Source organism: Embleya scabrispora DSM 41855 (assembly GCF_000372745.1).
In the GTDB taxonomy this organism is placed as follows: domain Bacteria; phylum Actinomycetota; class Actinomycetes; order Streptomycetales; family Streptomycetaceae; genus Embleya; species Embleya scabrispora.
Genome location: NZ_KB889670.1, coordinates 1 through 56,800, shown reverse-complemented (window position 1 = coordinate 56,800; position 56,800 = coordinate 1). Strand labels below are relative to the sequence as shown.

General features: G+C 70.1%; 54 protein-coding genes and 1 pseudogene. 25 read left to right on the top strand and 30 right to left on the bottom strand.

Annotated elements, in window-relative coordinates; all coding sequences use genetic code 11:
- Positions 1–520: 520 nt before the first annotated feature.
- Entirely contained in the window at positions 521–1,366 is an 846-nt protein-coding gene (locus tag A3IC_RS0122950; protein ID WP_026218608.1) for a TIGR04222 domain-containing membrane protein, read from the bottom strand.
- 717 nt (positions 1,367–2,083) lie between these two features.
- Between A3IC_RS0122950 and A3IC_RS56015 the strand changes: the two genes are divergently transcribed.
- Both A3IC_RS56015 and A3IC_RS0122940 read left to right on the top strand, forming a co-directional pair.
- Positions 2,084–2,845, top strand: coding sequence for a hypothetical protein (locus tag A3IC_RS56015; RefSeq protein WP_052173726.1), 762 nt, complete (start codon positions 2,084–2,086; stop codon positions 2,843–2,845).
- Between the two features lie 156 nt (positions 2,846–3,001).
- Complete coding sequence (locus A3IC_RS0122940; protein ID WP_158696061.1) at positions 3,002–3,370, top strand: hypothetical protein; 369 nt, start codon at positions 3,002–3,004, stop codon at positions 3,368–3,370.
- A 119-nt stretch (positions 3,371–3,489) separates the two neighbouring features.
- Here A3IC_RS0122940 and A3IC_RS0122935 read toward each other — a convergent pair whose 3' ends face one another.
- Positions 3,490–3,999, bottom strand: coding sequence for an RICIN domain-containing protein (locus A3IC_RS0122935; RefSeq protein ID WP_020552399.1), 510 nt, complete (start codon positions 3,997–3,999; stop codon positions 3,490–3,492).
- Between the two features lie 167 nt (positions 4,000–4,166).
- Here A3IC_RS0122935 and A3IC_RS0122930 point away from each other — a divergent pair, with 167 nt between their 5' ends.
- A complete protein-coding gene (locus A3IC_RS0122930; RefSeq protein ID WP_040877046.1) occupies positions 4,167–4,841 on the top strand; it encodes a tetratricopeptide repeat protein in 675 nt (224 codons plus the stop codon).
- 231 nt (positions 4,842–5,072) lie between these two features.
- Here the strand turns inward: A3IC_RS0122930 and A3IC_RS0122925 are convergent, their stop codons facing one another.
- Entirely contained in the window at positions 5,073–5,723 is a 651-nt protein-coding gene (locus tag A3IC_RS0122925; protein ID WP_020552397.1) for a carbonic anhydrase, read from the bottom strand.
- Positions 5,724–6,310: 587 nt separating this feature from the next.
- On the opposite strand from A3IC_RS0122925, the gene A3IC_RS0122920 reads away from it, so the two are divergent.
- The 4 genes and pseudogenes from A3IC_RS0122920 to A3IC_RS0122900 all read left to right on the top strand — a co-directional run.
- The gene (locus A3IC_RS0122920; protein WP_026218606.1) at positions 6,311–7,312 is read left to right on the top strand and encodes an alpha/beta hydrolase; all 1,002 of its coding nucleotides are present in this window, start codon (positions 6,311–6,313) and stop codon (positions 7,310–7,312) included.
- Between the two features lie 633 nt (positions 7,313–7,945).
- Positions 7,946–8,887, top strand: a complete 942-nt coding sequence (gene htpX / locus A3IC_RS0122910) for a zinc metalloprotease HtpX (RefSeq protein WP_020552395.1) — start codon at positions 7,946–7,948, stop codon at positions 8,885–8,887.
- Positions 8,887–9,447 carry a PspA-associated protein PspAB gene (gene pspAB / locus A3IC_RS0122905; RefSeq protein ID WP_020552394.1) on the top strand — a complete coding sequence of 187 codons (561 nt, stop codon included), beginning with the start codon at positions 8,887–8,889 and terminating at the stop codon, positions 9,445–9,447. Before htpX ends, pspAB begins: the two co-directional genes overlap by 1 nt.
- Before the next feature lie 144 nt (positions 9,448–9,591).
- Positions 9,592–9,753: pseudogene (locus A3IC_RS0122900) on the top strand (oxidoreductase); the annotation flags it as partial.
- A gap of 398 nt (positions 9,754–10,151) precedes the next feature.
- Here the strand turns inward: A3IC_RS0122900 and A3IC_RS0122895 are convergent.
- The gene (locus tag A3IC_RS0122895) at positions 10,152–13,412 is read right to left on the bottom strand and encodes an ATP-binding protein (RefSeq protein ID WP_020552392.1); all 3,261 of its coding nucleotides are present in this window, start codon (positions 13,410–13,412) and stop codon (positions 10,152–10,154) included.
- A gap of 226 nt (positions 13,413–13,638) precedes the next feature.
- On the opposite strand from A3IC_RS0122895, the gene A3IC_RS0122890 reads away from it, so the two are divergent.
- Positions 13,639–14,775 (top strand): FAD-dependent oxidoreductase, encoded by a 1,137-nt coding sequence (locus A3IC_RS0122890; protein ID WP_020552391.1) that lies wholly within the window; start codon positions 13,639–13,641, stop codon positions 14,773–14,775.
- A 312-nt stretch (positions 14,776–15,087) separates the two neighbouring features.
- Here the strand turns inward: A3IC_RS0122890 and A3IC_RS0122885 are convergent, their stop codons facing one another.
- Together A3IC_RS0122885 and A3IC_RS0122870 are read right to left on the bottom strand one after the other, a co-directional pair.
- Positions 15,088–16,614 carry a M1 family metallopeptidase gene (locus A3IC_RS0122885; RefSeq protein ID WP_026218605.1) on the bottom strand — a complete coding sequence of 509 codons (1,527 nt, stop codon included), beginning with the start codon at positions 16,612–16,614 and terminating at the stop codon, positions 15,088–15,090.
- Positions 16,615–17,052: 438 nt separating this feature from the next.
- Entirely contained in the window at positions 17,053–18,123 is a 1,071-nt protein-coding gene (locus A3IC_RS0122870; protein WP_020552388.1) for a methyltransferase, read from the bottom strand.
- A gap of 255 nt (positions 18,124–18,378) precedes the next feature.
- Between A3IC_RS0122870 and A3IC_RS0122865 the strand changes: the two genes are divergently transcribed.
- The 3 genes from A3IC_RS0122865 to A3IC_RS56010 all read left to right on the top strand — a co-directional run bounded on the left by A3IC_RS0122865 (position 18,379) and on the right by A3IC_RS56010 (position 23,478).
- Complete coding sequence (locus A3IC_RS0122865; protein WP_026218604.1) at positions 18,379–19,587, top strand: PP2C family protein-serine/threonine phosphatase; 1,209 nt, start codon at positions 18,379–18,381, stop codon at positions 19,585–19,587.
- A 153-nt stretch (positions 19,588–19,740) separates the two neighbouring features.
- Positions 19,741–19,974: a hypothetical protein gene (locus A3IC_RS0122860; RefSeq protein ID WP_020552386.1), complete on the top strand. Its 234-nt coding sequence runs from the start codon at positions 19,741–19,743 to the stop codon at positions 19,972–19,974.
- A gap of 660 nt (positions 19,975–20,634) precedes the next feature.
- Positions 20,635–23,478 carry a SpoIIE family protein phosphatase gene (locus tag A3IC_RS56010; protein WP_020552384.1) on the top strand — a complete coding sequence of 948 codons (2,844 nt, stop codon included), beginning with the start codon at positions 20,635–20,637 and terminating at the stop codon, positions 23,476–23,478.
- Positions 23,479–23,552: 74 nt separating this feature from the next.
- Here A3IC_RS56010 and A3IC_RS56005 read toward each other — a convergent pair whose 3' ends face one another.
- Complete coding sequence (locus A3IC_RS56005) at positions 23,553–23,957, bottom strand: sigma-70 family RNA polymerase sigma factor (RefSeq protein WP_020552383.1); 405 nt, start codon at positions 23,955–23,957, stop codon at positions 23,553–23,555.
- Between the two features lie 34 nt (positions 23,958–23,991).
- Positions 23,992–25,305, bottom strand: a complete 1,314-nt coding sequence (locus A3IC_RS0122840) for an SgcJ/EcaC family oxidoreductase (protein ID WP_040877045.1) — start codon at positions 25,303–25,305, stop codon at positions 23,992–23,994.
- A gap of 182 nt (positions 25,306–25,487) precedes the next feature.
- Here A3IC_RS0122840 and A3IC_RS0122835 point away from each other — a divergent pair, with 182 nt between their 5' ends.
- The 5 genes from A3IC_RS0122835 to A3IC_RS0122815 all read left to right on the top strand — a co-directional run bounded on the left by A3IC_RS0122835 (position 25,488) and on the right by A3IC_RS0122815 (position 30,095).
- Positions 25,488–26,015: a MarR family winged helix-turn-helix transcriptional regulator gene (locus A3IC_RS0122835; protein ID WP_020552381.1), complete on the top strand. Its 528-nt coding sequence runs from the start codon at positions 25,488–25,490 to the stop codon at positions 26,013–26,015.
- A 379-nt stretch (positions 26,016–26,394) separates the two neighbouring features.
- Positions 26,395–27,243, top strand: a complete 849-nt coding sequence (locus A3IC_RS0122830; RefSeq protein WP_245599377.1) for an ABC transporter ATP-binding protein — start codon at positions 26,395–26,397, stop codon at positions 27,241–27,243.
- Complete coding sequence (locus A3IC_RS0122825; protein WP_020552379.1) at positions 27,240–28,112, top strand: ABC transporter permease; 873 nt, start codon at positions 27,240–27,242, stop codon at positions 28,110–28,112. The genes A3IC_RS0122830 and A3IC_RS0122825 overlap by 4 nt, the downstream gene beginning before the upstream one ends.
- A gap of 82 nt (positions 28,113–28,194) precedes the next feature.
- The gene (locus A3IC_RS0122820; protein WP_020552378.1) at positions 28,195–29,340 is read left to right on the top strand and encodes an ABC transporter substrate-binding protein; all 1,146 of its coding nucleotides are present in this window, start codon (positions 28,195–28,197) and stop codon (positions 29,338–29,340) included.
- 332 nt (positions 29,341–29,672) lie between these two features.
- Positions 29,673–30,095 (top strand): hypothetical protein, encoded by a 423-nt coding sequence (locus tag A3IC_RS0122815; RefSeq protein WP_158696060.1) that lies wholly within the window; start codon positions 29,673–29,675, stop codon positions 30,093–30,095.
- Between the two features lie 85 nt (positions 30,096–30,180).
- Here the strand turns inward: A3IC_RS0122815 and A3IC_RS56000 are convergent, their stop codons facing one another.
- The 11 genes from A3IC_RS56000 to A3IC_RS55995 all read right to left on the bottom strand — a co-directional run bounded on the left by A3IC_RS56000 (position 30,181) and on the right by A3IC_RS55995 (position 39,418).
- Positions 30,181–30,726: a S26 family signal peptidase gene (locus tag A3IC_RS56000; RefSeq protein WP_020552376.1), complete on the bottom strand. Its 546-nt coding sequence runs from the start codon at positions 30,724–30,726 to the stop codon at positions 30,181–30,183.
- A complete protein-coding gene (locus A3IC_RS0122805) occupies positions 30,723–32,570 on the bottom strand; it encodes an ABC transporter ATP-binding protein (RefSeq protein WP_020552375.1) in 1,848 nt (615 codons plus the stop codon). Before A3IC_RS0122805 ends, A3IC_RS56000 begins: the two co-directional genes overlap by 4 nt.
- Positions 32,567–33,133 carry a TlpA family protein disulfide reductase gene (locus A3IC_RS0122800; protein ID WP_020552374.1) on the bottom strand — a complete coding sequence of 189 codons (567 nt, stop codon included), beginning with the start codon at positions 33,131–33,133 and terminating at the stop codon, positions 32,567–32,569. Before A3IC_RS0122800 ends, A3IC_RS0122805 begins: the two co-directional genes overlap by 4 nt.
- A 14-nt stretch (positions 33,134–33,147) precedes the next feature.
- Complete coding sequence (locus A3IC_RS0122795; RefSeq protein WP_020552373.1) at positions 33,148–33,681, bottom strand: MauE/DoxX family redox-associated membrane protein; 534 nt, start codon at positions 33,679–33,681, stop codon at positions 33,148–33,150.
- Between the two features lie 77 nt (positions 33,682–33,758).
- Positions 33,759–33,938 carry a hypothetical protein gene (locus A3IC_RS68870; RefSeq protein WP_020552372.1) on the bottom strand — a complete coding sequence of 60 codons (180 nt, stop codon included), beginning with the start codon at positions 33,936–33,938 and terminating at the stop codon, positions 33,759–33,761.
- Positions 33,939–34,005: 67 nt separating this feature from the next.
- Positions 34,006–34,539: a peroxiredoxin family protein gene (locus A3IC_RS0122785; RefSeq protein WP_040877044.1), complete on the bottom strand. Its 534-nt coding sequence runs from the start codon at positions 34,537–34,539 to the stop codon at positions 34,006–34,008.
- 260 nt (positions 34,540–34,799) lie between these two features.
- Positions 34,800–35,684, bottom strand: coding sequence for a HEAT repeat domain-containing protein (locus tag A3IC_RS0122780; protein WP_020552370.1), 885 nt, complete (start codon positions 35,682–35,684; stop codon positions 34,800–34,802).
- A 241-nt stretch (positions 35,685–35,925) separates the two neighbouring features.
- Positions 35,926–36,288, bottom strand: coding sequence for a hypothetical protein (locus A3IC_RS0122770; RefSeq protein ID WP_020552368.1), 363 nt, complete (start codon positions 36,286–36,288; stop codon positions 35,926–35,928).
- Positions 36,289–36,509: 221 nt separating this feature from the next.
- On the bottom strand, positions 36,510–36,863 hold the full coding sequence (locus A3IC_RS0122765) for a beta/gamma crystallin domain-containing protein (protein ID WP_026218602.1): 354 nt from the start codon (positions 36,861–36,863) through the stop codon (positions 36,510–36,512).
- Between the two features lie 352 nt (positions 36,864–37,215).
- Positions 37,216–37,863 carry an NAD(P)-dependent oxidoreductase gene (locus A3IC_RS0122760; protein WP_020552365.1) on the bottom strand — a complete coding sequence of 216 codons (648 nt, stop codon included), beginning with the start codon at positions 37,861–37,863 and terminating at the stop codon, positions 37,216–37,218.
- 67 nt (positions 37,864–37,930) lie between these two features.
- Positions 37,931–39,418, bottom strand: coding sequence for an MFS transporter (locus A3IC_RS55995; RefSeq protein WP_020552364.1), 1,488 nt, complete (start codon positions 39,416–39,418; stop codon positions 37,931–37,933).
- 85 nt (positions 39,419–39,503) lie between these two features.
- Between A3IC_RS55995 and A3IC_RS55990 the strand changes: the two genes are divergently transcribed.
- Positions 39,504–40,277 carry a TetR/AcrR family transcriptional regulator gene (locus A3IC_RS55990; protein ID WP_106668981.1) on the top strand — a complete coding sequence of 258 codons (774 nt, stop codon included), beginning with the start codon at positions 39,504–39,506 and terminating at the stop codon, positions 40,275–40,277.
- Positions 40,278–40,402: 125 nt separating this feature from the next.
- Here A3IC_RS55990 and A3IC_RS0122740 read toward each other — a convergent pair whose 3' ends face one another.
- The 3 genes from A3IC_RS0122740 to A3IC_RS55980 form a co-directional block, all read right to left on the bottom strand.
- Positions 40,403–41,143 (bottom strand): FadR/GntR family transcriptional regulator, encoded by a 741-nt coding sequence (locus A3IC_RS0122740; RefSeq protein ID WP_020552362.1) that lies wholly within the window; start codon positions 41,141–41,143, stop codon positions 40,403–40,405.
- A 160-nt stretch (positions 41,144–41,303) separates the two neighbouring features.
- On the bottom strand, positions 41,304–41,615 hold the full coding sequence (locus A3IC_RS0122735; RefSeq protein ID WP_020552361.1) for an L-rhamnose mutarotase: 312 nt from the start codon (positions 41,613–41,615) through the stop codon (positions 41,304–41,306).
- Positions 41,616–41,637: 22 nt separating this feature from the next.
- The gene (locus tag A3IC_RS55980) at positions 41,638–42,360 is read right to left on the bottom strand and encodes a FadR/GntR family transcriptional regulator (RefSeq protein WP_040877042.1); all 723 of its coding nucleotides are present in this window, start codon (positions 42,358–42,360) and stop codon (positions 41,638–41,640) included.
- Positions 42,361–42,596: 236 nt separating this feature from the next.
- On the opposite strand from A3IC_RS55980, the gene A3IC_RS0122725 reads away from it, so the two are divergent.
- From A3IC_RS0122725 to A3IC_RS0122715, 3 genes are all read left to right on the top strand, one after another.
- Positions 42,597–43,457, top strand: coding sequence for a fumarylacetoacetate hydrolase family protein (locus A3IC_RS0122725; protein WP_026218600.1), 861 nt, complete (start codon positions 42,597–42,599; stop codon positions 43,455–43,457).
- A gap of 2 nt (positions 43,458–43,459) precedes the next feature.
- On the top strand, positions 43,460–44,788 hold the full coding sequence (locus tag A3IC_RS0122720; RefSeq protein WP_020552358.1) for an enolase C-terminal domain-like protein: 1,329 nt from the start codon (positions 43,460–43,462) through the stop codon (positions 44,786–44,788).
- A gap of 267 nt (positions 44,789–45,055) precedes the next feature.
- Positions 45,056–45,913 carry an amidohydrolase family protein gene (locus tag A3IC_RS0122715; protein ID WP_020552357.1) on the top strand — a complete coding sequence of 286 codons (858 nt, stop codon included), beginning with the start codon at positions 45,056–45,058 and terminating at the stop codon, positions 45,911–45,913.
- Between the two features lie 169 nt (positions 45,914–46,082).
- Here the strand turns inward: A3IC_RS0122715 and A3IC_RS72620 are convergent, their stop codons facing one another.
- Positions 46,083–46,211 carry a hypothetical protein gene (locus A3IC_RS72620; RefSeq protein ID WP_020552356.1) on the bottom strand — a complete coding sequence of 43 codons (129 nt, stop codon included), beginning with the start codon at positions 46,209–46,211 and terminating at the stop codon, positions 46,083–46,085.
- Between the two features lie 204 nt (positions 46,212–46,415).
- Between A3IC_RS72620 and A3IC_RS0122705 the strand changes: the two genes are divergently transcribed.
- Positions 46,416–46,694, top strand: coding sequence for a hypothetical protein (locus tag A3IC_RS0122705; RefSeq protein ID WP_158696059.1), 279 nt, complete (start codon positions 46,416–46,418; stop codon positions 46,692–46,694).
- Positions 46,695–47,161: 467 nt separating this feature from the next.
- The gene (locus A3IC_RS55975) at positions 47,162–48,925 is read left to right on the top strand and encodes a transthyretin-like family protein (RefSeq protein WP_158696058.1); all 1,764 of its coding nucleotides are present in this window, start codon (positions 47,162–47,164) and stop codon (positions 48,923–48,925) included.
- Positions 48,926–49,003: 78 nt separating this feature from the next.
- Here the strand turns inward: A3IC_RS55975 and A3IC_RS0122695 are convergent, their stop codons facing one another.
- Positions 49,004–50,563, bottom strand: coding sequence for an ABC transporter substrate-binding protein (locus A3IC_RS0122695; RefSeq protein WP_020552353.1), 1,560 nt, complete (start codon positions 50,561–50,563; stop codon positions 49,004–49,006).
- A 455-nt stretch (positions 50,564–51,018) separates the two neighbouring features.
- On the opposite strand from A3IC_RS0122695, the gene A3IC_RS68865 reads away from it, so the two are divergent.
- Complete coding sequence (locus A3IC_RS68865; protein ID WP_158696057.1) at positions 51,019–51,186, top strand: hypothetical protein; 168 nt, start codon at positions 51,019–51,021, stop codon at positions 51,184–51,186.
- A gap of 776 nt (positions 51,187–51,962) precedes the next feature.
- Here the strand turns inward: A3IC_RS68865 and A3IC_RS0122685 are convergent.
- The 5 genes from A3IC_RS0122685 to A3IC_RS62535 all read right to left on the bottom strand — a co-directional run bounded on the left by A3IC_RS0122685 (position 51,963) and on the right by A3IC_RS62535 (position 55,412).
- The gene (locus A3IC_RS0122685) at positions 51,963–52,643 is read right to left on the bottom strand and encodes a hypothetical protein (protein ID WP_020552351.1); all 681 of its coding nucleotides are present in this window, start codon (positions 52,641–52,643) and stop codon (positions 51,963–51,965) included.
- A gap of 64 nt (positions 52,644–52,707) precedes the next feature.
- Entirely contained in the window at positions 52,708–52,941 is a 234-nt protein-coding gene (locus A3IC_RS0122680) for a hypothetical protein (protein ID WP_020552350.1), read from the bottom strand.
- Positions 52,938–53,264 carry a DUF6247 family protein gene (locus tag A3IC_RS0122675; protein ID WP_020552349.1) on the bottom strand — a complete coding sequence of 109 codons (327 nt, stop codon included), beginning with the start codon at positions 53,262–53,264 and terminating at the stop codon, positions 52,938–52,940. Before A3IC_RS0122675 ends, A3IC_RS0122680 begins: the two co-directional genes overlap by 4 nt.
- 55 nt (positions 53,265–53,319) lie before the next feature.
- The gene (locus A3IC_RS0122670) at positions 53,320–53,868 is read right to left on the bottom strand and encodes a flavoprotein (RefSeq protein WP_020552348.1); all 549 of its coding nucleotides are present in this window, start codon (positions 53,866–53,868) and stop codon (positions 53,320–53,322) included.
- Positions 53,865–55,412: a hypothetical protein gene (locus A3IC_RS62535; RefSeq protein WP_158696056.1), complete on the bottom strand. Its 1,548-nt coding sequence runs from the start codon at positions 55,410–55,412 to the stop codon at positions 53,865–53,867. Before A3IC_RS62535 ends, A3IC_RS0122670 begins: the two co-directional genes overlap by 4 nt.
- Before the next feature lie 310 nt (positions 55,413–55,722).
- On the opposite strand from A3IC_RS62535, the gene A3IC_RS55965 reads away from it, so the two are divergent.
- On the top strand, positions 55,723–55,917 hold the full coding sequence (locus A3IC_RS55965; RefSeq protein WP_040877041.1) for a hypothetical protein: 195 nt from the start codon (positions 55,723–55,725) through the stop codon (positions 55,915–55,917).
- A 4-nt stretch (positions 55,918–55,921) separates the two neighbouring features.
- On the opposite strand, the gene A3IC_RS0122655 is transcribed toward A3IC_RS55965, so the two are convergent.
- Positions 55,922–56,317, bottom strand: coding sequence for a UTRA domain-containing protein (locus A3IC_RS0122655; protein ID WP_020552345.1), 396 nt, complete (start codon positions 56,315–56,317; stop codon positions 55,922–55,924).
- A gap of 269 nt (positions 56,318–56,586) precedes the next feature.
- Here A3IC_RS0122655 and A3IC_RS65145 point away from each other — a divergent pair.
- Positions 56,587–56,800 (top strand): transposase (locus A3IC_RS65145; protein WP_040877050.1); only part of this gene is annotated, 214 nt, incomplete at its 3' end.

The following is a 56,800-nucleotide window of genomic DNA, read 5'->3' as shown; positions in this document are numbered from 1 at the left end:
GAGAACCGCTCGCGCTTTCGAAGCGGATTCCGCCACGGACGCCGTTGAGTTCGTGAAGGCCGAGCCGGCACCGTGAAGTTCCTGAAGGCCGGCCGGCGCCGGGGCGGATCAACGGGGCTGTGATGTCGATGGGTTCGAGCTCCGGATCGGGCAATCCCGGTGCGGACGCCGGAGGTGGCGCGGGCGGGCGGGGCCGACGGATCCCGCTCGTGCCTCGTCCGCTCCAAGAAGTCCGGAACCGCGTCCGCCGCGTACGGGAGCCCGAAACCCGGAGGCGGCACACCGCGATAGGCGTCGGCTGCAGGGCCATCGTCTCCGAGACCGTGCGCGCCCACGGCCCGCGCCACTGCCACCAAGGCATCACCGGAAGACCATCCCAACTTTCCACACGGCTCTCGCCGACACGGCCGGGAAACGTTTGCTCCCGACCTGCGGCACCCCAGCCCACACCACCACCGACACACCGATCACCGCCCCTGGGATCACGACAATCGCGGGTCGGCGTTCTCCGTGTGGCGGGTCAAAGTCCCGCACCACCCAAGCCGGCGGGGTCGGTGTTGCCCAGAGGAGGGGTGGGTGGCCTGGCGTGGCGATACCGGACCAGGTCGTTTTCGGGAGGAAGGCCGGCGAGGCCGTCGAGTGCGACCCGGCCGACCGCGACCGCCCGCTCGTCCTCGAGTCCGTCGATCGCGGGCGGATGCCAGGGCTGCTCGCTTCGTATCCCGTGTATCAGCCGGGCACCGGCATCGGTGGGCACTTGCCCACCGACCCGACGAAGCATGCAGGCGACGCCGGTGATCGTGGACAGGGCCGTGTACGCCAGGACCGGCACGAGAACGGCACGGTGATGGGCGAGTTGCCATCCCACGGTCGCGCCGCCGGCCGCGAGGGTCGCCACCGACGCTCCAGCCCAGTACGTATGCGCGCGACGCGCCGTACGCAACAGGCGCGGGTGGTGGGCCAGTCCGTCGTAGGCCAGACCCACGCCCAACAGGTCGATCGACTCGGCGCGGTGCGCGTTGCCCAGGATCCGATGGACGGCTATCGGAGGGCCGCCGACGGAGGCCCCGAAAATCGCCGTCTCGACCCCGTCACCCCGGTGGAGGCGACGCCAGTCCGCATCCGGCGGATAAAGGAGCCCGTGAGGGGTGATCTCCAACCGCCCGCTCTCGTGCAGCAACGCGAGGACCGTCTCCACGACCCGGTGTGGCCCGCCCGCCAGATAGGCGACCTCGTACAACGTCACCGGTCCCGCGTCCGACGCCCGCGTCGGCTTGTGCGCCCGAAGGCGGCCGGCGGTGTGATGTGCCCACCAGACGAGACCACACAGCGACAGCCCGACCGCGACGAACCCGACGACCCACACGAACGCCCCCCTCGCACGACGATACTCCGCCGCCGGACGCCACGGATTTTGCGGCATCTGTGGCAGGCCACCGGCACAGTACGCTTCGCAGACCCGGCAGAGTGAGCGTCTTCGCCACCGTCATCCGCCGACAGGACCGGCCCACAGACCCGGGCGGCCACAGGAGCCATTCGGCAAGTCGGATACGAGGCTCGAGGCCACACCGTGGCGCTGTGCGGGCCACGGCGACCGGTGACAACGTCGCGGCCGCCCCGAGCCCGACCGCTTCATCGCCGACTGCGAACTCGTCGGGACCGTCTGGGTTGATCTCCGCGACCTGACACCGCAGTTGAGACTGGCCTCCAGTACGCGCTGAGGTGCTGGCGCGACGCCCGCACCGCCACACCGCCGCACCGCCGCGTGGTCGGCGGCGAGGACGTCGGCACCTGGGCACAGCGGCAGGCCGAGCCCGCCGTAGGGGCCAAACTCCGGACCGGGCACTCCGGCAACTCGACGAACTCGGCATCCGGCCCGAAGACGGCGCAGCGCAGGTCGTGACGGTCACAACCATGCGGGGAGGGCAATGCCGTTGGTGGTCGGGTGAGGGGACTCCCCATGACACAGGCCCTGGTGCTGCGGCAGCCTGACGGGCTGTCACGTCAGTTGGGAAGCCGGCCGACCGCAGGTGTTGCGGAAGTTCCGGTCCGATACGAATCTTCTTGGAAGGACCCATTCCTCATGCGTTTTCGCGCCCGCTTCGCTGCTGCCGTCATACCCCTCCTCGTGGTGACCGCCGCGTGCGGCGGATCGGAGGACGAGAAGGACGACGCGAAGGCCCCTGGTGTCGGCGGCGCCGCGGATGCGACCATCGGTGCCTCGGGCGGCGGTTCCGTGAGCAGTGGTGACATCTCCGCCGACACCAGGGGCCACACGCTCGTCGTCCCGGAGTCGGTCGACGCCTACACGAAGTCGGGACCGGGCACCACGCCCGGCGAGAAGGAGGGCGAGGGCCTCGGAGTGGCCAACGCCCGGGCGGTGTCCGGCGTTTACAACGCTCCCGGCACCGACCCCGGCAACCCGGCGAAAATCGGCGGCACGCGGCTGACCTTCAACGGCTTCTCCGGCGAGATCGCCGACCCCGCCGAGGCACTCGACAAATACCTGGCCGACGTCGGCAACAAGGGCCTGAAGGGCACCGGGAAGGCGCAGGGAATGGAGATACGGCCCGTCGCAAGCGCCAGGACCGTCAAGCCCGCCGGCTTCGAGGGCGCGCTGATGAAGTGCCAGGACATGAAGGTCACCCACAGCAGGGACGACGGAACTCCGAAGAACGGCGCGGACTTCCGATTCCCGGTCTGCGCCTGGGCCGACTACTCCACCCTCGGCGGCGCCAACGTCGTCGTCCTGGCGGAAATGACGATCGGCGGCAACGGCGTCCCGCAGGACGAGGTCGCCGCGTTGACCGCCAGGCTCTACACCACGGCCCGCCATAAAGCCTGACACGCAGCGGGGCATATCCGCATCCGGCGCAGGAGCCCTGTTCGAACTCCGAAGATCTCCACGAGCCTTCCGGTCGCGCCGACCCCGGTGAGCGTCGACAAAAGCCCCTCCCAACCGATGGGCTGCCGCTACCGTGATCGCCGGGGGGTGGCCGCGATGTCGCCGAGAAAGTGGTCTCTGGCCGTCTATCAACTTCTTGCCCTCGGCCTGCCCGCAGGGGCGATGATCGGCTACAGCGTACAGTTGCGCGCCTACCAGGACCGGTGCGATGCCTCGCAGCTCGAGCGTGGTCTGGTGGGCGGCGGCATGCTTGTCTTCCTCGTGTTCGAGCTGGGCATCCCGCTACTGCTGATCTGGGTCGTCGGAACCGTGCTGTCGCTCGCGACCACTGCGGTGCTGCGCGGCAGGCGGGCCGTGATCGCGGCGATCATGTGGGGGTGGCTGACCGGGAGTCTGGCCGTGGCCGTGATGACGCTGGTCGCGTGGATGGAGAACCTGTATCCGCTCGCGTCCATGAAGTGCTGAGTCCACCCGGGCCCGGGCCAGGCAATCACCGAGTCGGGTCGGGTGGCCTTGTTCACGCGGACCCGCCCCGACGCGGAGGCCGCGGGGCCGCGTGTGTGGCCGGCTCCGGACATGCGGCGTTACTGCTGGTGCCACCTGTCGTAGAGGTCGGAGGGGTCGCAGGGCGTCGTCTGCACGAGGGTGCCGTTGGCCACGCTGGGCGTCGACAGGCAAAGGCCGCTCGACACGTTCTGCCAGACGTCGTACCAGCCCGAGGGCGGCCCCGACGGATTGTCCGCGTAGTAGACGCGCCACTGCTGCGTCGTCGCGGCCGCGTTGCAGAAGGCCATCGTGACCGTGCCGGCTCCCGAGGCCGGCGCGGTGATGCACCGCCCCGTGCGTTGGTTGGTGAAGGTGAACAGGCCGGTCTGGGTGTTGAACCCTTCGAGCCACTTCTGTTCGGAACCACCGCTGCACGACCACATCTGTAGCTTCGCGGCGTTCTCGGTGGCGTTGTCGAGACAGTGGCTCGAGTTCCAGACATTGATCGGGCTGAAACCTGCTGCCTGCGCGGGGGAACCGACCACGGTGACGGCCGACATCGCCGACACCGCGGTGACGAGCGCGAACAGACGGCGCCGTAAGGACATACGTGTTCTCCGGGTTTCTCGCCGATGAACTGTTGGAGAGCCCGAACAACGCGCGGTTCATGCAGAGGTGATGGGCAGCGCTGGGTATGGTGGCGGTCGTAGGTCCGTTCGACGCAGAGCCCGGATGAGTTCGTCATCCGACAGGCGGAAGAAGCGGGGGGCAAGCCATGGTTGCGGATGCTCGAATCGAACGGGCCAAGGTTTTCTACCAGCGCAGTGTGATCGCCGGGGAGAACGACGGGCTCACCACGGCCGATCGCGAACTGGACGCGCTCGAAGCCGAGTTGGCCCTCGCACGGGGACGGATCCGACACGGCCGGTTCCTGGCTCGGCGGGCCGAGGACGAGACCGAGGAGCCCGGCGAACTGGCAGCATTCGAAAGAGCGTTGGAGTTGTTCCGAGCCTTGGGCGATATACGGGGCGAAGGCGAGTCGTTGTTCTGGATCGGTGCCGTCCATCAGGTCGTACGACGCGACCACGCCACGGCCGTACCCATCCTCGAACGCTCCCGCGACCTCGCGACGAAGGTCGGCGACAGGGAGATCGCGGCCGAGGCACTTCGCCATCTCGGCATCGCCGAACACGCCGCCGGTCGCCTGGGGGCGGCCCGGGAACACTTGACCCGGTCGTCCGAGATTCGCCGCGAGGCCGGACTGCCGGCCGGTGTCGCAGCGAACATGGTGGGCCTGGGCTACATCACCGCCGCCGAGGGTCGCCACGACGATGCGTTGTCGATCCTCGACGAGGCCCACGCGCTCGCGCTGGCTCATGGGGCGCACAACATCCTGCTTCAGATCGAGGAAGCCCAGGCGCACGTCCGTCAGATCCGCAATCGTGTTTGATCCGTGAGGCCACGGCCTACGGGCCTCGTCGTTTGCAGTGGCTGACGCGGGCTCGATGCCGGGCTCGGCGTCGCCGACGGGACCGGTTCGGGACATGCGCGATCGAAGCGGGTCACCGGTCGGCGAACAGGGCGATCATCGGCGCCGGCGGAATCCCCGGTGACCTCGAAGCGCACCAGGATCGTGGCGGCGAGCTTCTTGAGACGAGGTCGCCGGAGTGCGGTCCGCCGTTCAGGCCACCGGGCCTGGGGCCGCCGGTTCGGCGGCCGGGCCGCGGGAGGTGACGAGTCGGGCGCTGCCGTCGGCCAGTCGGTAGGACATGCCCACCACGGCCGTCCGTCCGGCTGCGACCTGGTCGGCGAGCACCCGGGAGCGGTCCATGAGGAGGTCGACGCTGTGCCGTATGTGCTCGGCGATGATGTCTTCGTCTCGGGTGAGGCCGGCTGCGCGGGCGGCCAGGACGCTGGGGGTGACGCGTTCGATGACGTCGCGCACGTACCCGGTGGCGGCGACGCCGTCGGCCACGGCGGCGCGGGTGGCGGCCACCGCGCCGCACGAGTCGTGGCCCAGCACCACGACCAGCGGGCAGTCCAGCACGCTCACGCCGTATTCGATACTGCCCAGCACCTCCGGACCCGCCACGTGGCCCGCGGTGCGGACGACGAACAGGTCACCCAGGCCCCGGTCGAAGATGATCTCGGCGGCCAGGCGTGAGTCGGAGCAGCCGAAGAGCACCGCGAACGGGCGCTGACCGGGTGCGGTCTCCGCGCGGCGCGCGGCGTCCTGGTTCGGGTGCTTCGGGGTGCCGGTGACGAAGCGCCGATTGCCGGCCAGCAGCAGCCCGACGGCTTCGGACGGGGTCAAGATCGAGGTGTCGGTCATGTGCGCAGGCTACGACGAACCGGCTCATCACCATGCCGGGGTCCGCGATGAGGACACGTCCGAGACGGCGTCGTATCGCCGGACGTTCCCGTAAGCCCGCGCGGTGACGTCTTCCGGCAGGATGCGCGAGCCTGGTCGGGCCGGCTCCACCGGTCGGCAGGACGTCGACCGATCCGACGACAGGGTGGCCGGATCAGCCGAGGGCGCCGTAGGCGGTCGGCGGACGGGCGGGTCTGCGCACCGCGGGACGCGGTCGTCAGCCGCGCCGAGCCGGTCGCCGCGTCGGGCGCGGTGTGGTTCCTGGGCGCCGACGCGAGCACCGCTCGCAGCGGGCGGTGACACGTGTAGCCCTGGTACGCAGGGGAGTTGCGGGCTTTAGCGGCGCGAAAACCAAACTCGGTTCGGCATTGACGATTGCAGGTGACTGGTGTGTGATCGACGCGCACCGGATGTAACCAACCGCCCTACAAGGGGGGTTGGTCGTCCTGCGCCGGCGGTTTCGCTTGTCACTGAGCACCGGTGCGGCTCGCTGACAGCCGGACATCCGCAGGCGGCAGGCACACCACAAACCGAACATGGGGGACGGCATGACCGAGTTCCAACCCACCCGCCGCGGCATTTTGAAGGCCGCCGGCGGTTTGTCCGCGGCGGCGGTGCTCGGCGGCGCGGGCGTCGTCGGGAGCGCCGCCGCGGCCCATGCGGTCGGCGACGGCTTCGGGCTGCGCGTCATCGACAGCAACGAGAGCGACCCGCGCCTGAAGTACTACCGCTTCAAGACGAGCCAGATCGGATGGACCACCGGCCCCGGTGTCAACGTCCTGCTGCCCGACGACTACGACAGCAGCGGCCGCAGGTACCCCGTCATGTACCTGTTTCACGGTGGCGGCACGGGCGCGGACTTCCGCAACTTCGACGTCCCGGGCGGAATTCGGGAACTCACCGCCGGCAAGCCGATCATCGTCGTGATGCCGGATGGCGGCGGCGCCGGCTGGTACTCCAACCCGGTCACCTCGTTCGTCGGTCCCCGCAACTGGGAGACCTTTCACATGTCCCAGCTCCTGCCGTGGGTCGAGGCGAACTTCCGGACCCATGCGGAGTACGACGGGCGGGCGGTCGCCGGCTACTCGATGGGCGGATTCGGCGCGCTGAAGTACGCCGCCAAGTACTACGGCCACTTCGCCTCGGTCAGCGCCCACTCCGGCCCGCCCAGCCTCCGCCTCAACGGCGGTGCCGTCGGCCACTGGGCCAACGCGTCCTCGGCCGCCATCGAACTGGGCGGCGGCACCGTCTACGGCGTCCCGTTGTGGAACGAAGCGCGGGTCAGCGCCGACAACGCGGTCGAGCGCATCCCGAGCTACCACAACAAGCGGATCTTCATGGTGGCCGGCACGGGAGCCGAGAACATCCCGTGGTTCAGCGCCTTCCAGGAGTCCCATGTCCTCGACGGCCAGCGCGAGTTCCGCGGCCTCCTCGACCAGGCGGGCATCCCCTACACGGCCCACGAGGTTACCGGAGGCCACACTCTCCGTTGGCACCTCCTCGCCGAGGACATCGACGGCATCGTCGCCCACCTTCGCCCGGCGGCCTAGGCCACCTACGCCGACCGGCTGTACTGCGTCATCCTGGGCGACGGCGCCCGCGCAGACCTGTACTGCCGCTCGTACGACGGGACGCCCCGGGCGCCGTTCCCGAGGATTCCCATGCCAAGCCCGGCCCGCGTCACCCCGGGCGCGACCGTCTTCCGGAGCAAGCCGCACCTGTTCCACCGCGCGTAGACCTGCCCAGGCCCGCGGGGACACCGCCAGAACGTGCCGGCGTCCCCGCCACGCCCGGATCAAGCGCCCCGCGCCCCGGGCCCGGCGTCGGGCGAACGGGCGCCCGAAGGCGTCACGGGTCATCGTCCAGGGCTCGCCCGCGTGCTCGCCGAGACCGCGTCCGGACCGCGCGGGCGGGACGGTGCCGTCCCACCCGGCCGCGGCGGGACCGACCCGACGCCGGCGGAGCGGCGCCGCGACGGGCAGGCCATTGGGGCTCCCTCCCACCAAGCGTGGCCACTGCATCGAGATGACGTCCACGCTTCGGATTCCGGATCGCACGCCGCTGCTCCCGTTGTTTTCGTGCGCCGCGAGGCAGAATCGAAGAAGAGCGCCCTTCACCCGCTTCGAGCCATATTCACGTCCGAGCGAGCGCCGAACACATAGGGCACTCGCGAGGAGGTTGCGATGCGCAGAGCAGGTGCCGTCACGGACGGCCGCAGCCGGTTCGTGGCCGATCGCGGCCTGGTCGCCCGCATGCTCGTGACGATGTTCGTGCTCGGCCTGTTGTACGTCGTGTTCGTCGGTGTGCTCGTGGTGGCCCTGGGCCGCATGTGGCCGCTCGCGGTGATCCTGGTCGGCAGCGTGTTCATCGCCCAGTTCTGGTTCAGCGACCGCATCGCCCTGTTCGCGATGGGCGCCCGTGAGGTCACCCCCGAACAGGCTCCCGAACTGCACGGCGCCATCGATCGCCTGTGCGCGCTGGCAGACATGCCCAAGCCCAAGGTGGCGATTGCGGACAGCGACGTACCCAACGCGTTCGCGGCCGGCCGCAACAGCAAGAACATCGTCGTGTGCGCAACCACCGGCCTGGTGCGGCGCCTGGAGCCCGCAGAGCTCGAAGGCGTCGTGGCCCACGAGTTGTCGCACGTCGCGCACAGGGACGTCGTGGTGATGACGATCGCGTCGTTCCTGGGCGTACTGGCCGGCCTGCTGACCCGGTTCGGCATCCAGTTCGGCCTGTTCGGCGGCTTCAACCGGCGCGGCAACGACCAGAACACGGCGGTGGTGATGCTCATCGTCACAGCGGCGAGCGTGGTCGTGTACACACTCAGCTTCGTGCTGATCCGCACCCTGTCCCGCTACCGCGAACTGTCGGCGGACCGCTCGGCGGCGTTCCTCACCGGCCGGCCCTCCGCCCTCGCCTCGGCGTTGACCAAGGTCAGCGGTCAGATGGCAAAGATCCCCACCCGCGATCTACGCAAGGCCGAACCGTTCAACGCGTTCTTCTTCGCGCCGGCGATCGCCGGCAAGGAGAGCCTGGCGAACATCCTCGCCACGCACCCCACCCTGGAACGGCGCTTGGAGCAGCTCGCCCGCATCTCCGCTGAACTGGGTCGGGCCGCCTGATGGGCTTCCTCGACATCCTCCTCGGCCGCGACAAGCCCGTCCGGCCCGACTTGGACCAACTCTTCGGGCTGCCGTCGGCGGCGATCACCCTCCAAGCCGCGGCCGGGTTCACCCCCACCGGCAGCGGCTCGGTGTGCTTCGCGTCGGTCGAGGGTGGCGCGTTCGACACGGTGCGCGACGACGTGAAGCAATTGTTGGGCGACCTTACCCAGACCCGCGACGCGTATGGGTACACGTGGCTGGTCGGGTGCGGTGCCCCCGACGACATCGGCTCGCTGGTCACCGACCTGCACGCGGTCAACTCTGCCTTGGAGGGTTCCGGCTTCGGTCCGCAACTGCTGTGCTCCCTGGTGGCGTTCCACCACGACGACGGCCGCAGCCTGGCGTTGGTCTACCTGTACAAGCGTGGCACTTTCTATCCCTTCGCACCGGTCCCCGGCGCGCACGACAAACGCGACAGCGCCCTGGAGCTCGAAGTGTCGGCGGCCCTACGAGACGACCTGCGCGTGGAGAAGGACCTGTCTCGGTGGTTCCCGGTATGGGGGGCACCCGGCCTCTAGCGCGCCGCGCCGCGCCGCGCCCCGCTGTCCGTGTTCCCACCACGCCCCGACGCACCATCGGACGTGATCCGAGCCACACCGTGTCACAGATTCCCTCCGCTCCGCGCCCTGTGTGCGAAACCCCGAGCAAATGAAGCAGAGACCATGACGAAGCACAGCGGCGGCCGGATCGAAGTCATCGTGATCGGCGGCGGATGCGCCGGAGTCCTCGCGGCCAATCGCCCGACCAGCCGCGACGACGTGGCCGTGACCCTCGTCAACCCGCGCCCGACCTTCGTCGAGCGCCTGCGCCTGCACCAGTTGGTGGCCGCCCGGGCGCGCGCCTGAAGGAGTTCGTCGTCTCCCACACCATCAAGCAGCTCGCCGACGAGGCGCACAAGCCCGGCGCACGCGTCCTGAAGGCCAAGGACGACGCCCGGCAGCAGCGCGTACAAGCTCACCCACATCGCCGCCGCCACACCACTCACCCCGAACTGACACCGGAACCGCCGCGCCCCCGCCCCGAAAACGAGAATGGGACGGGGCCGCGGCCGTCATCAATGCGGGCTGTGCCCCGCGACGGAGACCAGGGAACGACTCCGACCGCGGCAACGCGCGGCCGGAGCCGTTCCTGTGCGTCCGCCAGGCACCGCCGGCCTGTTGCTCCGACGGTTGACGCAACAACTCGCCGCAGAGCCACACCCCCGAGAATGAGTCTCCGAAGATCAACTTGTTGCCCCCGCGCAACGTGTCGTTGTGCGTTCCCGGCGCAGCCGGGCCGGGTCGACTTCGGTCACGGCCGTCTTCCCGTCCAGCTCGTAACCCTTCGCGTACGCCGCGGCGAAGGCTTCCTCGCCCAGCGCGGCCCACCCCCGGCGGGTGAGGTCGCGAACCTGCCGATCGGTGCGGTCGTGAGCGCCGCGCAGTCGGGCGGCGGCGCCGAGCAGAACGGCGGCCTCCCGATGCCGCCCGTGCGCCTCGGCGAGCGCGGCCACGTTCACCGCCACCAGTGACAGGATCGGCAGGTCCCGGGTCTCCAGCGCCGCCGTGTACGCCTTCGTCAGCGCCCCCTCCGCGCCGGCCGGATCGCCCGTCTCCAGGCAGAGCGAGGCTCGTGCGCTACCGACCAGCGTCCGCGCGTGGTCACCGGGGAACGGGGTGTCGCCGTGCAGACCGCGTTCGGCTTTGTCGAGCAGTTCCCGCGCCCGGTCCAGGTCGCCGAGTCGCAGCCGGAAGACGGCCTCCCACGCGTCGACCAGGAACTGCATCCCCGGCGAGTTCGCGCGCAGCGCCCGCTCCCGGGCCGAGTCGATCATCGCGACCACCAGGTCGGTCTCGCCGCGCCGCAGGTGCAGGTCGATCCAGCGCAGGTCACCGAACACCTCGTCGTCGAGGCCGAGCGAGCCGAACTCACCTGCCGGCGACCGGGCCTCGCGCAGGTCGGCCAGCGCGCCGTCGAGATCGTCGTCGTACTGCCGCAACCGGGCGCGCATCGGCAGCGCGTTGGCCAAGCCCCAACGGTCGCCGACCCGCCGGAAGCAGGTCAGGGCCGCCTCCGTGTCGGTGCGCATCCTGTCGAGCTCACCCGCGTTCTCGGCCGACTGGGCGCGGAACATGTGGGCCAGGCCGGACAGCCATACGTCGTCGCCGTCGGCCAGGCGCTCGATGATCGCGGGCACTGTCTTCTCCCCTCCCAGGAACGCGAGCGGTAGCGCGGTCAGTGCGCCGTACGGACCGGGCAACTCCGGGTACGCGAGCAGCCGGTCGGCCGACTCGCGGATCTCGGCCCGGTCGGCCGCCGCCTCCTCGGCGGTCGTCCCAGGCCGGGTGCCGACCCGGTTGAGCAGATGGATCGTGTGGGCGCAGTCGCGGTCCGGCGTCGGCTTGCCGCCGGGCACCGCCAATGCCTCGCCCAGCCAGTGGGCCGCGTCGAGGCGCCGGCCGAACATCTCCCAATACCAGGTCAGGTTCAGGGCGAGGGCAACCGCGCCGGGGGCGTCGCCGGTGTCGCACCGGCGGCGCAGGGCGGCCAGCGTGTTGTCGTACTCGGCACTGATGACTCGCACGGCCGCCGACTGGCCGGGCCCGCGCAACTGCGGGTCGTACCGGGCCATCAGCTCGGCGAAGTAGCCGGCGGCCAGGTCGCGAACGGTGCCGAGGTCGCCCGTCTCGGCCAGGCGCCCGGTGCCGTACTCGCGCAGCGACTCCAGCATGCGGTAGCGCCCCGGGGCGGACGTGAGCTGCAGCAGCGACCGGTCGACCAGGCCGGCGAGCAGTTCGGGAACCTCGGCGACCCGCACCGCGGTGCCGGCGCAGACCGCGATGGCCGAGGCCGGCGTGACTCCGCCGGCCAGGATCGAGACGCGTTCGGCGACCGTACGCTCGTGCTCGCTCAGCAGATCCCAGCTCCAGGCGATCACTGCGCGCAGCGTGCGGTGCCGGGGCGGCGCGGTGCGGCTGCCGGTGGTGAGCAGCCGGAACCGGTCGGAGAGACCGTCGGCGAGCTCGAGCAGCGACAGCGTCCGCAGCCGGGCCGCGGCCAGTTCGAGGGCCAGCGGCATCCCATCCAGGCTGCGGACCACTCGCCGGACCTCGGGCAGCGTCGTCTCGTCGACCTCGAAGCCGGGGCGCACGGCCGCGGCCCGCTCGGTGAACAGGCTTACCGACGCCGCCTGCCGGGCCTGTGCGACGGCGTCGTCCGGGCCGGGCAGTGCGAGTGGGCCGAGCGGTACGAGCGCCTCGCCGTCGGTCGCGAGGGGTTCGCGGCTGGTGGCGAGCACGCGCAGCCCCGAACATCGGGACAGCAGTGGCGCGACCAGGTGGGCCACCGCGTCGATCAGATGCTCGCAGTTGTCGACGAGCAACAGGATCTCTCGGCCGCCGAGTTGACCGACGAGTACGTCCACCTCGTCGCCCTCGGCCCGCGTCCGGGCCTCGAACATCGCGCCGCCGCGCATCCCGATCCCGGCGAGCAGGGCCGCGCCGAGCTTGGCCGGCTCGGTGACCGAGGCGAGGTCGATCAGCCGGGCGCCGTCGCGGTATTCGTGGCGGAGGCGGCGGGCGGCCTCGACGGCGAGCCGGGTCTTGCCGGCGCCGCCGGGACCGAGCACGGTGACCAAGCGCCCGGCGGCGAGCAGCGTGTCGATCCGGGCGAGGTCGTCATCGCGCCCGATGAAGCTGGTCAGCGGCGCGGGCAGATTGCCCGACCCGGTCCGCTCGGCGTCCGGGGCGGGCCGCTCGGCGCGCAGCAGGCGCAGGTGACGCTCGCGCAGGGCGGCGCCCGGATCGGCGCCGAGGACGTCGGCCAGGGTTTCCCGGACTCGCTCGTACAGCGCAAGGGCCTCGGCCTGGCGACCCTGGGCGGCGAGCGCGTCCATCAGCAGCGCGGCCGCCCGCTCGTGGACCGGGTACTCGGCGAGCAGGGCGGTCAGGCGGGCGGCGGCCACGTCGGCACGGCCCAGGGCCAGCTCGGCGTCGGCGAGGTCGGCGACGGCCTCGATCGAGGCGTGCGCCAGCCGGGCCGCGGCGGCGGGGGCCACCGCGGCGACGACCGTGGGTTCGGCACCGGGAGGGTCCCTCCACAGCGCCAGGGCTTCGCCGAGCACAGCCGCAGCGGCATTCGGGTCGCCGGCGCGCAGACGGTCACGGCCGGCGGCGGCGAGCTGCTCGAACCGCAGCGCGTCCACGTCGGCCGCGTCCACGTCCAGCCGGTAGCCGCCCGCGAGGTGCGCGACGTCGCCGGCCGAACCGAGGGCCCGGCGCAGCCGCGAGACGAGGGCCTGCAGGGCATGGGCGGCGCCGGCCGGCGGGTCCTCGGCCCAGATCCCGTCGACCAGGACGCCCTGCACGACCGGGCGACCCCCGACGAGCGCCAGCCGTACGACCAGACCCTGCAACCGCGCACCCGAAACGGGCAGCGCGACGTCACCGCGAGACACCCGAAAGGCGCCGAGCAGCCTGACGCGAAGCCGCGCACCCCGATCCATCCCCCGATCCTCGCGCGCGCACCCCGGAGTCCCCAAATCAGGGCAGCGCCCTGGCTTTTCCGGGAGTGTCGGCGCGCCATGCGTGCCGCCGTCAACGCCGTGTGCGCCGCTGTCGGCACCGCGTGTGCCCCGTGTGAGCGGCCCGGGTCAGCATTCGAGTGCCCGACATTCCAGAGGTGACCGCCGGAGCTCACCGGGCGGCCTCGATCCCGAAGGAGCCACCAGCATGAACAACCCTGTCACGATCATCGGCGCAGGACTCGGCGGCCTCGTCCTGGCCCGCGTCCTGCACGTGCACGGCATCCCGGCCACGGTCTACGAGGCCGAACCCTCCCCGACCGCGCGCACCCAGGGCGGAATGCTCGACATCCACGACTACAACGGGCAGCTCGCCCTCGAAGCGGCCGATCTGATGGACGAGTTCCACGCCATCGTTCTGGAGGGCCGCCAGTCGATGCGGGTCCTCGACAGGGACGGAACCGTCCTGCTCGACAAAACCGACGACGGCACGGGCGGACGCCCCGAGGTGCAGCGCGGCGAGCTGCGACGGATCCTGCTCGACTCACTCCCGGCCGGCACCGTCCGGTGGAAGCACAAGGTCGCCGGCACCCGTGCTCTCGGCGAGGGGCGTTACGAGGTGACATTCGCCGACGGCGGCAGCATCGCCACCGGCCTGCTGGTCGGCGCGGACGGCGCGTGGTCACGGGTCCGGCCGCTGCTCTGCACCGCCACACCCGAGTACGCCGGCACGTCGTTCGTCGAGACCTACCTGTTCGACGCCGACACCCGGCACCCAGCCGCCGCGAAAGCGGTCGGCGGCGGGTCGATGATCGCGCCCTCGCCGGGCAAGGAGATCTTCGCTCACCGGGAAACCGGCGACACCCTGCACACCTACGTGGCGCTTACCAAGCCGCAGGACTGGTTCGCCGCCATCGATTTCACCGATGCCGCCGCGGCCACCGCCCGGATCGCGCGGGAGTTCGACGGCTGGGCACCGGAGCTCACCGCGCTGATCACCGACGGCGACACCGCGCCGGTCCTGCGCCCCCACTACGCTCTGCCGACCGGTCACCGGTGGAACCGGGTGCCGGGGGTGACCCTGCTCGGCGACGCCGCCCACCTGACGGCCCCGAACGGCGAAGGCGCCAACCTGGCCATGCTCGACGGCGCCGAACTCGGCAAGGCCATCGCCGCGCACCCCGACGACATCGAGGCCGCGCTCACCGAGTACGAGCAGGCCATGTTCCTCCGCCCCACCGAGGACGCCACTTTCGAAGGTGTCGAGGTCGAGGCGGTCGACTCCGACGACAACACAGCCCACGGCCTGATCGGCCTGATCACCCGAGGCGAGCAGACCTCCTGAGGGAACCGCACAACACCGGCGAGCACGGGGCCGGTGTGCGCCGGTCGGGCGTCGGTGAGCAGTGCGCGGACCCGGGAGCCCGCGCCGTCGGCGCCGACCGGCAGGTCACACGTCGCGCTGTTGCCGTCGGTGAGACGAGGCAACCTCACCAAAGCGCACGGTGACGGTTCCCGAGCGCGGGTGACACCGCAGGCCGGGCACTGCGCCTGCCGCGTGCGAGAGGAGGCATCGCGAAGTGCTCGCTCGTACGGCCCGGCCGTCCGCTCACCTGCGGATGACCGGGCCGTACGGGAGTTGACATCGGACGAATCATCAACTCCTGTGCTCATGCACCGTGTTGGTCTCCTGGATCTTCTTCCAGGACCTCGGCTCCGGCGCCACGTCCGCCGTGGCACCACTCAGTGCCGGACCCGACTTCGCCAGGCTCGGCGCCGCCGCGCCGGCCGACCCCACCGCGGGCTTCGCCGCCGTGAACAGCCAGGTGTTCAACAGCTCGCCCAGCGGCTTGCCGGAGATCCGCTCCGCGTACGCCTGGAAGTCCTGGATGGTGGCGTTGCCGTACTTGCGCTCGGTCGGCCACCCCTGCAGAATCCGGAAGAACTTCTCGTCCCCGACGGCGTTGCGCAGCGCCTGCACCGCGACCGCGCCCCGGTCGTAGACCGCACCGGCGAATTGATGGTCCGCGCCCGGGTCGCCCGGCTTGATGGTCCAGAACTCGTGGTCGGCCGGGTAGAGGTTGTAGACGTAGTCGGCCAACTCCTGGGTCGTGCCCTCGTTCTCGTGCTCGGACCACAGCCACTGCGAGTACCGGGCGAAGCCCTCGTTGAGCCAGATGTCGCTCCAACGCTGCACGGACACGCTGTCCCCGTACCACTGATGGGCCAACTCGTGCACCACGACGGAGGTGTTGGAGCCCCGGGAGAACTGCGCGGGGCTGTAGAAGATCTGCCCCTGGGTCTCCAGCGCGTACCCGGTGGGCACGTTGGGCACATAGCCGCCGACCGTGCCGAACGGATACGCGCCGAAGTAGCCGCTCAGCCAATCGACCAGTTCGCCGGTCCGCTCGACACTGGCCTGCGCCGCACCGGCGTTGTCGCCGAGGTCCTTGCTGTACGCGGTGATGACGGGCAGCCCGCCCGGGGTGGTGTCCGCGCGGATGTCGAACCTGCCGATCGCCAGCGTGGCCAGATAGGTGGCCTGCGGCTTGGTCTGCCGGTAGTTGTAGCGGGTCCAGCCGGCCCGCGAGCTCTGGGTCGAGGTGCCGTTGCTGATCACCTGGGTACCGTCGGGCACCAACACGGAAACGTCGAAGGTGGCCTTGTCGGTCGGGTGGTCGTTGCTCGGGTACCACCAGGCCGCGCTCTCCGGCTCGTTGGCGGCGACCCCGCCGTCGGGGGTGCGCAGCCAGGCCGACTGGCCGCCGCGCTCGACCTCGCCGGGCCTGTCGGCGTAGCGGACGACGACGGTGATCGGGCTGCCCTTGGTGATCACCCGGGCGGGGGTGATCTCCAGCTCATGCTCACCGGTGCCGGCGAACTTGGCGGTGCGCCCGTTGACCAGCACCTCCTTCACCTCGAGCACGAAGTCGAGGTTGAAGCGGGTGAGGTCCTGGGCGGCGGTGGCCAGGATGGTGGTGGTGCCCGCTAACTCGTCGGTGGCGGGCTGATACTTGAGCCGGATGTCGTAGTGCGAGACGTCATAGCCGCCGTTGCCGGCGTTCGGGTAATAGGGGTCGCCGATGCCCGCCGCTCCTGGGCCGCCCTGAGCGGCGGAGGCGGGGACGGACAGGAGCAGGGCGAGCGCGCCGGCAGCGACAGAGACGATCGGCCTCTTGCGCACAGTGGTCCTCCACAGGGTCACCGGGACAACGGGTCGGATCGATCCTTGTCCCAATGGACCCTGTCCTACGCCCGAACACCCGGATGTTCACAAGAAGGCAAGCCGAAATGGCGGCACTGCCACCTCGTCACGCACCGCCGCCCCATGACCCCATGACCCCATGACCCCTTGACCCCTTGACCCCTTGGCCTCGGCCCCGTCGGCCTCGGTGCACTCCACACCGCGACGCAGGGCTGGAGCATCCCGCTCATGGCGCTCATCGGCTTGCTCGTCGTCCCGCAGATGTGGGCCGGCGCGCTCGCGAGCCGTGAACGCCACGTCCTTGCCGGCCACGGCTGAGAATGGAGCGGGTGACGGCGCCGGCCCGGGTCGGGGCCGTCGAGGAGCACCACCGCCCCGACCTGGCCGGAATCGTGGGAGACCGCCTGGTCGAGTCCCCTATGGGCTGAGGGTCACTGGTCGGTCGGCGGCGGCCACGGCCTCCACGACGGACAGCACCGTGGGGGTGTCGAGGATGCGGTTCAGCCGCAGGCCGGCTTCGGCGAAAAGGGCCGCGAACTCCGACGCGCTGCGCTCCCGGCCGGCCAGCGAGGCCATCATCATCAGGTCCAGCGCCTTGGCCTGGTGCCGGGCGTCGCCGGGCGCGATGACGGCGTCCATGACCAGGACCCGGCCGCCGGGGGCCATCGCGCGGCGGCAGTTGCGCAGCAGGGTGACGCAGTGCTCGTCGTCCCAGTCGTGGGTGATCCGCTTCATCATGTAGACATCGGCGCCGTCGGGGACGGAGGCGAAGAAGTCGCCCTCGGCCGGCCGCCAGCGCCCCGCGAGGTCCGGGGAGTCCAAGCGGTGGCCGGCCAGGACGTGTTCCCGGTCGTAGAGCACGCCGTGCAATCCGGGCCGGCCGCGCAGGACGGCCCGGAGCAGACCGCCGTGGCCGCCGCCGACGTCGACCACCACGCCGTGCTCGGGGAAGTCGTACGCGTCGGCGATGGGTTGGTCCTCCGGGTCGGACATGGCCGCCATGCCGTCGTGGAAGACGGCGGCCGTGGCGGCGTCCCGGGCGAAGTGGTCGAAGAACGGCATCCCGAAGATCGCGTCGAAGGCCGACCCGCCCTCGCGCAGGCAACGGTCCATCTCGCCGGCCGGCAGCCACATGGTGCGGTCGGTGAGCATCAGGACGGCGGACCGGACGGACAGCGGGGCGTCGGTGCGCAGCGCGCTGCCCGCGGCGGTGAGCCGGAAGGCCCCGGTACCGTCCTCGGCGAACAGGCCCCGGGTGGCCAGCAGTCGCAAAACCCGGTGAAGGTACGCCGGGTCCGTGCCGGTCGGGCCGGCCAGCTCGGCCGGAGTGCGCGGGCCGTCGGCCAGGTGGTCGGCCACCCCGACGACGGCGGCCGCCCGGAGCGCGGCCGGGTACAAGTAGGCGAGCGCCTCGTCGATCAGGTACGCCGCCGAGGCGCGGTCGTCCGCGTCGGCGGCGTCGGCCGGTTGGGGCTGGACATCACTCACCGGATGATCTCCTCGTCGTGGCAGTGGCAGTGCTGTCACCTCATCGTGGCAGTCGGTATACGGCGCGGATGCGGATTCCTCGCTTTCCGTCGAGCCGGTGACCGCGCGCGGCGGCCCGGCCGGCCACGCCGCGGTGGTCGCACGCACCCTGGAAGCCGGCCGTCGGCGTGGGTTCCGGTGCGCAATGGCCCGCCGCGGGCTGACGTGAGAGAGGACGGGATCGGTGTGAAACTGGGCACGGAAGAGGTGATCCCCCTGTCGGACACATCGCGCACGCCATCCGGTCCCGACACCGCCATCGACGAGAGTCGGCTGGAAGAGCTGATCATCGAGGCGCAGACCGCCCTGCCGGTCGAACTGCCCGCCTTGGCGAACCGCTGCGCCTGCGCCCTCGGCCTGGACACCGCGTTGGTCTACCTCGTCGACCTGCAACAACAGCTGCTCATCCCACTCGACGAGGCCTTGGAGACGCTGCCGGTGGACCGCTCGCCGGCCGGCTGGGCGTACCGCACGGTCTCCCCGCAGGTGGTCGAGGCCGACGACGGCTTGATCCTCTGGATGCCTCTGATCGATGGTGCGGAGCGGCTGGGCGTGCTGGCGGTGCGGACCGCCTCCCTCGACGGGGTGCGGATGCGCCGCAGTCGGATGCTGGCCCATCTGTTCGCCATGCTGATCACCTCCAAGCGCGCCTACAGCGACTGGCTCGCCGCCCGCACCCGCACTGCGACCATGCGGTTGCCCGCCGAGATGCTGCGAGCCTTCCTGCCACCCCGCACCATCGGCAGCAGCAGGTGCGTATCGACCGCGGTCCTGGAACCGGCGTACGAGGTCGCGGGCGACGCCTTCGACCACTCGGTGGTCAAGAACGTCCTGCACACCATGATCCTCGACGCCATGGGTCACGATCTGAACGCGGGCCTGACCACGTCGGTCGCCATGGCGGCGGCGCGCAACGCCCGCCGGCACGGCGCCGACCTGGCCGACATTGTCGGCTCGGTCGACCAGGCGCTCGCCCGGTGGCTGCCCGACTACTTCTGCACCGGTGTGCTGTGTCGGCTCGACGCCGAGACCGGGGTGTTGCGCTGGGTCAATTGCGGTCACCCTCCACCGCTGCTGATCCGTGCCGAGCGGGTGCTCGCCGGGGCGCTGGACAGCCCCCCACAGCCACCGATCGGCCTGGCCGGTCCACTCGCTCTGGTAGGCCGCCAAGTCCACGAGGTGGCCCTGGAGCTGGGCGATTGTGTCCTGCTCTACACCGACGGCGTCGTGGAGGCTCGCGACGCGGACGGTGCGGAGTTCGGCCTTGACCGGTTCACCGACTTCATCATCCGCTCCTCCTCCGCCGGACAGCGCCCGGCCGAGGTGCTGCGGCTGCTCATCCACGCCATCCTCGATTACCAGCGCAACCAATTGCGCGACGACGCGACCATCCTGCTCTTCGAATGGAACCCGCAGCACCGATGACGCGGTATCGCGCCGAGCCTCGCCCGCTGTTCCGGCGCTCCGTGTTCGGCCGGATCGAGTACTCGGTCGGCATCTCCCGCCCTGGGGCGTCCGCGGACGTGACCGCACCCGATCCGGCAGGCGGCGCCTCCGATACAGGCGCATCCTGGATCCATGGATCTCGACATGGCCATCGAGCGCTACGTAACCCTCGCGGAAGCGGAACGGCGCGCCGAAAACGACTTCCTCTCGGCCTATGAAGCGGTGCCCAAGCCTGTGCACAACCAAGGTGCCGCGTTGCACGACAGGCTCGACGCGATGCTCGACGCCCGCGCACGAACGACGGAAGCCTTGTCTCGGGCCGAGGAATTGTCACGGTCGACGCGCCGGGCGATCCACCGGCCGTGACCTGGCGCCGGGTTGACGTGGTTCGATTCGATCGACAACCTGCTCCCTTCCGGTGCCCCAGTGTTGCGAAACGGCCTGCTCACACGCTTCGGCGACCGGCGCTTCCCGGGCGGCATCGCCGGCTGCGAGGTCACCGGAACCGGCCACGGAAACCACCGCCGAGAACCCTGAGCGGGTCGCCTTGGGTCCGGCAGGTCACCGTCGCCCACCTGCGCCACGTCACCGGCGTCGACAGCAGCGACCGGGAAGCGGCCCAAACCACCCTCGCCGGCGGTTCCCACCCGCTGGGGCGACTGGAATCGAAGCGACCCACCCTCGTCGGAACCGTCCCGGAGAACAATGGGATTGCCGCCGCTTCCCCACCGCTCCCACCTGCGCCCGCTCGGTTGGCGAGGAGTTCGCACTCGACACCGCTCTGCTCCGGCCTTTTCCTTCAGAAGGTTTCGGCCAAGCAGCAGTACGAACAAATACCTCTAAATTAATATATAAACCTGAATGTGATATTTTTACATATAATGAAGAGGCGATATCGGCGCAGGGAACCGAGCCGTACACGGATCCGACGGGAAGGCGGGGCCGACGGTGGATCTTGCCAGTCGCACGAGCCGCGGAAGCAGTGCGGAGAAGGCGCGAACCGACAGGTTGTGCCTGCTTGCGGCGTTGGACGACCAAGCGACGGACACCGACGTACTGACTGCTGCGGTGCAGCACGCGACCGCAGCGCTCGGTGGGTTCGGCGCCATGGGACACCTGAGCGCGAGCGCCTCTCAGGGCTTGCACTTGGTCGCGAGCGGCGGACTGCCCCGAGCTGTCACCCGCAACTGGGAGGACATCCGCATCACCGATTCGGTGGCTCCGGCGCGAGCCTTCCGGACCGGCGAATTCGCCTACGAGTCCACCGCGAACCGCCCGGCACGCAACCCGACGGATCCACCTCACCCGTCGCCGGCCGCGGACGTCTCGGCGCGCTCCGCGATGGCGGCCGTACCGCTGTCCGGACCGGACGGACCACTCGGCGTCCTGTCGGTGCTGCTACCGGTGGCCGGCGCGCCCTCCGCCGAGCAACAAACGTTTCTCGAGGAGGTGGCCCGGTGGGCGGCGGAACGGCTGCGCCTGGCCCCTCCCACACCGGACGGCGTGTCCCGGGCTTTGCTGGGAACGCCACCGGACCGCGCCCCTGGACAGGGAGCCGGTGAGACCTCGACCGAATTCAAGTTCGAATTCGATGTGCAGGCGAACGAGGTTGTCCTCGACGAGCGGTTGCTCGACGCCATCGGCATCGAGCGAGGCACATTCGACGGGCGGCTCGCGACCTTTGACGACTACGTCCATCCCGACGACCTTCCCTGGGTGGTGGGAGAGGTCGAACAAGCACTCAGGACCCGTGGCCGAGCGGACAGCGAGTACCGGGTCCGCCGTTCGGACGGGACGTATGCGTGGGTGCGCTTCCGCGGCCGGGCGGTCTCGCGCCAAGGCAGCAAGCCGACCCGTCTGGTCGGCACCATGTCGTACACCACGGAGACCCATGCCGCGCTGGAGTCGGTGGGGCGTGCCCTGGCACACATGAGTGACGGCTTTCTGTCCGTGGACCGCGACGGGCGGATCGGATTCGTCAACGTGGCCGCCGAGCGTCTGTTCGGCCGACCGCGCGACCTGGTGGGACGGTCGCTGTGGGAGGTCTCCATCGTCCGGAAGGTGCCCTGGCTGGAGGAGCGCTCCCGCCGAGCCGTCACCGCGGGGGTGCCCGACGGGTTCGAGGTGCCGTGGCCGGGTACCGATCGCTGGTGCCACCTACGACTGGTCCCCGTCGCCGATGGACTCACCATCTACATCACGGATGTCACCGAAAGACGCCTGCGCGAGGCGGAAGGCGCCGCTGCCGAGCGCGCCGCCGCCGAGCGCGCCGCCTTCGTGGCCCGGCTGACCCGAGCGCTCGCCGAGGCGGCTACCACCCGGGACGTGACCGCCGCCGTAGTCGAGAGCGTCCTTCCTCCTCTGCACGCCACCGGACTGGTCATTCTCGCCCTGGAAAACGACCGACTGGACCTCGTCGGCTCCGTCGGCTACGCGCCGGCGCTCCTCGATCGCCTCCACGGCATGCCGGTCGTCGCCGCCACACCTGTGGAAGAGGTTCTGCGCACCCACGCACTGATGTTCATCGAATCACCCGACGACCTCACCGCTCGCTATCCCGGGCCGGCGGACTTCCCGATTGCCGAAGGGAAGAAGGCGTGGGCCTTCCTTCCGTTGATCGTCTCGGGCCGCGAGATCGGTGTCGTCGTCGTTTCCTTCGACCAGCCGCGGCACCTCACCGAGGACGAACGCACCCTGCTGACCGTGTTCAGCGGCCTGCTTGCCCACGCGCTGGAGCGGGCCCGCCAGTACGACGTGGCCACGACTCGTGCGCGTGACCTCCAGCGTGCCCTCCTGCCCCGTGTCCTGCCCGCGCTTCCCGCGGTCACCGCCGCCGCCCGCTACCTGCCTGCCGGACATGGTGCAGACGTCGGTGGCGACTGGTACGACATCATTCCGCTGTCCGGCGACCGTGTGGCCATGGTCATCGGCGACGTCATGGGCCACGGCATGCCCGAGGCCGCCACCATGGGCCGCCTGCGCACCGCCGTGCGCACCCTCTCCGACCTCGAACTGCCTCCGGACGACGTCCTCGCCCGGCTCAACGACATCGTCGGCGAACTCGGGGATGAATCCTTCGTCACCTGCCTGTACGGCGTCTACGACCCGACCACCCAGATCCTCACCTATGCCAACGCCGGCCATCTCCCGCCCGTGGTCGCCCGCCCCGACGGCGTCGTGTCCCTGCTGACATTCGATCCCGACCCGCCACTCGGGATCGCCGCCCCGCCCTTCGGCGTCCACGATGTCCCCCTGCCCGACGGCAGTTTCCTCGTTCTCTACACCGACGGTCTCGTGGAGACCCCGGGCCACAACATCGACGAGGGCCTGCGTCACCTCACCGAGACCATCAGCGCCGCTCTTGCCGACCGCGATGGGCCGGCCGGGGAACCCGACCCGCTGTGCGACGCCGTCACCACAGCCCTGCTGCCGGCACACCGCCGCACCACTGATGACACCGCCCTCCTCATCGCCCGCGCCCGCTCCCTCCCGTCGAATGACATCGCCGCCTGGGCTCTCCCCGAAGACCCCACGGCCGCGGGCCAGGCCCGGCGGCATGTCCACGAGCAGTTCCGGATCTGGTGTCTGGACGCGGAACTGGAAATGGCCACCGAACTCATCGTCAGCGAACTCGTCGGCAATGTCATCCGCCACGCGACGGGTCCGATCCAGCTGCGCCTGCTGCGCAGCCGCACCCTCATCTGCGAGGTCACCGACGGCAGTCTGACCACGCCTCATATCCGACATGCCCGCGTGACGGACGAAGGTGGTCGCGGCCTCCAACTCATCGCCGCCATGGCCCAGCGATGGGGCACTCGCTACACGCTCACCGGCAAATGCATCTGGACCGAACAAGCACTCGGCGGATGAGCGTCGATGCCCCCGGAAGCTGACGATCGACACCATCCCACCTGAGTGGCGGTGTCCGAGGCGGGACGAGTGGGTCAGGGGGCGACCAGCTCGGCGCGGAGTCTGCCGAGGATGCGGCTGATCAGCCGGGAGACGTGCATCTGGGACAGGCCCAGGCGTTCGCCGATCCGGGCCTGGGTCATCTCCTGGCCGAAGCGCATGGACACGATGTCGCGTTCGCGTTCGGGGAGAGCGGCGATGGCGGGTTTGAGGACGTGCAGGTTCTCGACCATGTCGAAGCCCGGGTCCACGAACGACGCCCGGGCGCTGTAGGAACGGCCGGGGCCGTCGTCGCCGCCGGCGGGGGTGTCCAACGATGCGGCGGTGTAGCCGGCGGACGCGGTCAGCCCTTCGACGACCTCTTCGACGCTGGTCCCGGTGAGGGTGGCGAGTTCGGCCGTGGTGGGTTCGGCGACCCGACTCCGATGGGGGGACGCCATCGGAGTCGGGCCACGACGGGCGGGCACCGGCGGGTCAGCCGGAGAAGACCTGGGTGTTCTGCGCGGCCGCGATCCGCCAGCGGCCGTTGTCCTTGGCGAGGACGTACATCGGGCGGCCTTCCGGCTGGTCCTCGAGGGGCTGCCCGTCGAGGGTGACCGGCCGCTGGCGGACGTTGACCGCAGCGATGTCCGGGCGGACGAACAGGATCCGCACGACCTCGTAGGTGGCCGTCGACTGCTTCGTCGCGCCGGGCAGCACCCGGCGCGTGAAGGCGTCGATCTCGTCCCAGCCGGACAGCCGCTTGCCGTGCCCGGTCGTCCACACCGGGTGCTGCGTGCGGAAGTTGCTCATGAACGCGTCGACGAGCTCGTTCTGCTGCGCGTGCTGGACGCCGGCCACGAAGCGGACGATGGCCTCGACGTCGGCCTGCTGCCCGTCCGCCGCACCGAACACCTCGATGCCGTCCGTGTCCACCTGCGGGTACGAGAGTTCGCGCACGTCGGCGACCGCTCCCGCGCGCCGCGGCAGCCAGCCGAGGCTTTCGCGCGCCGCGTCCCCGCTCACGGTCTGGTCGAGGGCGAGCGCGTCGGCGAACGGGGCACCGAGCTCGGCGCGGGCGTCCTCCAGGGGCCACGACCGCGGCTCGCCGTCGACCCCGGCCGCCGCTCCCGCCGCCGCCGCGAGGTCGCGTACCGGGACCGCGGATTCGGCGACACCGTGCCACAGGCTGCCGGCGGGCGCCTTCTCGACGGTGGCGACGAACAGGTCGGCCAGGTCGTCCACGTGCACCATCGGCCAGTGCACGGCCTCCTTGCCGATGTACGTCGGAGTCCCGTGCTTGCGAGCGAGGTCGACGAGCAGTGCGGGTATGCCGCCGCCGTTTCCGTGCACGATGCCCGGGCGGATCACCGTTGCCCGCACGCCGACCTCGGCGGTGTCGAGCACCTGGCGCTCGATTGCCGGGCGGTATCCGACGATCGGCACCGGGTTGACCGGGGCGTTCTCGTCGGCGGCGGCCGGGCCGGTGGCGCCGAGGACCCATACGCCGCTCGCGTACACGAACGCGCGCCCGGTGCCCCGCAGCGGATCGGTGAGCGCGGTGACCGCCGCGGCGTCCACCGTGGCGTCGCCGGTCGGGGGCGCGAGGTTGACGACGGCGTCGATGTCGGGGGTGACCGCGCGGGTGAGTGAGGCGGGGTCGGCCAGGTCTCCGACGCGCTGTTCGTGTCCGGCGTCCTGGCGGTCGGCGGCACGTACCAGCGCGACCACACGGTGACCGGCGTCGGCCAGGTGCGCGGAGACGGCGGAGCCGATGTAGCCGGAGGCGCCGATGAGAAGGACCTTCACGGGGATCACCCTTTCGCGGAAGCGCGAGCGCTGCGCTTGAGCGCTGGTCGAAAACTTCGATGTCGAAATATTAGACACTGAGCTGCCGTGATGTCAAAAACTTCGATGTCGAAGTGTTAATCTCGTGGCAATGTCGGTTCGACGGCCGGTCGAGCGAGGCAGGGCCCCACGAGGGAGGACACATGGCGGCAACCCCACCGGGCGACGGCGTGGACGCGATCATCCGGCAGTGGCGGCAGGTCCGGCCCGACCTCGACTGCTCGCCGATGGCCGTGATCGGCCGCGTGTCGCGTGCGTCCCGCCTGCTGGAGCGGGCCCTCAAAGAGCACTTCGCGCAGTACGGCGTCGAGCCGTGGGAGTTCGACGTCCTCGCGACGCTCTACCGCTCGGGCCCGCCGTACACCCTCAGCGCGGGAGAGCTCAGCGCGGCCGCGATGGTCAGCTCGGCGGCGCTCACCAACCGCATCGACCGGCTCGTCGACAAGGGCTTCGTCGACCGCGAAGTCGACCCCGCCCACCGGCGCCGCGTCCTCATCTCCCTCACCGACGCGGGCATCCGCGCCACCGACGACCTCGTGGGACACCACTTGGCGAACGAGGAACGCCTCCTCGCCGGCCTGGCCCCCGCCGAGCGCAAACAATTCGTGCGGCTCCTCCGCACCCTGCTGATCTCCCTCGGCGACCAACCGCAGACACCGACGACGGACTGAGGCGACCCGCGCGGCGGAAGCCGGGGGCGGTGCCGGGCGGGCCGCCGTCGGCGGGTTCCGGGGCAACCGACGCTCGGGGGCGCCACGTTCATGGCGGAGCACGGCCGTGCGCGCTCCGGCTTCACCGGAACGTGCGGCCGTACGTGGTGGGCGCGTTCATGATCTATGTCGTCTTGTCGATGCGATCGATTGTGAAATCTGACGCATCGTCATATCGTCACGCCGGTCGAACGGAATGATCGACTCCGGTGGGGACACCGGGTGTGCTCGAACACGCACGCATACGGGCACTGGACGCACGGATCGACGGATCGCACGGAGTTCAGGGGTGAGACACGTGGACCAGGAGCTGCCCGAACCGGCCGCGCAAGCCGGCGGGATCCGAGCCGTGGGAATCGAGCGCCGGTTCGGTCGCGGCGCGAGCCGGGTGCACGCGCTCGGCCCACTGGATCTGGACGTCGGCGCCGGAGAGTTCTGCTGCATCGTCGGCCCGTCCGGGTGTGGCAAGTCCACATTCCTGCGGATCGTGGCCGGCCTGGTCAAGCCGACCGCCGGCCGGGTCGAGGTGACGGCGGCGACCGCGCACCCCGCCGCGATGGTGTTCCAGAACTACGGCATCAGCCCGTGGAAGACGGTACTGGCCAACGTCCGGTTCGGCCTGGACCTGCGCCGGGTGCCACGCAAGGAGGCGGACGCGCGAGCGCGCGACTGGCTGGGTCGACTCGGCCTCGCCGACTTCGCCGACCGCTACCCCGCGACCCTGTCCGGCGGGATGCAGCAGCGCGTATCGATCGCCCGCGCGCTCGCGGTCGAGCCGGAAATCCTGCTCATGGACGAGCCGTTCGCGGCCCTGGACGCTCAGTTGCGGACGATCCTCCAGGACGAACTCCTGGAAATCTGCCAGGCGGACCGGCGCACCGTCCTGTTCGTGACGCACAGCCTGGAGGAAGCGTTGGTCCTGGGCGATCGCGTCCTGGTGATGTCCGCGCGCCCGGGTCGACTGATCGCCGAGCGGGTACCGCCGTTCGCCCGCCCGCGCACCGGGGAGGTGCGCAGGTCACCGGAGTTCGCCGCGATGCAGGCCGAACTGTGGGAACTGTTGCGCGGGGAGGTGGAGCAAGCGTCCACCCGAAAGCCGGACACGGACCGGGAGCGGGACCGGGAGCAACACCGGAACCCGAAGCAGGGCGGCAAGCAGGAGAAGGACAAGGAGGAGGTCGCGTCGTGACGGTCACCGTGAAGGACAACGCGCCGATCCGAGTGCTGGTCCGCGAGCCGGGCGCCGCCGAGCGCGACCCCGGCCGAGCGCGGACGCGACGGCGACTCCTGGAGATCGGCCTGGCCGTCGCCGTTCCCGTGGTGCTCCTGCTCTGGTGGCAACTCGCGGCGAACCAGGGATGGATCGACGACCGGCTCTACCCCGCGCCCTCGACCATCGTCGCGGACGGCTGGACAGATGCCGCCGACGGCAAGCTGTGGCCGGACGTGTGGGCCACACTGGCCCGGGTCCTGCCGGGCTATGCGATCGGTGCCCTGGGCGGATTCGCCGTCGGCCTCCTGATGGGTACCAACGCGCTGATCCGGGCCGCGCTCGAACCCACGCTGGATGCCCTGTACGTGGTTCCCAAGCTCGCGCTCCTGCCGATCTTCATGACCATGTTCGGCCTCGGCGAGGCGCCGCACATCGCGCTCGTCGCGGTGACGGTGTTCTTCTTCGTCTGGATCGCCACGATGGCCGCGGTCATCGCCGTGCCCGACGGCTACCGCGAGGCCGGGGCGGTCTTCGGCGCCGGTCCCTGGCAGATGTTCCGGCACGTGTTGCTGCCCGCGTCGTTGCCGCAGGTCATGGTGGGCCTGCGGATCTCGGCGGGCGTCGCGGTCCTGGTCATCATCGCCTCCGAGGGAATCGCCTCGCCCGACAACAAGGGCCTGGGCTACGTGATCTTCAACTCGCGCCAACTCTTCGACAACCGCGCGATGTTCGTCGGGATCATCGTGGTCGCGATCGTCGGTGTGCTCTTCTCCGAGCTGATCCGCCACGTGGGTCGACTGTGCACCCCGTGGGCACCGCGCGACCGCGGTCCCGGGCAGTCCTGACGCAACGTCACCCCCTTGGCCGGGCCGCTTCGTGCGCGGCCGGTCCGACGACACTTCGGCGCACCGACCCGAAAGGCACATCATGGCGAGACGCGGATTCCTGACGACCACCGCATTGTTGGCGTGTACCACGCTGCTCGCCGCGTGCGGCGGCTCCGCCGACTCCGGTTCGGACCGGGACAAGTCCCCGCAGCCCAAGCGTACGATCGAGGCGGTCGCGGGATGTGAGAACGCCTGGACCGATCCGGCCGACCTGGCCCCGACCCGCAAGCCCGCGCGCTGCGCGGCGGGTTCGCCCGCCGCCAAGCCGCTCGCGCAGCGGGTGAAGATCACCGTGACGGCGGGATCGTTGTCGGCCGAATATCTCGGACCGCTGCGCACCGCGATCGCCAAGGGCGAGTTCGCGAAGGAGGGCCTGGACGTCGAGCTGAAGCAGATGCCGGCCACCGATGCGATCACGCTGCTCGCCAAGGGCCAGGTGGACGTGCTGTATTCGGCACCCGAGGCCGGCATGGTCAACGCGGTCAAGCAGGGCTTCGACATCAAGTGGGTCGCGGGCAACTACTCGGTGGCTCCCGAGTCCAAGACCGGGGTCTGGGCCCGGGTCAAGAACGGCAGGACCGGGGACGCGGTGGACCTCAAGAACGCGCGCTTCGGCACGCTGGTGGGCAAGACGTCGGTGATCATGTACCCGATCGAGAGCGTGCTCGCCCAGCACAAGACCAAGCCCACCGAGGTCTCCTTCCAACAACTGGACGGCGCGGGCGTGCCCGAGGCGTTCAAGAACGGTGGCATCGACGCCGCCTGGCTGCTCGACCCGATCTGGAAGGACTTCGAGGGCAAGCCCGAGTACACCTTCCTGGGCGGTCAGCCGGTCGGCGAGCCGCTCGGCGGAATGCTCTACGGGCAAAACCTCCTGGCGAAGAACCGCGACGCCGGCGTCGCGTTCCTGCGCGCGCTGATCCGCACGGTGAACACGTACTTCGCGGGCGACTACAAGCAGAACCCGGCCTTCGTCCAGGAGTTGGCGACGACGCTGGGCAGCAAGCCCGAACTGCTGAGGTCGGTGCCCGCGCAGGTGGTCGACTGGGAGATCCGCGGCGGCACGACCGATCGGGTCCAGAAGATGTACATAGAAGGCAAAGTGGTCGAGGCGCCCGCGCTGCCGGAGGACAAGCTCGTCGATCGGTCCCTCTACGCGGAGGCCGTGGGCCACACCGGCCCCTGAGCGCGGCTGCCCCCCATTCGGGCGGCGCCGGACCGAACGCGGCCGCCCGCGGCCACCGCATGCGAACCTGCCCTCGCTCGACGTCGGGTCGGTGTCCGGTGGACCCTGCTCCGTGACGGAACGGAACGGAATCCGTCGCGGCCGGGGCTCCGACCGGATGGACGACCGTGGTCGGTGAGGACCTGCGACCGAGGGTTGATGAGAATCCCTGAATTCGCCTACAGCAAAGCGGGATCAGGCCATTCTCGGCGCGTTCTGCGGATATCCCGGAAACGAAAGGGTGTTCGATACTTCCGGAGCAGCGTTCGCTTCATCCAACGGGGAGTACATTCGTGCGTTCGACCACCCGCAGAATCGCCTTGGCCGTCGGCAGCACCGTCATGGCGCTCACGGCAGGGCTCACCTTCGCCGGCTCGGCGCAGGCCGGCGGGAACATGAACTACTACGCCCAGACCCTGGGCGACGACAACCGCGGACTGGACGGCTACGCCCGGTTCTTCAGCAACGGCGACCGCTTCGAGCTGACCGACGAGTGGGGCGGCTCGGGGTCCGCCATCGTTATCGAGGCCAACTACGGCAACGGCTATGTCGACTTCGCCGGCCGCTTCACCAGGGCGTCGGTCACCGGCAACACCCGGGTCCTCAACGACTGGGACTTCGCCGAGGGCCGCCAACTGCGGTTCAAGGTGTGCGTCGCCGAAGACCAGTGGACCGAGCCCCACGGCTGCGGCTCCTGGACGTACGCCACCGCCTGACGAACCGGCACGCCCGAAACCGTTCAGGGCCTACACCGGCCGTGCCGCCGCCCCGCCGGGGGCGGCGGCACGGCCGCGTTCCAGGTCAGACGCCATCGGAACGCCACGACGCTCGCACGTCCGGACCCGCGGTGTCGGAGAACGATCGGGTATCCGGGTTCGCGCTCGCCCCGCCGGCGGCGACCGCGGCCCGCAGGCGGAGCAGGATGGTTCCTACGAGCTTGTCCTCGGGGCAGTAGCCCCATTGTTTGGAGTCCATCGAGCCCGGCCTCTCGCCCAGGAGGACGAGCATGTCCGGCGGCACGTGTGTCCCGGGGCATCGGCCGGCCCAGTCCGGTACGGGCTCTCCGGCGACGGCGGCGATACGTTTGACGTACCACGAGTCGGGCGTGGCGCCCGCGGGCGGGTTCCAGCCGTACTCGGGGTGGGGTGCGACGACGACGGCCAGCCGACCGGTGGCGGCCCGGCGTCTGCCGCGAAGCATGAGAACCCGGTCCCCCGGCATCAGAGTCGGCGACATGCTGTATCCGCGGACGGTCACGGCCACCAACCGCTCGCGCGCCGACAACAGGGCCGTGCCGAGGACGAGGAGTCCGGTGAGGGCGAGGAGCCTCGGGGTTGCGGCCGTCACCGGACGATCTCCTCGTAGCCTTCGGCTTGCGTGGTGAAGAGTTCGGCATAGGCGCCGTCGGCGGCCATGAGCTGTTCGTGGGTGCCTGCCTCGTGCACGGTTCCGTCGGCGATGACGACGATGGCGTCCGCGGCGCGGACGGTGTTGAGACGGTGGGAGACCAGGATGCTGGTCGCGCCTTCGCGCAGTGCGGTGAGCCGGTCGTGGATGTGGCGTTCGGCGACCGCGTCGAGGCCGGTACCGGGTTCGTCGAGGATCATCAGATCGCGTTCGGAGCGCATCAGGGCCCGGGCGAGGGCCAGGCGCTGCCACTGGCCGCCGGACAGCTGGACGCCGGAGTCGGAGGCTTCGGTGTCGTCGGGGAAGAACACCCGGCTGAGCATGGTGTCGTAGCCCTGCGGGAGGCGGGTGAGGACGGTGTGGATGTCCGCGTCCTCGGCGGCGGCGTGGATGCGCTCGCGGTCGTCGAGGGAGCCGAGGTCGCCGAGGCCGATGTTCTCTTTGGCGGTGAGGTCGTACTCCATCGGGTCCTGGAAGACGACGCTGACGCGTCGGCGCAGCTGGTCCGCGGGGATGTCCTTGAGGTCGATGCCGTCCCAGTGGATGCTGCCTCGTTGCGGGTCGTAGAGCCGGCACAGCAGTTTGACCAGGGTGCTCTTGCCTGCCCCGTTGAGACCGACGACGGCCAGGCTGGTGCCGTGCGGGATGGTCAGGCTGACGCCGCGCAGGATCCACGGTCCGTCGTCGGTGTAGCGGAACCAGACGTCGCGCAGTTCGAGGCCGCGGCTCAGCGGCGGTGCGGCGATCGGGTTCGCCGGTGCGGGGAGGTCGTCGCGGACCCCGGTGACATGCAGATAGTGGCTGAACAGCAGGGCTGTCTGGTGGCTTTGGGCAATGCACCCCACCAGGCTGATCAGTGCCGTCTGCATACCGGCGAGGGCGGCGACGAGAAGGGACACGTCACCGGCGGTGAGGGCGTGGGCGGCGGCCTGGTGCACACCCCAGACGAGTGCGCCGGTGGAGATGCCGGCGCCGAGCACGGCCAGGGCCGTCTCGTATGTGGCGAGGCGGCGGTCGAGGTGTTCCTCCTGGCGGTTGATGCTGTCGAGATCGGTGCGCATGCGCCGCGCGAAGTAGTCGCCGAGCTCGTAGAGGCGGATCTCTTTCGCCGCTTGCGTGTCGGTGAGCAGTCCTCGGTAGAAGATCTGACGGCGGGCAAGGTTGCTGGTGCGCCAGAACATGTCCGCGCGGTGGCGGCTGTTGGCCAGGTGGGCGAACAGGGCCGGGATGGCTGCCGCGACGAGGATGGCGGCCAGCGCGGGGCTGATGAGCAGGAGACTCACCAGGAAGCCCGCCAGGGTGAGAACTCCCTGGGCGCCTTGGAGTACCGCACCGATGAGCCGGTCGGCTCCCTGCGCGCTTTGGATGGCGAGCTGCACGCGGTTGTGGAAGGCGGGCGTTTCGAGCTTGGACAGACCGCTGAGCCGGTTGACGGCCGTGAGCAGGTCGCTCTGGGCCTGGGTGGAGGTGGCCCGGCGGATGCGGCCGTCGGCGTAGGAGGAAATGGCCGAGCCGGCGGCCAGGAGGACGGTGAGCAGGCCGATGCCGGCCGCGGCCCGGTTGAGGTCCGAGGTGCGGAAGTCGTCCGCGGCGAGACTGTCGACCACGTACTTGAGCAGCCAGGAGGCGGCCACGGGGGCAGCGCCCGCGATGACGACGGTGGCGACGCGCACGGCGAGCGCCCCGGGGCAGGCCCGCATCGTCAGGGTGAGCACGGCGGTGAGGCCGCGCAGGAATTCGGCCGTGCGGGCGGCGAACGTGTGGGACCTGGACTCCCCGGTCATGCGGAGAGCAGGTCGAGGGCGGGCAGGGAGCCTTGGCCGATGCCTGTCTCGGTGACGGTCCCGTCGGCGTCGAGGAGGACGAAGCTCGGGTGGTGGCGTACCCCGAAGGCGCGGGCGACGGGACCGTTCGGGGGTTCGGTGGCGACGAATTTGGTGAGCGGGCCGACCGCTTCGATCAGCGGGTCGGCTTCGGGGGACTCGCCGCTGATGACGGCGACGAGGCACGCGCCTGACGGAGTGTTGGCCTCGACCCACCGCTCGATCACGGGGAGGCTGTTCCTGGTCGGCCCGCAGTTGGGGCGGAGGAAGCAGATGAGGGCGGGGTGCCCGGTCAGGGCGGATTCGGTGACGTCGCCTCGGGGGGTGTGCAAGGTGAACGCGGGGCTGTGCTCGCCCTCTTGCACGGCGAGGGCCGGGGGGCCCGGGGCCGGGGCCGGGGCGTGGGCGGCCGGGGTCGAGGCGGCCATCGTCGCGCGCCAGCCTCTGACGACCGCGAGGGAGAGGAGGGCGTTGACGAGGGTGGCCGCGGCGAGAAGGGCGAGGCCGGCAACGACGTAGCTCACTTGTGGTCGTCCTTTCAGCGTCGGCCGGTACGGGCGGAGAAGAAGAAGGCGATGTCGTCGGTGAAGACGGCGAGCGTGGTGAGATAGGCGGCGGTGCCGACGGCCGACACGAGCGCGGGCGCGTCGAGGGGCGTGGTGGTGCCGTGGGCGATTGCGACGGCGCCACCGAGGACGGCCAACACGGTGAGTGCGGCGTTGCGGGCGACATGCCAAGGGCCCATGGGCACGGTCGTCCTGCTGCCGAAGCACGGGCAGGCGGCGGGGCTGCCGCGGCGCATGGTGGTGACGGCCACCGCGCCGAACGCCGCGCACAGGACCGCGGCGAGGGCCAGGCCCGCCGTCAGCGTCGCGGGCAGTGCCAGGAGCACGGCGGCAACGAGCTCGGCCGCGGGCACCAGGACGGCGAGAGCGGGCCGGGCCGCGGCCGGCAGGAAGGTGAAGTCGCCCAGCGCCATGGCGAACCGGTCGCGGTCGCGCAGCTTGGCGAAGCCGGCTACGGCCAGCACGCAGATCAGGGTCAGGCGGCAGACGAGCAGCAGGTCTGACAAGTGTGACTCCGGGAGAGTGGGCGCGGCGCGGGGCCTGCGGGTACGGGGCGGGCCGCACGCGGCCCGCCCCGTAGCTGTCAGCAGTAGTCGAAGCTGCCGCAACTGACCCCGCATCGGGCCGTGTAACAGCAGCGGCGGCACCGCTGGCCGCTGGTGGTCCACTCGGTCCAGCAGTCCGGCGGGCAGCCGGCCTCGGCGTCGGCCTTGGGCAGGATCCGCTCGATCAGGCGGCCGGCACCGGCCTTGAGTGTGCGCATGGTTCTCCTCTTGTGTGTGGACGAACTGTGCGTAATCCACGGTGTGACCTCGCGGTCGCACCGGGGTTCAGGACGCCGCGGGCACCGGTTGACGGCCGTCGGCGGAGGGGGCGGTGAGTACGCCCCCTTGGTAGCTGAGGATCGTGGGGAAGGCAGGAACGCGCAGGGCCCGGAACAGCGGTGATGCCTCGGGCTCCGGCACGACCTCGTCCGCCGGCCCGACGAGCTCGGCGGTCAGGCCGCTCTCGCCGGCCTCGGCGCCCATCACCAGCGCCACGACCCGGCCGCCCGCTTCCCGTACCCGGTCGGCCTGTTCGGCGAAGTCGGGTACCTTGTCGACGCAGGACGGGCAGTCGTGGGAGAAGACGCCCAGCAGCAACTCCCCGGAGCGGAAGTCCTCCCGGGTCAGCGTCCGGCCGCTGATCCCGGTGGCGGTGAAGTCCGGTAGTACGTCTCCGGGTTGCGGCCCCTGGGTGGCGAAGTCGTCGCGCCGGCGCACGACTTCGAGCTCCTGCCAGCGGCGCAGGATGACGACGAGCAGGGCGAGGTTGAGCAGGACGACGGTGCCGACGAGCACCAAACCGGCAATGACGTAAGGCAAGTTCGACCCCCCTGGCGCAGTTGCACAGGGGCCCAGTGTGCAGGCGGGGACTGTCGGTGACTATCCAAAATGCGAGACGCTTTTGACATTCCCGGGGTCGGCACCATAGTCGACCGAGACCCACAGTGGGCCCGGGCGGAACAGCCCGACAGAGGTCCCGACGACCCCCGTCCCCGCCGACAGGCGTAGCCGAACTCCGTTCGATGCTCAGGGCGCAGGGGCTTTCGGACGCGCAGTTCGGTCAGGGGCGCCGGCGGTCGCTACCCGATGCGGCGCCGGGCCTGGAGAACGACGGCCACGATGTCGTCGGACACCTCGTTGCCCACCGAGATCCGCACGTCCGTGACCGTGCCGGGCCAGGGCGCCGTCAGCTCGGTCGAGACGTAGTCGTTCTCCAGGAACACCAACAGTTCACCGTCCCGAACCGTCTGCCCACACTCCACCAGACCCTCCATCACGCGCCACGGCCCGCCGAATATTGCCGCACTCCCTGTGGTCAGTTCCTGTGGCCCCAGTTCGAGCCAGACCGGCGGTGTCAGTGGTCCGCCGATGCGTCGCTCGATCCGATCCAGAGCCTGCGAGGCGCGTCTTGCGGTGTGACCATCGTCGGCGCTCAACCTGCGCAGCAAGGGTCCGATTGCGCGGACGTCCCCCACCCGCCCGAGTACCTCGAACGCCTCGGAGCGCGTCGATTCGCTCGCGTCGTCCAGGCAGTCGACAACGGCCGGTGTGTGATCGGCGGTGCCGTGCACGGCCAGGCCGCACAGGGCCGACCAGCGGACTCCGCTACCGGGGTGCAGCCCGCGTTCGAGAATCGGCACCGCGCGGGGATCCGCGACGCTCTCCAGCATCCGCATGACCACCGGTTCGAGAGTGGGATCGTACGCCACCGCGTCGAACAGGGCCTCGGGAAACGTACGGGCCAGGAGTCCCGCCAACTGGTCGAGGCGCTCGAACTCCTCCCGACCACAGCGTTCCCCTCGCGCGCCCGAGGCGGCCCGGCCCATATCGATCCGGCCCGCCAGTGCGCCGATCAGGCGGCGCAGACTCACCGGTCCCGCTGCCACCAGGCCGCTGCCGGCCCGGTCGTCGCCACTCAGGAAGGACAGGATGAGGTCGTCGATCCCCTCGGGTACGACGTCCATCGGAAATCAACCGCTCTAGAAGACCCGGTCGGAGCCGGCGATGTCGAAGTCGTACAGGCGGGTGTACATGTCGCCGTAGCGGTTGATGACGAACGAGGTGAAGGCGGCGGTGGACATTCCGCGTGGGGCAGTACGGCTGCCGGCCCTGCGGCCGGCGCAGGGCCGGCGCCGCGATGCGCCACGACGCCGATGCGGCGTCCGCGCCGATCAACCTACCGCAGCTCGTGCCACGCGGCGTCCCTCACTGGTCGAGGTTGACGCAGTGGTATTCGACGCGCTTGCCGCCGCGCAGCATCTCACCGCACACCAACTTGGCGTTGGAGCCGGTCTGCTCCCGGTTCGGCTCCCAGTAACCCCTGACCTTGGTCTGGTGTGCGGGGTCGTAGTTGCCCCACCAGGTGTGCATCTCCCCCTTGAGCCCGTCCCTGCTCTCGACGGTGATGTCCCGGACGAACCTGCCGATGTGGGCGGTGTGGACGCACACGTAGGTGCCGCACTTGCTGTGCACTTCCGTCTTGGCTTCCGTCGGTGCCGCGTTCGCCGTCGGCGCCGCAACCACCCCGGCCAGCGCCAGGGCACACAACACGGTCGCGATCCTGCTCATCGAATGACCCCCATCGTCTGGATGCCGGCACGCACCCCGTGTACCGCCGGTCACCGCACCAGGGAACCGTGAACGGAACCAGCACGCCCAACCGCCCGGTCGAAGCTCACTCGTTGGAGGACCTCTCCCACCCGTTCGGCCGAACACACCCCGCGCGGGCGGATGCCGGCGCAGGCGAGGGAGTCGGGGCGCCCGGGTGTGCTTGCCGAAGTTCCCGCTCGTCACAGGATCTGAATGGCGGCAACCCTCGGCGGATGGTTCGGGAAGGTGATGTCGTGCCAGCGCTCGATCTTCACCGAGTCACCGTTGACGTCGTAGTAGATGAGGTCGTTGTTGCCGGTGGAGATCCGGTCGACCCACCAGCCGCCGAAGTCGGTCTTCCCGCCGTTCGCATAGCAGTCGACGCTCTCGCGGCCGTCGAGGTGCGACCAGATCTTCAGGAAATTCTCGCCGCCGACACACTGGACGTGGTCGATGGCATAGGCGTTGCCGCCCGGCACGCCGAGGCTGAGCGTGGCCGCCGCGGCGACCGCCACGGCGATGGAACGCGCGACCCTCTTGCTCTTCGAGATCACGAAGGACTCCCCTTTTCACCCGAGGGCCGGCGCAAGGCCCGACCCTGTCGGCGGCGTTGCGCCATGACGCAACGGTGTTCCGTTGAACCGGCAAACGACCGGCTTCCCACCGGACCGACCCCTCACGGCGCTCCCACCAGGGGTACACCCGGAGGAGCCGGAAAAACCAACGTAATGGTTTTGCCCGGCGTCGGAGCCGTTCGGCCGCAACTTCACCCGATCGTGGGCGCCCACGGGCGGCGGGCCACACCTGCGGCCCGGCAGCCGCACCGCCCCGTACAACCGGCTGCGGCTGCTGTGCGCCCGGTCTCGGCTTGCTCGTTCGAAAACGCCGAGCCGAGAACCTCGCGGGTCATTCGGCGAGGGTCGGGGCCGCGTGCGACCAGCGGTGTTCGTCGAGTTCGCGGGCGATGAAGCGAGCGAGGTCGGTGCGGGTGACCTGACGGCCGCCCCTGGGGTTGCTCGCGTCGACGACGCGGTAGCTGCCGGTCGGGGGTTCGTCCCGCAACCGGGCGGGACGGACGAAGGTCCAGTCGACGCCGCTTCGGCGGACGATCGTTTCCATCAACCGCATGTCGTCGTACAACTCCCGCACCAGCGGAGAGACAAGATTGCGGTACCACCAGGGGAAGCCGGGGTCGCGGTGGTGGACTCCGCCCGAGGTGACCGCGATCAGCCGGGGTACGCCGGCGTCTTCCATCGCGGACACCAGGGTCCGCGCCGCGTCGGAGTAGAGCCGGTGTGCGTGCCGCCCCGGGGGACCGATCGCGGAGACCACGATGTCGTGGCCTGCGACGGCGGAGCGCACGCTGTCGGCGTCGCGCACGTCTGCCCGCACGACGTTCGACTCCCCCGTGCCGGGCGAGTCCTCCGGGGTCGGGGGCCGCCACCGGGCGGGCTCGCGCACCGCGGCGGTGACGTCGTGTCCCCGGCGCAGGGCTTCCCGGACGACGAGGTGTCCGGTGCGGCCGTTGGCTCCGAAGACGATCACGTTGCTCATGACGCGGGTCCTCACGTGTTCGATGGGCTGATGGGCTGATGGGTTGACGCGGGTCACTCGTCGGGTGTCACGGGTGTGACCGAGATACCGGCTCGTCCGGAACGGGCCGCGGCGCGACCCGGTCGGTGTTTCGCCGACGAGGCGCGGGTCGAGGCAGCAGCAGCACGAGGGCCGCGCCGACCAGGCAGGTCGCGGTGACCACGAGTGCGCCGATGACCAGGCCGTCCGCTCCCGGGTCGGGGGTGCCGGGATCGTGGACGGCGAAGTACACGGTGCCGAGCACAGCGACGCCCAGGGCCGTGGAGAGTTGCTGGAGGGCGTTGAGAGTGCCCGACGCGCTGCCCGTCTCGGCGGGTTCGGCCGCTGCCAGGATCGACTGGACCAGCGTGCCGGACACCAGTCCCACGCCCAGGCCCACGACCAGGGTGGGTATCGACAACGCCCAGGCCCAGGATCCCGACGCGGCCACGGCGGCGAGGCCGAGTGTGCCGAGCGCCTCCACCCCCAGCCCCAGGTGCAGAAGCGAACGGCCGAGCCGGCCGGCCGCCGACGGGGCGACCAGTGAGGCGAGCCCGATGCCCACGGCGAGCGGCGACAGGGAGAGCGCGGTCCCCCATGCGGACCGGCCGAGATCGAGTCGGAGGTGGAGGGAGAGCACGAGGAGCAGTCCGCCCAGGCCGGTGAAGAACGCGGCCGTGACCGCGAGACCGCCGACGAACGCGGGTTTGCGCAGCAGGCTCGGCACCAGGACCGGTGAGCGGCTCGTGCGTTGACGTCGGCCGAAGGCGGCGAACGCCGCGATCCCGGCGGCGATCTCCGCGAACGTCCACCACGGCCAACCCGCCTCCCGGCCCTGGATCAGCGGATGGACGACGAGCGCGGACCCCATCGCGACCAACGCGGCACCCGGCGCGTCGATCCGCACGAGCGGGTCGCCCGGGTCGGCCGGCATCCACCGCAGCGCCCCGACCACGGTCAGTGCGCCGAGCGGAAGGTTGATCAGGAAGATCAGCCGCCAGTCGAGTCCGGCCGGGTCGAGGGCGATGAGGCCGCCCGCGAGGACGGGGCCGCCGACCCCGGCGAGCGCCATCACCGGTCCGAACGTCGCGAAGGCGCGGCCGCGTTCGCGTTCGTCGAACACCGCGCTCAGGACGCCGAACCCCTGCGGGATCATCAACGCGCCGAACGCACCCTGCGCCACCCGGGCCGCGACCAGCACCGCCGGCGAAGGCGCCATCGCGCACACCGCGGAGGCCGCCGTGAATCCGGCGGCGCCCAGAACGAACAGCCGCCGCCGACCCCAACGATCGCCCAGCCGGCCGCCGACGATCAGCAGGACCCCGAAGGCGAGCGTGTACCCGGCGGTGAGCCACTGCATGATCGTCACCCCGCCGCCGAGCCCGGCACTCACCGACGGAGCGGCCACGTTCATCACGGTCGCGTCCAGCAGGTCCAGGGCCTGGGCGAGCAGCACCACCGCCAGGATCCGCCACCGACGCGGATGGGCCGCCGGCGGTGCCGCACGGGCGGCCGAAGTCGAAGTGGAAATGGTCATGGAGGCTCCCGACCCTGCTTGACAAACACTGTTCGTCAAGCAGGGTGCACTTAACGAACATCATTCGTCAAGGTAGGGTTGTGCCATGCCGCAGGCCCGCTCGCGTTCACGCCCCTCGAAATCCATGCTCGGCCTGGACGCCGTCCTGGCCGCGACCTTGGCGCTGGTCGACGAACTGGGCTGCGAAGCGGTGAGCCTGCGGCGCGTCGCCCAAGCGCTCGAAACCGGTCCAGCCTCGCTCTACGTCTACGTCCGCGATCGGCACGAGTTGATGGCGCTCGTCCTCGACCACGCGGTGGCCGACGTGGTCGTGCCCGACGAGGGCGCCGGCGACTGGCGTACCCGCCTCGAACTGCTCGTCGGGCGCATCGTGGCCGCCCTGGCCGGCCACAACGACATCGCCTCCGTCGGCCTGCGGAACGCCCTCCCCGGCCCGCACGGCCTACGCCTGACCGAGGAGGCGGCGCACCTGCTCCGGACGGGCGGGCTCGACGACGACGCCTGCTCCTGGGCCATCGACCTGCTCGGCCAGTACATCTACTCGACCGCCCTGGAGAACGCCGACGACCCGCGCCCCCGGCGGGCCCCCGCAGACCCCTCCGGCGCCGACCCGATCGGGTCCGAGACGTTCACCGCCCGACTCGACGCCACCTTCCGGGCGTTGCCCGCCGAGCACTACCCCACCCTGCGAGCCCTGGCACCGAGGCTCACCGGCGGCGACCAGGACGCCAGAGCCGCGTGGAAACTCCGCGTGATCATCGACGGCCTCCTCGCCCAACTCCCCCGCCACACCGACGCCGAGACCCACGACCGACGCTCGGCGAAAACAACGGAGCCGTGGCGTCCGTCCCGGTCTTGACGACCGGGACGGACACCCTCGCGATGTGGTCCGTGTACGACGGACGGTGTCAGCCGGAAGGCCGGCAGCGCGCCCGTAGGGATCCGGTGTCCGCAATCGTTCACCGGCATCCGACATGGCAGTTGCTAGGGCGATCCGCGAAAGTCCGGTGTCCGGATCCGCAGGAACGCCTCCACGGCCGCGACATGGGCCGCGGCGCACGCGGCGGCGCGGGTGGGATCGCGGTCGGTCAGCGCCGCGAGGATCGCCTCGTGCTCCGCGAGCACACGCGCGAATACGCCCTGCTCCTTGTGGCCGCGCCAGACCCGGGCCCGTATGGTCCGGCTGCTCAGCGACTCGATCAACGCGCCGAGCACGGGATTGCCCGCGGCCTGGCACATGATCCGGTGGAATCGGACATCGGCGGCGACGACCTCGTCCACCTCGGCCTCACCGCGTTGGGGGTCGAGCCGCATCTCGACCAAACAGGCTTCGAGCGCCTCGAGTTGCTCGGCGGTGATCCGGACCGCGGCCCGCGCGGCGGCCTCCGACTCCAGGACTCGACGCACCGCGAGCACATCCACGACGGTGGCGTCCGCGGACAGTTCGACGAACATCGAGAAGGCATCGAGCAGCAGCCCCGGCGCGAGCGAGGTCACGTAGGTGCCGTCGCCCTGCCGGGACTCCAGCACCCCGACGAGGGTCAGTGCCCGGATCGCCTCACGCAGCGAGTTGCGGGAAACGCCCAACTCGCCGGCGAGAAGCCGTTCGGTGGGCAGCCGCCCTCCGGGCGGGAAGTCACCGGAGGTGATCATGGCCTTGATCTGTACGATCGTCTCGTCCGTGACGGACGCACGAGCGGTTTTGGGTTCGGTGCCGGGATCCACACCGGAAGCGTAGAGCCTGCTCGACCGGGATGGGCCGCCGGCATCGTGGAAGCCGACTTCGTCGCCGTCGGCCCCGGCGGGCGCGAAACACGGCGCAGGGCGTCCTTCCCGATCAGGGTGGCAGCGTCACGTTCGGTGGCGGCGGCGAACGCACGCGCGGTCACAGCCTCCAGATCAGCGGCAGGCCCGCCTGCGCGCCCTCGGCCGAGTAATCGTGTGCCACCTCGGTCAACTCGCCCATGCGAGCCTGCCATTCGACATTGACCGGCAGATCGGCCAGTGCCGCGAGCAGAGCGGCGTAGTCGTCACATTCGATCAGGTGGAACAGGTCCCGGCCACTGCGCCAGATGCTCCACTCGTGTGCGCCGGCCGCCTTGATCGCGGCGGTCAACTCGTCCGGCACCTCGCGGTGGGCCTGTTCGTACTCGCTCTCGCGGCCCGCTGCGAGTCGGGTGTGCAGGGTTACGCGCATGACTGGAACTCCCTTGTGGTACCTAGGATTTGCCGGATCGCCAGTCGGCTTCGCCGGCATGGGCGACCAGCCACTGTTCGACCTCGTCGACGTGCACGGCTGCTGCCGCCGCAGCCGCCTGCGGGTCGCGCCCGGCGACCGCGCGATGAATGCGCTCGTGTTCCTGCCGGACGTCGGCCAGGACACCGGCGTCCTTGTGGCCGCGCCAGATCCGGGCTCGGAAGGTGCGTGTGGACAGGCCGTCGATGATCGCGGCCAGCATCGCGTTGCCGGCCGCCTCCGCGATGATTCGGTGAAAGGCCAGGTCGGCGGCGACGATCTCCTCGACGGTCGAACCGGCCGACATGATCTCCAACTGTTCGGCCATTCGCTTCAGGTGCTTCTCCGTCGCGCGCGCCGCCGCCAGCGCGGTCGCGGCCGGCTCCAGGATTCGGCGGACCTGGAGGAGTTCGGCGAGCCCGTCACCGCGACTGATCTCGGCGACGATGCCGAAAGTTTCGAGGAGATCACTCGGCTGCAGGCTCGTCACGTATATGCCCGCGCCGTGTCGGGCCTCCAGGACGCCCATCGCGGTCAGTGCCCGGATCGCCTCGCGCATCGAACTGCGGGACAGGCCGAACTGCACGGCCAGCTCGCGTTCGGTGGGCAGACGCTCGCCCGGTTGTAGAGCGCCGTCGGCGATCAGCGCGCGGACCTGATCCACAGCCCGTTGGGTGACCGTCGTTTTCGGAGCTTCAGCGGCCACCGATCTCCCCCTTCCCGGGTACCACGCCGGAGCGTCCGAAGCGGCTGCACCTAGGTATCCCGTGGATCGGAGTTGACGTCAAGTCTTGACAGTGGACCTACCATCACGTTTCAGTGGCCAAACCAATTCAGCAAATTGACCGCAACTTGAGCCGCAAACTCAGACAATCTGCGGCGATTGGTCCGAGGATTGGTTCTCATACGCAGGACCATTGCGTAGATCTGGAGTGACCTTCCGTGAAATTCCTGCGCGTTGGAGCACCCGGCTCCGAACGGCCGGCCGTGCTCGGCGAGGACGGCCGTGTACACGACCTGTCCGCGATCACACCCGACCTCGACGGGACGTTTCTCGCCGGTGGCGGCATCGCTCGGGCCCGGGCCGCTCTCGCGGCCGGTGACCTCCCGCAGCTCACCCGGCCCGGTCGGATCGGTGCCGCGGTGGCACGGCCGGGCAAGGTCGTCTGCGTCGGTCTCAACTATCGCGATCATGCCGAGGAGACCGGCGCGGAACTGCCCGCCGAGCCGATCCTGTTCATGAAGGATCCCGGCACGGTGATCGGACCGGACGACGAGGTGCTCATCCCGCGCGAGAGCGTCAAGACCGACTGGGAGGTCGAGCTCGCGGTCGTGATCGGCTCCCGGGCCCGCTACCTGGAGACCGACGAGGAAGCCGCCGCGTGCGTCGCGGGCTACGCGATCAGCAACGACGTGTCCGAGCGCGAGTTCCAGCTGGAGCGCGGCGGCCAGTGGGACAAGGGCAAATCCTGCGAAACGTTCAACCCGCTCGGCCCGTGGTTCGTCAGCTCGGACGAGGTCGGTGACCCGCAGACGCTCGATCTCAAGCTCTGGGTCGATGGCGAGGCCAGACAGCACGGCAGCACGAGGAACATGATCTTCGGTGTCCACCACATCGTGCGCTACGTGAGCCGGTTCATGGTCTTGGAGCCCGGTGACGTGATCAACACCGGCACCCCGGCCGGGGTCGCGCTCGGCCTGCCGGGCACTCCCTATCTGCGGGCGGGCAACGTCGTCGAGTTGGAGATCACCGGCAACGGCACCTCGTTGGGCCGCCAGCGCCAGACCATCGGGCAGGCCTGACCATGGCGAACATCACGGCTCTGGAGACGCACGACATTCGCTTCCCCACCTCCCGCGAACTCGACGGCTCCGACGCGATGAACCCGGACCCGGACTACTCGGCCGCCTATGTGATCCTGCGGACCGACGCGACCGGCCCCGACGGCGAACCACTCGCCGGACACGGCTTCGTCTTCACGATCGGACGCGGCAACGAGGTGTGCGTGGCGGCCCTGCGCGCCCACGAGCACCTCGTGGTCGGGCGGAACCTGGACGAGGTACTCGGTGACCTCGGCGGCTTCGCGCGGAACCTGACCGGCGACTCGCAGTTGCGCTGGCTCGGCCCGGAGAAGGGCGCGATCCACATGGCCTCGGCGGCCATCGTCAACGCCACCTTCGACCTCGCCGCGACCGCCGCCGGCAAACCGCTGTGGCGCTTCCTCGCGGACCTGACCCCACAACAGCTGGTGGACCTGGTCGATTGGCGATACCTGACCGACGCGCTGACACCGGATCAGGCCCTGGCGATGCTGACCCGGAACCGGGCCGGTCGCGCGGAGCGCGAGACGCTGCTCCTGAGTCGGGGCTATCCCGCCTACACCACGACGCCGGGTTGGCTGGGCTACGACGACGACAAGCTCGTGCGACTGGCCGAGGAGGCCGTCGCCGAGGGTTTCACCCAGATCAAGCTCAAGGTGGGCGGCAACCTCGCCGACGACATCCGCCGGATGCGGCTGGCCCGTGCGGCCGTCGGGCCCGACATCCGGATCGCAGTGGACGCCAACCAGCGCTGGGACGTGGGGGCGGCCATCGATTGGATGCGCGAGCTGGCGCCCTACGACCCGTACTGGATCGAGGAGCCGACTTCGCCCGACGACGTGCTCGGGCACGCCGCGATCCGGGCCGGCATCACGCCGATCAAGGTCGCGACCGGGGAACACGTGCAGAACCGGATCCTTTTCAAGCAGTTCCTGCAAGCGGACGCGATCGACGTCCTGCAACTGGACGCGTGCCGTGTCGGCGGAGTCACCGAGAACATCGCGATCCTGCTGCTCGCCGCGCACTTCGACATTCCGGTCTGCCCGCACGCCGGCGGCGTCGGGCTGTGCGAGGTGGTGCAGCACCTGTCCATGTTCGACTTCCTGGCGGTCAGCGCCACCACGGCCGACCGGGTCGTCGAGTATGTCGACCACCTGCACGAGCACTTCGCCGAGCCGGCGCGGATCGCCGACGGTCACTACGTGGCCCCCACCGCCCCCGGCTTCTCCGCGCGCATACTCCCCACGACCCTCGCCGCGTACGCCTACCCCGACGGCGCCGTCTGGGCCGACCGTGCGGAGGTGTTCGTGTGAGCGGCAGCCGCGGTCGGCGCGGTCAACGGCTTCCTGGTGGTCAAGGTCAGGATCAACGCCTTCATCGTCGCGCCGGCGGTGCCGATCGTGCTCCGCGGGCTCCGGGTCGGCGCGACCTGTTCGCACTCATGTTGTCCCGGGTCACCAGCGGAAAGGCGCAGGACCAGCGCTCATGACCGATACTCGGCCGGGTGGTTCGACGGTCCGCGTCGCACCGTTGGCTGCCCGGGTGATCACCGAAGAGCTGTGGGCGGAATTGGAGGCGGCATGAGCAGCGTCCGAGCGCGGGTCGACGCGCATCACCACCTGTGGGATACCAACGAACGCGCATACCGATGGATGGACGGTGCTTGGGCCGACCCGCTGCGTGGGCGGTTCCGGCCGGCCGAACTCGTGGCGGCCATGCGGAACTCGGGCCCCATCGAGACGATCGCGGTCCAGGCGGTCACCGACACCGCGGAGAGCGCCGAACTCCTGGCCATCGCCGCCGATCCGGCGACGCCGGTCGCCGCGGTCGTCGGGTGGGTGGACCTGACCGCACCGGACACCGCGGATCAAATCGCCGTCCTGCGGGATGGCCCGGGTGGGGAGCGTCTGGTCGGAATCCGGCACCTCGTGCAGGACGAGCCCGACCCACGGTGGCTGCTGCGCGCGGACGTCGGCCGTTCGCTGGCCGCACTGACGGCCGCCGGCCTGGTGTACGACCTGCTCGTCAAGCCGCCACAACTGGCCGCCGCGTGGCAGGTCGCCCGGGAGCATCCCGAGCAGTCCTTCGTACTCGACCACATCGGCAAGCCCGAGATCGGCGTCGGCGCCTGGGAACCCTGGGCCACGACGATCCGCCGCCTCGGCTCGCTGCCCAACGTCGCGGTCAAAGTGTCCGGTCTGGTCACCGAGGCCGATTGGCGGGACTGGACGGTCGAACAGATCCTGCCGTACGCGCGACACGCGCTGGAGGCGTTCGGCCCCGAACGCGCGATGTTCGGCTCGGATTGGCCGGTCTGTACGCTCGCGGCGTCCTACGACGACGTGCTCTCGCTGACGGCACAGCTGTGCACCGATTTGTCCACGACCGAGCGCGATCGGGTCTTCGGGGACACGGCCCGAGCGGTGTACGGCATCTGACGGTTGGTCAGCGGCCGCGCACGATACCGGCGTGGTCGCGCTCACCTCGACGCGTCCGCCCATACACCGCCTCGCGCGTCGACGTCGACGCGCGAGGCGGGCGGTCGGCGGACGCCTCGACACGAACTCCTCGACCGGCTGGGGCCGATGCGCAACCAGCACCCAGGAATTACGAGTCGGCCTTCGGTGTGTACAGGAACTTGACCGGGTAGGCCGCGATCCGCCCGGGCTGATCGACGGTCACCCACACCTCGAATCCCGCCACGAAGCCGGATTCCTCGAGCGCGAACCCGATCACGACGCAACCGTGCCCAACGCAACCGGCATAGAGGTTCGCGGTATCGGGACACCGCCTCAACTCCTGTGCGCGCAATGCTCGATGTGGCCTCGGGTTTGCCTCGGGCAAAGCGGGTGAATGTCTTGCGGGCCGTGTGGTGTGCCAACAATGATCGATTCGCTTTGCCTTATTTCTATGTCTCGCCCCATCGGAGGGAAGATCCGAATGCGCAAGCGTGCTGCACTGCTCACCACCGCACTGGCCATCGCGTCGATGAGTGCAATCGGGACCACGGCCGGAGCCGCCACGGTTGACGCCCGACCCGCAGCGGCGTCAGCCGACAAGGCTCCCGCGCAGGCGGCGGCCGGTTGGATGCTGGTCAACCACTACACGACGTACAGCCAGTGCGTGGATGCCGGTCAGCAGTATCAGCGTGAGGGCTTTTCCCAGTGGAAATGCCCGTACGACATCATGCTGGGCTATTTCGCGCTATACGTCCGGTAGCGATATTCGCCGTTGCACAATCGGCCCCGGGCAGGGGTCGACGAGGTGGTCGATACACCAACAAATGCCGGCCCTCGACCACTTGGCAGTGCCGGTCGCATGCGAGAGGCTGCCCGAGAGGCGACGACAGCGATGCACCGCCTCGGGAAGACGCCCGGCCGGACGGTCGATGGGGCGTCCGGCGTCTCAGGGTCCCGCCTCGGCAGGGTGCGCCGGACTCCGCTCGACATCCATCCGCCGGGCCGAAGCCGGGCACCTCGGACAGGGATGACAGGCGGCATGGACAGCACGCCCGAATTCCCGGCCCAGGGGCCCGGTTTCCGATTTCGCGCGGGGCAGGACACCGACCGTCCGCCCCGTGCGTGGTCGCCGGACCGCATCGTCGGTCGCGTGCGCCGGCGACGCCCCGGCGCGGTTCGCGTGAATCGGATAGTGGCCGTCGATGCGAGTGGCTACGTTCGAGCGCCATGATCAATCGAATAGCGGTACGGCGCAGGCGACGCGTGGTCATCGTCGTTGCCGGAGCCGTCGCGATCCAGGTCGGATTGGGGGCCGGCGCGTTCGCGGCATGGGATACCGCCGGCTCGGGGAAGGACTCCGCCGCCCCCCGGACATGTACGAGCCGCCCGAATCCGGACGCACCCGAAGCGGGCGAGGAGCGCAGCTGCTTTTCGGTGGACGCCGGCGTCGACCACCCGCTCGCGGTCGGCGAGATGGCCACCGTGCGATTCGAGGTACGGTCGCAATTCGCGGCCGGGAATGTACGTGTACAAGCGGACCTGCCGGCCAACCTCGCCTGGTTCGAGGCGCCCGTCGGACTGACCCGGTCCACGCTTCCCTCGCCCAACCCGGTGCACCTGGGCACCATCGAGCGCGCGGCGACCGTGCGCACATTCAAGGCGGGGCAGAGCACCACGTACACCGGACGGATCGTCGCGAAGGCGGCCGGTCCGGCGGAGATCAAGGTACGCGCCGCCGCCGACCGGCGTGCCGAAGTGGACGCCGCCGAGGACCTGATCCCGCTCACCGTGGGCGCGGCGCCGGGCAGATCGAGCCTGGGCGCGGAGCGGTCCACCGATTCCGACTCGGTCGAGGTCGCGCCGGACGTGGCGCCGCAGGAGTCGACTCCCCACCTCGCGGCGGAATCGTTGTTCACGGCCGGCCTGCCCGCGCCGGCCGGGGACGATCCGGTGGTACCGCGCGCCCGGGCCGCGGCGGCGCCGACCGCGTGCGCGACGGGCAAGTGGCTGTACGTCGACGAGAAGGGCGTGACCAAGCCGGTGGTCAACATGACCGTCGAGGCGTGGGACGCCGATACGAGCAACGCGCACGACCTCCTCGCCAGTGGCCTCACCGGCACCAAGGGCGAGTACAAGCTGTGCTTCGACAACGCCGAGAGCAACAACAGCGGTCAGGACGTATACGTCAAGCTCACCACCAGCAACAAGAACTGGCGCGTCCAGGCGACCGGCACCACGAACGCCTTCTCGTTCACCACTCCCACGGTCGCCGACGTCGCCAACGGAAGCACCACCGCCTTCGGCAACCGCAAGCCCACCCAGGCCAACCGGATGCGCGCCCTGCACGCCTTCGACGCGCTCAACGACGCCTGGAAATGGGTTCCCGGCAACACGTGTTGGGACGCCCTGGACACCACGTGCCGTCAGGTCGTCGTCAACTGGGCACCGGACTCCACGGTCGGCAACTACTTCGGGAACAAGCAGATCCATCTCAAGGCGGACGCTCCCGACTCGCACATGACCGTCGTACACGAACTCACGCACGCCCTGATGGCCGACGTCTACGAGGACTTCGCGCCGCCCATCCCCAATTGCAGCCCGCACGGCGTTTCGGCGAAATCCTCGACGGGCTGCGCCTGGGTGGAGGGCTTCGCCGAGTGGGTACCGGCGAGCGTGTACAAGGATCCCTACTACCGGTGGCCCAGCGGTTCGTCCCTCAATTTGGAGACACCCACCTGGAGTACATCGGGCTGGGACGACGGTGACGCGGTCGAAGGCCGCGTGGCCGGTGCGCTGATCGACCTCACCGACACCACGAACGAGGGTTCCGACGTCTACGGGGAGGCCGCGCCCGGAAACGTCTGGAACACCTTCCTGCGGCACCGCTCCGCGACGTTCGCCGAATTCTGGCAGCACCGCAAGGCGGACGGATACGACACCTCCGCCGACGGCCCGCTGAAGAGCCTCTACCAGAGCGCGATCGACTACTGACGTACGGTGCCGCCCGGCCATTGACCGGGCGGCACCGTACGTGTCATGCCGATCGTTCGGACCCGCGGGTGGGGTCGGTCATTTGGCGGTGCTTCGGGTGATCCGGTCGAAGTGCACGAGTCCGTCGTTGAAGGGCTCGACGCCGGTGATGTGCCGGCTGTGCACGGCTGCCGCCGAGGCTTCCAGGTACACCCAGAAAGGCATGTCGCGGTTCAGCGACGTCTGCACGCGAGTGTAGGCGTCCCGGCGGACCTTGGGATCGGGAGAGAGTCTGCCCTCGCCCAGTGCCTTGTCGACGGCGGAGTTGCTGTAGCCGGTGATGTTGTTGATGCCCCCGGTGACCAGGAACTGATGCATGCTCGGTTCCACGTCGTCGGCCCACAGTTGGAAAACGGTTGCCTCGAAGTCGTGTTTGGCCGAGGTACGCGTGACCAGCGACGCGATGTCGACGACGTCCACGATCATGGTCACCCCCGGGTATCCGGCCAGCGTCCGCCGGATGTACTCGGCGATCTCCCGGGACTTGGGGCTGTCGGGTACCAAGTAGTGGAACACGAAAGGCTTTTGGCCATTCGAGGTGAGCTTCGCGAAAAGCTCGCCCGCCTGCTGGGGCTTGTTCTCCACGGCGGCCAGGTTCACGTTCGCCAACGGGGAACTCGCGTTGAAAATGCCCCTGGCCTGGACGCCGAGACCCTTGTAGAAGCGGCGGTTGAGCTCCTCGCCGCTCAGCGCCAACGCGATCGCCCGACGTGCGTCCGCGTTGTCGAAGGGGGGCTTGCGCAGGTTGAAGGCGATCATCAGGCCACCGTTGAGCAGTGTCTCGTCAACCTTCAGGTCCTTGCCCCGGGCCTCGCCCAACACGGTCGGGTCGGTGGTGACGGTGATGTCCGCTCGGCTCTCCGCGATCGACTCCGGTGCGGCCGCGATGTTGCGGTCCACCCGGAAGACGAGTTCGTCGAGGTGCGGCAGTCCCTTCTGCCAGTAGGTCTCGTTGCGCACCATGCGCAGGTCTTTCCCGGGCTCCCAGGCGGCGAGTTTGAACGGGCCCGCGCCGATCGGGGTGCGCTTGAGGGCGGCTCGGCCCTCCGGAGTGGAGACGAACTTCGTGGGGGCGACGAATGCGAGATTGCGGGCGACCATGTGGTCGAAGTTGGCGTTGGCGGACGGGAGTTCGATCCGCAATTGTAGATCCGACACCAGGATCAGCTTGACGTCCCGCAGTACACCGCCGACCAACGAATTGACCGTCGGGTCCCGATGCGCGTCCCACGTCGCCTTGACGGCGGCGGCGTCCAGGACCGAGCCGTCCGAGAAGCGCAGTCCCGCGCGCAGGGTCAGTGTCCAATTCGTGAGCTGGGCGTCGCTGGTCAACGACTCGGCCAGCTTGGGGTGCACGGTGCCGGTCGCCGGCTCCGTCCAGACCAGGACGTCGTACAGCGCCGACATCCGGTTGCCGTCGGCCACGTTCGGATAGCTCGCGCTGAACGGGTCCAGGCCGCGCGGCTCACCCGGAAGGAGGAAGACGGCCGAGCCACCCGCCTGTGGTGTACCCGATGCGTCGGATTCGTCGCCGCCGACGAGCCCGCATCCGGCCGTGGCGCTCAGGCAGATCATCGCCAGGGCCAGGGCCGGGGACAAGGGGCGCAGTACATTTCGGAAGGGTCCGACATTGCGAAGGCGGCCACCGAGTCCGGTGGTTCTTCGCGTGGTTCGCAGCGCGAACGGCACGAGGTGTGCACCTGCCCTGTATCGACGAGATATGGATACCGTGCGTCGCCGGTCAACCGGTCGAATCGTCGCGAACGGGGCTGCGGATCGCCTGAGTACGCGCACCACTTCGCGCCGCACTTCCGCGCGTCGCACGCCTCGCGTGTCGATCCGTCCATCGCTACCGGGACGTGGCGAGAACACCGCGGGACACGGACGGATCACGCCCCGAGCCTCGCGGCGCAACAGAAGCTATAGGCGCGTTCGCGAGGCGGCTATCCATCCGACGCGAGATTCCCACTCCTGCGGACTCCGGCCTCGCGAGCACGGTGCTTGATCGAAGCCATCGCCGCGGCGGGGCCGGGGAGTTCGAGCATCGACGGCTCATGGGTTCGAGCGTCCTCACGGCCGCGTGTCCCCGCACAGGGGTGCTGCGCGAGGAGGGCAACCGCAGGCTGACCACACTGCGGCGGGCGGATCCGGACGAGCACTTCCCCGGTCTGCCGGACGCGATCGTGCGCGCGTACGACCGGCAGGCGGGCGAGCACGGCTGACCGCGGCGGCCCGCCCGCCGAGCGGAGACCGACCGATCCGCGACCCGTGACGGCCATGCGCGCCGAGACAAGCCACACGCACCCGGCCAACGCACCGGGCAACTCCATCTGCTCCTGCACGACGTTGCGCGCGAACGGGCCGCCCCGACACACGTTCTGGCGCATCCCGCGCTGGGCCACTCGCGTGGGGACTTCGGCACACGGTGACTCAGGGTGAGCACACGCCCCGGCTCACCCCCACTCGCGTGGGGACTTCAGCTCATCCGACATCACGGGGTGCTCCACGCCCGGCTCACCCCCACTCGCGTGGGGACTTCCTTGCTGACCTGCGAGTACTCGGGGGCTTTGCCGATTCGTGATGTAAAAAGGGTCATTGTGGCAAGGTTCTTGCCTGATTCGCCTCGCGGGTCGTCGGCTGCCCGCGAAAGCCGGTGAGGTCGCATGGTTTGTCCTGTTCGCGGTGTTGGTCGGAACGGGTATGCCATGTACGTGTTCCGGCGGCGCAGGGGTGGTGGGAGCGTCCGTGGAGCGCGTGGGTGGCGGTCGGGGTCGCGGGTGTTCAGTGTGTCGGTTCCGGTATGGCGCGCCCGTGCGGGGGCGTGGACCCGTCGGGCAACAATGGTCTCGGTCGGTGATGGTGTCAGAAAGAGAGGACTCGCGGCGGTCACCAATGGCGCGGACGCGGTAGCGACGGCGTAATACTGCCCTCGTCCATGGGCCGGTACCTTCCGGGGCCAAGTAGCCCTGGCAGAAACGACCATCGGCATGAACCCCAGTCAGCCGGTCGACGACTCGCCGCTGCACGGGCGGCCCACAAGGACCGCCGCCTCTGCGCTACCAGCGGTCGTCGACATCGATACCAGGCCGGGACCGACATCTCCGCGCTCACCTATGCCGGCGAGGGTGCTGCGGTGGAGTCGAGCCCGGACGCCGTGGTGGGCGGAGAGGCCGGTCATGTCGATGACGTCGACGTCGAGCAGCGTGAGCAGGAGCGTCCCCGACATCCACACGATGCTCGCCGCGGGCGGCGTCCTCGGCGAGCATCGTGTGGATGTCGGGGACGCGGATCGCGTCGGGAGCGGTGGGTCCGGTGGACCCGGTCGGCCAATGAACTCGACGGCCGGCAGTGGCGGTCTGCCGGGAATGGGTGCGGTGTAGCTGTTGTGGTCGCCGCCGAAGATGGCTGACAGTTTGACCCTCGAGCCGCTGTCGGCGACGTACGCCTTGTCGAGGAAGCGAGTCAGGTATTCACCCTCGATCACGCGGGCCGTGCAGGAGGAGTGGGTGAGGTGCTGCGACACGCAGACGATCGGCAGCGTCTCCCCGCCGGTGTCGTGCAGGCGTACGGACCGTACGGTGGGCTCCAGTTGCCACCCGCAGTCGTCCCAGCCGCATCCCGGCGTGCTTGGACGGCGTCGAGCGTGGGGGTTGTCGTGCATGTCGTGCATGTCGTGCATCCTCGCGACGCTACCGGCCGGGTCCGACACCGGGCCGCTGGGCGCGGCCGGGCGATCGGGTGGCCTAGCTGATCTGGACGATCGTGACGGTGACGCACCGGTCCTCGATGATGAACGTCGCCGTCCCCTCCACGCAGAATGCGTACTCGCGCATGTTGTTGCTGCGGGTGGGCGAGCCGACCCGCCAGGGATCGGAGGCGAGGCGTCGGGTCATGTCGTCGTAGGCGCTGTTCACGTGGGCCGGCTGCCCCTTGAGCCAGCGCTGCACTGTGTAGGTGGACTCGACGCCGTAGCTCACGGGTTGTCTCCCCACTGCGTGCGGTCGGCCGGGACGGTGTCGACGGGCAGGCCGGCGTTGATCCGCCGGATGATCTCCTCGGTCTCCGGCCAGTCGGAGCTGCGTCGCATGCGGACCTCGGCCTGCCAGGGGCCGAGCATGTCGGCGAGGGGCTGGAGGTTGCCGTCGGCGTTCGCGGCGGCGAGTGCGGCCTGGTATTCCTCTTCGAATTCCATGCGGAGGTCGTCGGGGAGTTCGGCCCGGATCTCGGCGGGGGTGGCGTGGTGGGTCCCGCCGAAGCCGATGGTGTGCTGGGGGAGGCGGGGGTCGATGGTCTCGTCCATGCGGACAGCGTGGCACCGCGGCGGGGGCGATCGGTAGCCGGCGCACTCGGGCGGGTTACGCGCCGATCGCGCGCCTGCCCAGGGCATCGAGCACGCGGGCCCACGGGTAGGTAGGGATGCGACTGCCGCCCGTACCCGGCGGGTGCGGGCGGAACCCCTCGTCTCCGTACAGGACCCGGACCCCACAGCCGCGAAGGGTCTCGACCGCCCGGTCGACGGCGGGGTGTGCGGCCTGAGCGGCATTCCAGAACGGCAGCGCGGCAATGGGCAGGCCCAGCCCGATCGCCTCGGTGAGAACCCCCAGCGCGTAGGTGTCCGCGTGCCCGTGCGCCCATTTCGTGCAGGTGTTCATGGTCATCGGCGCCACTGCGACGGCATCCGCCTTCGGCCACCGGCCGGGCTCGTCCGCCCGCCGGTAGCGGTGCCGGATCGGCCGCCCGGTCGCCGCCTCGACCGCGGCGACATCGACGAACCCGCCGTCTCGTGCCGCCGGCGTCGCAATCGTGCACACGTCCCAGCCCCGCCCGATCGCGTCGTCGATCAGCGTGACGACGCCCGGCGCGGGTCCCGCCGCGCACACGACCAGATACAGGACACGACTCACAGGGGTACTCCCGATCGGACGGCCGGCGAACGCAGTTCCGGGAGTCGACCGTACTCGTCGCGGCGCACCAATTCGCCGGTGAGGTTCCGGGCCACGGTGCGGGAGTGGATCTCCTCGGGCGCTTGCTCCTCGGCCGTGAGCAGGGCGATACCGGCCTGTTCAGTGCGTCCACATGCCGCGAGGGAGCGCGCGACGTCGAGCCGGAACACCGCCCGCCGCTCGGCTACTTCAAGCTGTGACACGTCGACGCCGCGCGCCGCTTCGACGGCGTGGCCGGCATTGCCCAGGGTGAGGGCGAGCGAGACGCGGTGGACCTTCACGTTCGTGGGGCCGAATGCGGTCCATTGCCGGTTGCCGTCGCCATCGAGCATCCGGGCGGCCTGCTCGGCGTCGGCGAGGAGGGCGGCGGCGGTGTCTCCCTGGCCGGCTTCGGATGCAGCCCACGCCGCTCGCAACAGGAGCGCGCCGAACACCGAGACCAGTTCGGGCGTGTCCTTCCTGAGGTAGCGAGTGAGGTCGTCGGCGGCGAGGGCGCCGTGCTTCACGGCCTGTCGATGGTGGCCGACGGCGCCCATGGCGTGGACGACGATGCGCGTGGCGCTGCCGGTCGCGGCGGGTTCGTCGAGTATGTGAGCGGCTCGGGCGGCGCGGTCGGCTGCGATCCAGGCGGATGCGGCATCACGCCGCTTGAGAAGGAGGCCGGCCGCCACGTGGTAGGCGGTGACTGCGGCGTGCTGCACGCGGGGGTCGTCGGTGTGGTCCTGGGTTCCGCGGACTGCGGCGAGGAGGCCCGGGAGGCCGGCGAGGAGCACCTCGTAGCGGCACGCCTGCATGTGGCCTTTGGCCGATCGGGCACCGCGCAGCAACTCGTCGGGATCCATGGTGGGTCCGCCGTGTGCGGTGAGTTCGGCGCGCACGGAGTCGAGCGGATCCGCAGGCGGATCGGCGAGAAGCTCGGCGGGGCTGCGCGGTAGTCGCGGCGGCACGACGGAGACGGCTACGGACGAGGCGAGGAACGATCGTCGGTTCATGTCTGCATCGTCAGGTGTCGCATCCTCGGCTCCGGCAGGGAGGGTGACACTGGGCGGGATGAACCCGAGGCGCTCGATGGGCGCGTCGAACAGGGCGACGAGCACTCGCCTGGCGGGTGGATGCGGCCGGCCGGGATTGGTCGATTCCCAGCGGCGAACCTGGCGCGCGGAGACCGCCACACGTTCGCCCATCTGGAGAGCGCGCAGCTCGAAGGCCTCGGCGAAGTCTTCCTGCGAGTGCCGGCCCTTGGCGTGGCGTGCGGCTACGAGGGCGGGATTGCCTGGCGTATACGGCCGCATGGTGGCGTCCTCCGGGGAGCGAATCGTCCCTTCACGGTAGGTGCTCGGCGGTCGTTCGGGCACGGAAATGGCCGGATGAATGGCCTCGACAGTGGCCGTCGATCCGGCCTCGTCCATGGCCTTGCCAAGCGGTTCGCCAGGGGCATGCACAAACCGGCGATCACGGGAGTGGATATGACGGTCGCCATCTCCGGGCGGCGCGTCCTGGGCCATTACTGTCTCCATCGTGTAGCGGGTGGGCGGTGGTCTCGCCCGGCCTGGTGTGCGGGGGTCTTCAGGCACCAGAGGCCGGGCGAGGATGGTGGGCCCGGCGGCGTCGGATCACCGCCGGGCCGGGCCGCCCGCAGGGAAGGGGCGCGAGCGGCAACGGGCGGGGTCAGCCGCCCGAGTTCGACATCCGCCGGTGCGGCGGGCCGGGGACCGGGTACAGCAGGTACGCCCGGATCTCGTGCTGGAGCGCAACGAGTTCGTCGTGCGTCATGTCCACCGGCGCGCGGTCGGGGAGCGCCACTCGGATCGGGCGATGAGAGTCGCCGGACCGGCCGACATGGGGTCGGCCGTCGGCCTGAGCCACGTCACGTACATCCTCGACCACCCGGCATTCTCGCCCGGTGTTGTCGTCGGCAGTGTGCAGCGCGGCCGCGTTTGGGTGAAGCCGTACAGCGGCGGCCCGAAGTGGTCCGCCAAGGTCGAGGACGTCAAGCGCGCCAGCAGGTAGGCCGCTACGTCAGCCGCACTCGCCACCGGTCCGCCGGCAGCAACAGTTCGTCGACCGCCGCGGGGCGTCCGTCCCGCGAGTACCTGACCACCGGCACGACCAGGAGCATCGGACCGGTGGCAACCCCGAGCATGCCCGCCTCACCGGCCACGGCCGCGCGCCCGGATAGATCGCTCAACGCGTGTGCGCCGGGCACCGGACGAAGGCGGCTGGTGTACCGCACCAGCAGGTGGCTGGTCCGGCCGTCGGGGTCGAGCAACTCGACGCGTTCGCAATGGACTCGGGCGCCGATCCGGAGGCCGAGCATGTCCGCCACCGCAGACGGCGCCTCGGTGCGGGACAGGTGCCGTTCCCCGGTGCCGTGCGGCCACGGGGCGGCGGGTTCGGTCAGGGTCCTCACGGGAAGAGAGTGCTTCACCGTGGGCTGGTATCGCTGCAAACCCTCGATAGGCCCGGCTCACCCCCACCTGCGTGGGGACTTCCCACCAACCTGCTGAACGCCGACACGGCCGGGCGGCTCACCCCCACCTGCGTGGGGACTTCCCACCAACCTGCTGTCGGCCGACACGGCCGGGCGGCTCACCCCCACCTGCGTGGGGACTTCCCCGCGTCCTGAGGTGCTCTATTTCTTCCGGACAGCGACCCGCGTAGGGTTGTCGAGATTCGGAAATGAGAGAGAACGTGCCACCTAGATATCCGCAGAAGTTCAGGGAAGAGGCCGTCCGCCTGGTGATCGAGGGCCCGCGCCCGATCGCCCGCGTCGCCACCGAGCTCGGAGTCAACGAAACGACGCTCAGGGGCTGGGTGAAGCAATATCGCCTCTCCCACGAGGGCAACGCGGAATCCGACGAAAGCCCGAAATCGGACCGCGAGCGGCAGCTGG

What these genes read in the sequence shown, in the direction of transcription:
- A3IC_RS0122935 (WP_020552399.1), bottom strand. Translation starts at nt 3,999, where the DNA reads ATGTCCTTACGGCGCCGTCTGTTCGCGCTCGTCACCGCGGTGTCGGCG.
- A3IC_RS0122770 (WP_020552368.1), bottom strand. Translation starts at nt 36,288, where the DNA reads ATGAGCAGGATCGCGACCGTGTTGTGTGCCCTGGCGCTGGCCGGGGTG.
- A3IC_RS0122930 (WP_040877046.1), top strand. Translation starts at nt 4,167, where the DNA reads ATGGTTGCGGATGCTCGAATCGAACGGGCCAAGGTTTTCTACCAGCGC.
- A3IC_RS0122715 (WP_020552357.1), top strand. Translation starts at nt 45,056, where the DNA reads ATGAGCAGCGTCCGAGCGCGGGTCGACGCGCATCACCACCTGTGGGAT.
- A3IC_RS0122920 (WP_026218606.1), top strand. Translation starts at nt 6,311, where the DNA reads ATGACCGAGTTCCAACCCACCCGCCGCGGCATTTTGAAGGCCGCCGGC.
- A3IC_RS68865 (WP_158696057.1), top strand. Translation starts at nt 51,019, where the DNA reads ATGGGTTCGAGCGTCCTCACGGCCGCGTGTCCCCGCACAGGGGTGCTG.
- A3IC_RS0122890 (WP_020552391.1), top strand. Translation starts at nt 13,639, where the DNA reads ATGAACAACCCTGTCACGATCATCGGCGCAGGACTCGGCGGCCTCGTC.
- A3IC_RS62535 (WP_158696056.1), bottom strand. Translation starts at nt 55,412, where the DNA reads ATGGCCCAGGACGCGCCGCCCGGAGATGGCGACCGTCATATCCACTCC.
- A3IC_RS0122760 (WP_020552365.1), bottom strand. Translation starts at nt 37,863, where the DNA reads ATGAGCAACGTGATCGTCTTCGGAGCCAACGGCCGCACCGGACACCTC.
- A3IC_RS55990 (WP_106668981.1), top strand. Translation starts at nt 39,504, where the DNA reads ATGCCGCAGGCCCGCTCGCGTTCACGCCCCTCGAAATCCATGCTCGGC.
- A3IC_RS0122705 (WP_158696059.1), top strand. Translation starts at nt 46,416, where the DNA reads ATGCGCAAGCGTGCTGCACTGCTCACCACCGCACTGGCCATCGCGTCG.
- htpX (WP_020552395.1), top strand. Translation starts at nt 7,946, where the DNA reads ATGCGCAGAGCAGGTGCCGTCACGGACGGCCGCAGCCGGTTCGTGGCC.
- pspAB (WP_020552394.1), top strand. Translation starts at nt 8,887, where the DNA reads ATGGGCTTCCTCGACATCCTCCTCGGCCGCGACAAGCCCGTCCGGCCC.
- A3IC_RS0122780 (WP_020552370.1), bottom strand. Translation starts at nt 35,684, where the DNA reads ATGGACGTCGTACCCGAGGGGATCGACGACCTCATCCTGTCCTTCCTG.
- A3IC_RS55975 (WP_158696058.1), top strand. Translation starts at nt 47,162, where the DNA reads ATGATCAATCGAATAGCGGTACGGCGCAGGCGACGCGTGGTCATCGTC.
- A3IC_RS0122720 (WP_020552358.1), top strand. Translation starts at nt 43,460, where the DNA reads ATGGCGAACATCACGGCTCTGGAGACGCACGACATTCGCTTCCCCACC.
- A3IC_RS0122820 (WP_020552378.1), top strand. Translation starts at nt 28,195, where the DNA reads ATGGCGAGACGCGGATTCCTGACGACCACCGCATTGTTGGCGTGTACC.
- A3IC_RS0122735 (WP_020552361.1), bottom strand. Translation starts at nt 41,615, where the DNA reads ATGCGCGTAACCCTGCACACCCGACTCGCAGCGGGCCGCGAGAGCGAG.
- A3IC_RS0122940 (WP_158696061.1), top strand. Translation starts at nt 3,002, where the DNA reads ATGTCGCCGAGAAAGTGGTCTCTGGCCGTCTATCAACTTCTTGCCCTC.
- A3IC_RS0122805 (WP_020552375.1), bottom strand. Translation starts at nt 32,570, where the DNA reads ATGACCGGGGAGTCCAGGTCCCACACGTTCGCCGCCCGCACGGCCGAA.
- A3IC_RS68870 (WP_020552372.1), bottom strand. Translation starts at nt 33,938, where the DNA reads ATGCGCACACTCAAGGCCGGTGCCGGCCGCCTGATCGAGCGGATCCTG.
- A3IC_RS55965 (WP_040877041.1), top strand. Translation starts at nt 55,723, where the DNA reads ATGAGAGTCGCCGGACCGGCCGACATGGGGTCGGCCGTCGGCCTGAGC.
- A3IC_RS56015 (WP_052173726.1), top strand. Translation starts at nt 2,084, where the DNA reads ATGCGTTTTCGCGCCCGCTTCGCTGCTGCCGTCATACCCCTCCTCGTG.
- A3IC_RS0122835 (WP_020552381.1), top strand. Translation starts at nt 25,488, where the DNA reads ATGGCGGCAACCCCACCGGGCGACGGCGTGGACGCGATCATCCGGCAG.
- A3IC_RS0122925 (WP_020552397.1), bottom strand. Translation starts at nt 5,723, where the DNA reads ATGACCGACACCTCGATCTTGACCCCGTCCGAAGCCGTCGGGCTGCTG.
- A3IC_RS0122685 (WP_020552351.1), bottom strand. Translation starts at nt 52,643, where the DNA reads ATGCACGACATGCACGACATGCACGACAACCCCCACGCTCGACGCCGT.
- A3IC_RS0122895 (WP_020552392.1), bottom strand. Translation starts at nt 13,412, where the DNA reads ATGGATCGGGGTGCGCGGCTTCGCGTCAGGCTGCTCGGCGCCTTTCGG.
- A3IC_RS55995 (WP_020552364.1), bottom strand. Translation starts at nt 39,418, where the DNA reads ATGACCATTTCCACTTCGACTTCGGCCGCCCGTGCGGCACCGCCGGCG.
- A3IC_RS0122860 (WP_020552386.1), top strand. Translation starts at nt 19,741, where the DNA reads ATGGATCTCGACATGGCCATCGAGCGCTACGTAACCCTCGCGGAAGCG.
- A3IC_RS56005 (WP_020552383.1), bottom strand. Translation starts at nt 23,957, where the DNA reads ATGGCGTCCCCCCATCGGAGTCGGGTCGCCGAACCCACCACGGCCGAA.
- A3IC_RS0122675 (WP_020552349.1), bottom strand. Translation starts at nt 53,264, where the DNA reads ATGGACGAGACCATCGACCCCCGCCTCCCCCAGCACACCATCGGCTTC.